The sequence below is a fragment of the Pseudanabaena sp. PCC 9330 genome (assembly GCF_055795045.1).
The window spans coordinates 1-57,671 of record NZ_JAYFES010000119.1; the positions used below are offsets into that span (position 1 = coordinate 1).

The following is a 57,671-nucleotide window of genomic DNA, read 5'->3' on the forward strand; positions in this document are numbered from 1 at the left end:
TGAGATGACGCAAATTTCAGCGTCTCATGTCACCTCACCTTTTCCCCTCGCGTCACGACGTTTCAAGCCTTTCACCCACTTGTGTCAGGCAGTCAGCCCAACGGCTTGGTTATCAAAGGTTTTAGACCTTCCTCCCAAAGGTGACCTTGAGGCGAAACATCGTCGTTTCATCCAGTGAGCTACACCCGCTCGTCCAAGCCGCATGTCTGTCCTGATCAATGCGCTGCAAGAGTCAGCCAGCGTGGCTTTGCTCAACTATACGGTGAGACTTCTGCGTTGCTTCAGGCCATCATTACAATCAGACTAGTTACAGATTTAGCACGGCATCGGCGTCCGGTTTTAGGTGGTACTTAAGCCTTATGCCTCCACCCCATCTGTAACACTTCTTCCATGCAACAACGCCTAGGGAAACTATTTTCGTTAAGGTCTTTTCTGCTGACTAAAAAAATCCCAAACTATTTCGCTTGTTCCTACTTCCTGGCTTGATTGATTTGGGAGTTCAGCCTGAGCACCGAGCCACTCATGCCCGCCACCTTCAATGGTGTAAAACTTTACTGATGTGCCATCAGCACATTGATCATGAGTTTCCCCGCGAATATTGTCTGCATTGGGCAAGGTATCTTTTATCACCCTCGGGGAGCAACGGTTGCGGTTACTCCAGTATTGAAAGGTTGCAGGAGCTGATAGTAATGCCCTTTCCGAAACTCCATAGGGGACAGCTTGGTCTGCAGTTCCATGTATTAGCAATATAGAAATGGGTCGGGTCGGTTGACATATGCTCGATAAATTTTCTGGCATAGTACCAGAAACTGCTGCGATCGCAGTTACTCTATCGCTTAATTCACACCCTACTCGGTGGGCAAACATTCCCCCATTCGAAAATCCGACAACAAAAACCCTGGTAGAGTCGAGGTTATATCGATTTCCCAGATCATCCATCAAGGCATTGATAAACCCAATATCATCTGCAGTTTCGGGAGCAGCACTCCGCCGGGCATTCCAATGCTTAGCTACAGCATCAGGATAGGCCACGATAAAGCCATCCCTGTCAGCAAGGGGGTTAAAACCCGATTGCTCCATAATGCTGCCATCCCCCCCACTACCATGAAGAGCAATGACCAAAGGGACGGGCTCATTGCCCGTATAAGAAGATGGCACATACAAGTTATAGACCCGCTTCTGGCCATTTACCTGGAGAGCTTCATCCGCGTTGGCCCTAGGAAGAGTTCTTTGATAGCGCCGCACCAATTTTAATCCAGCATATAACCCCATTCCTGCTACCAAAAGACAGCCAATCAGGATAAATTGCTGAATTGGTGTACCTATTTTTAGGCGACTAATTAGGCGACTAATCATCATTTTTTCAATTTTTGAAATAAATTACACGCATAACGATTCGTCCTTAAATGAAACAAAGACATAGAGCCTAGGTTACTCATTTTAAGGAATTACCTGAACTGAACATCATTTCTTTGTTTAATAGGCAACCGCTACACAGTCCACTGTTAAGCAGATTCATCTAGGCATGCTTGCAACTTTTCAGCCATCACTTGCACATTGGGTGTTCTGAGAATGCCTAAATGATCACCGGGTACATCAAAAACAGAGAAATCCCCGATCGCAAAAGATTGCCATCCACTATCGCGGCTACCTGATTCAGGCATATCCTCAAAGGAATCACGTTCCATCGCTCGGAATAATACAACCTTGCCGGGATAAGGGGCAGGAACATATCTCCGACTCACTTGACCGCGAAATTCTGCTCGACTATCTGAAGTATGAAGAATAGAGATTTTCATCATAAACGATTTCAATCGTTTTTTAATCTTCTCAAAGAAATAAGACGCACCTTGATCAATTATCATTTTGCTGTGCAATTGTAGCCGCTTCAGAACTGACACATTGGCATGGTAATTTGGTGCTACAGAGTCCATCATAGTAACAAGAGCCACCTCGTGACCGGCAGCCCGTAACTGCTGTCCCATTTCAAAAGCAACTACGCCCCCAAAAGACATGCCGGCCAAATAATAGGGACCTTGGGGCTGAAGCTTTTGAATAGCTTGAACATACCGAGCCGCAATATTTGGGATAGTACCAAAGGTAGAATCATTTAGTGATTCAGACCCCTCTTTGATCAAATCCACCTCTTCTTGAAGATAAACCCCATACACAGGGCGATCAGCAGACAGGTGAGCCACTAATTCTTGATAGATCAAAAGACCGTAAATACAAAATAGTGGTGGCTTTGATCCGCTACTGCGCAGAGGTACTAGTTCGACTGCCTTATCTTCTTGCTGGTCTTGGCTCAGGAGCATCGCCAAAGCTTCAATGGTGGGAGACTGTAGCAGACTTGTGATAGGCAAAACCTTGCCCAGTTGCTCCTCTATCTCAGTTAACATCTGCACCGCCAACAGAGAATTGCCGCCCAATTCTAGAAAGTTATTTCGCACTCCAATAGGTTGAACTCCCAGAACCGCCTCCCAAATCTTTACCAAGTCTTGTTCCAACGCACTGCGGGGAGGAATAATATCAACTGGGTCTAGCAGTGTCTGAGACGTTGGCTGAGGTAATGCCCGCCGATCTACCTTTTGGTTGGCATTGAGTGGCATGGCTTCCAATATCACAAAGGCTGCTGGCACCATGTAATCAGGCAGCTGTTTGGCAAGTAATTGGCGCCCCTCTGCAATAATTGTAGATTGGGTCTGTTCAAGTAACCGTGTTTTATCGAGTACTATATAAGCAACTAAGCTGTGCTCACCGCTGCCCAAATCTTTAGCTGCTACGACGCCATCTTTCACTCCTGGCAATCGCCGCAAAGCCAACTCAATTTCGCCCAACTCAATGCGAATTCCTCGTAGTTTAACCTGGAAATCTGTGCGGCCCAAAAATTCTAAATTGCCGTCATCTCCCAGTCGACCCATGTCACCAGTTTTGTAAAAGAGTCGACCGTCAACAACAACAAATTTATCTCGAGCCAAGTTCTCCTGATTTAAATAGCCTTGAGTAACACCAGCTCCTCCCACATAAATCTCTCCCGAAACCCCAACAGGAACCAGGTTTTGATGGGGATCATAGAGACGTATCTCCACATTATTAAAGGGTTTCCCAACTCGAGTTTTAGCCAAATGTTTCTCGCGCGAAACTGGATAGCTAGCGCATAGAGAACTAACTTCACTACATCCGTAAAGAACACTGACATTAGCGTTTAGAAACACTTCCTTCAGTGCTTCTAGCAAATCTGGCGGAACAATATCTCCGCCCGTAAAGATATGATTAACACCTTTGAATTTTTGAACGTCTAATTTGCCTTCCTTAATGTAGTTAACTAGCCGCTGCATCAGGCTTGGCACTGTATGAAGCATGGTTAGCTGCTCTAGGGTTTGGACTAACCGAGGAAAATCTAAAACATGTTCCCGCTCTAAGATTACTAAAGTGCCTCCTGCGACCAGGGGCGAAAGTAACTCAAATAAGGAAATGCTAAAGGTAAAACGAGCTATGGCAGGCATGATATCCTGAGCATTAAACCCAAATCGGTCTTGGGTAGCCAGAATATAATTCACCAGATTTCGGTGACTAGCCATGACTCCTTTGGGTTTTCCTGTAGTGCCAGAGGTATAGATAATGTAGGCCGTCTGGTCGAAATCGACGCTGTGGTCAAGATTGTTTATTGGAAAACCATCTACGGTTGACCAGTCTTGGTCAAGGTAGACCACAGAACTTGGGGTTATTGGTAAGATAGACGCAAGGTCAGTTTGGCTCAGTAGCACTTTAGCCTGGGTGTCATCTAAAATGGCAGCGAGGCGTTCTGCCGGGTGGGTAGGATCTAAGGGTACATATACTCCACCTGCTTTGAAAATGCCGAGCAAGGCTGTTGCAATATCTAAAGACGGTTGAATACATAGTGCAACGCGATCGCCTGCTTCTATACCTAAATGCTTGAGATAATGGGCCAACTGGTTAGCCCGTTGATTCAGCAAAGCATAGGTTAAACTCTGATTCTGAGAAGTCACTGCGATCGCATCGGGAGATTGTTGAGCATGGGTCTCAATCAAGCGATAAATCGGACTTTGAGGATAATCTACTACAGCGCCCTTTAAACTCGTCAGTAGTTGCTGGTGTTCATCGACTGTAAGTAAGGGCAAGCTGGTGATAGTACACGTTGGCTGTTGCTGAATAGCCTGTAGAACTGTTTGAAAATGTCCTGACAACCGTTGAATAGTCTCAGGTAAAAATAGGTTGGCATTATAGAGCCAAGTTCCTGAAATTCCTTGCTCGAATGGAAATAGAATCAGGTGAAAATCGGAATTGCTTTCAAAATTCTGATTCTTTAGCCATACCATCCACTGATCCATGGTTTGAAACTTAAGATCGGTGGACAAGAATGTGACGACTACTCCCTGAGATTGCCCCAACAAGAACTCTCCCTCGAAATGCTGTGGCCTAGATGGTTGATCAGAGTCGTCTAAACTCTGAAGAAATGCTTCAATCTGCTGTACTAAGACCGTTATGGGTTGCTCTGGTAGGACAGAGCAACAAAATGAGGTCGTGGCATCTAGATGGAGGTCATTCAGACTGGCGTGAACGACGTTTACTGTAAAAGGGAGAACATTTTGCTGGGTGTAGCGACATAGCAGCGCGGTAAGGGCCACTAAGGTAATCACTTTGCTGTCGGCATAACCTACTGGAGACTCTTCTCTTACAGTTGAGCCGTTGAGCTTCTCAAATAGATTGCATCCAGCTTGATATTGGGTAGATGGCGTTTTGGGAAAATCGCTGGGCAGTTGTAACGTCACAATATCCTCACGACCTGACAAGTCACGGCTTTCTTCATCAACCATAGAGATCATTGCAGGACTCTGAGGAACATTCGGTATTACTAAAATATTCTTTTCACTAGAAGCAGTCAATATCGTTTGTAGCCTTGTATCTCTAACGTCCTTCATAGGATGCATGCCTTATTCTTTAATCTAAATTAAAATGATACTGATACAGTATTAAGAAATTCAGAAATATAGCCTTAATTAGCAATTCTATTCCTTAAATACAGCTCTTATGCTAGCGATGCGCATTGCTTCAAAGTTTTATCTCACCACTATCTGTAAAGGAGGTAGGGGAATGCCTCCAAGCGTTTTCGTTAGCATGAGAGCTACTCTATATGGTGATAGCAGAGGCTGGATGATAAGCGCTTATAGCTTAGCGATAATTTTACACAAAATATACAGTAGATGAGGTTGGTTAGTCGTTTGCGTTGAGCATCTAGAAATCTTTATACGCCATGACCGATATGCTAATTGGTCTGGGTCACCTACTTAATGGCGTAGAAAACTCCTGAAACCCTTGTAAATCAAGGGTCCTCACTGATATGAGGATCTTGAGACTTATTAGGTATACAAACGAGGGTAATGGGTCTCAGCCGTTGTTTTGGCTGTTTAGGTCATCCATCATGAGATCCACAAAATTTTCGATACTGCCCAGGGAACCCCTGATTAATGTTAAGTATTCATGTCCCTATTCGAAATGTTCCGGATAGTACGCCCAGCTTCTCTCAGAAGGTATTTGAAGAATTTTAGAGTTTTGTTAAGTCAGCAATTAGCAATTGCACCAACTCCCCGACCGGGGCATCTGTAATACACCCGCTATGAGCGGTTTTATCCGAGTATCAATTTTTGGGACGCTTTTAAGGAATGAGACGATGAGGCCGAACTCGGACTTTGTCTTTACAATAGTCCGGATACTTTTCTGGACAAGCGCTAAAATCCTTAACCTCTCGTTAGTTGGGCCACTGCTGAAGAGGCCTAAAAGCTGGCATCCTACCGTCGGATATCAAAAGCCATCTGAAATAATTTCTTTATGAAATCATTCGCTTGTATAAAGATTAGACTTTTCCACTAGCAGCTCTCGGATGTAAGTACTTAGATAGATGTGTATTGTGTTGTACATCTATGTTTGGAGAATTGTTATCCCGAGATTTACGTAGTCGCAGTGTGGAGAGGAGAAGGTTCTGATAAAGATTTTGTGATCGATCATGAAAGCTTTACAGCAGCTTCTTGCTAAGTGTAGCGAGCCTCAAATCTACTTTGAGAACTGTAGTTTTAGCTCCTTCTTTAGAAGATAGGCTCAACCCTTAGAGCATTACCTGCTAGGAGAAGGTGGCTCCGGATTTCAATCTAGGTAAGGTTTGTCGCCCCTCGCAAGACTTGTGAACCAAAGTTCTTGCTAATGTCGGTCTTCCCTTTGCGAAACCAAGGATTGCTATATTTGTAGCGTTTTACTAGTTTAGAGCTTAATCTAATTCATTAAATCAGGTTCTTGCCGCTAAGTAAGAGGCCTGGTTCAATGCAGTCCTGAGCATCTGAGGTCTTGATGAGCTTTAACTATAGTTTTGATTGTTCAGGCTACTTAGTCACTCAATTTTTTTACTCGAATATAGTCATAGCCCTCGACTTTTAGATATTCGGTTAAATGTCGCCTGGGCTAGATTGCAAACCCTTTGAATTTATCCACTAGGAATCTATAAGGAACCATAAACTATGAGTCACCTAGCTAAAGTTGATCACGTCACCTATGCTTGTAGCGAAGGGATGATTGAGAAGTGGGCGTGGTTTCATATCGAAGTTGAAGGCGGAAAGCTAGTAACTCGACTGGATGATGTCGATCCGGACAATCCGAGAAGCAGCATGAAACTTTGGTGCATTGACTATGGCACTTTTGGTATTGCTCTAGTTGAAGGCATCGATCGCGCAGAAAAGTCTCAAGTCACCTCATTCGTCGAAAGACACGGTGACCATAGTGTTCAGCACGTAGCTTATGATACAACAGATCTAGATAGCTTTGCAGAACGACTAAAGCAATATGGTTGCCAGCCCCTTGGAGAACCTATTTCTAAGAAAGATGCGTTTGGCTTATTAAAGCAACTATTTTGTCGGGGTTATTCTCAGCTGAGCCCTGCTGAGACTACCTTTGCAGAATATGTTCAACGCCCTAAAAGTGTAAAAGAAGAACTTGAAATTACCTTCTCTCAAAAAGCAGGGAAGGGGTTTTACCGACAGATTGAAGAAGCCATGGCCCAGGGGCAGAAAACAATGTTTACAACATTTTCTGAAATGCCTTGCCATTGGCAACTTCCTGCAGAGGAAGAATCAACTGTCATGGATCAAGCTCCAGAAAGCTTGATTAAACCACAGCCATTATCTTGATTGTGGGCTTTTGTCCCCATTTTGTAGCCCTCACCCTCAACCTTCCTCCCAGAACGGGAGCCGGATCCAAGGTCCGGCTCCCGTTCTTCCTCTTTGGGAGAACGGGATGAGGGGGCCAAACTTGCAAAAGTGAATTGCACCCCTCGACACGGGACATAGGGCAGTCGGCGGCGCAGTAATCGAGGGCGTTTTGGGTGACCACCGTCTGAATTTTCGCCGGATCGGCCATGGGTTGTAGGGCGTCGCCCAACTGTAGCAGGTAGGCTTGCTGCGCTTCGACCCGCTTGCGATCGCTGATGTATTCATAGCAGCCCAGCACACCAATATCTCGTGTGTCGGCTTGGCCCCCGATTTGAGCAAGAGTCAGGCCCAGATTGCGGGCCAAGGTGGTGTTGCCGCCCAGATAGCGCGACTCGCGAGGCGTAGGCTGAATATCGGCGATCGGTATCGACGCTGTAGTTTTCTAAGCGTAGCGGTGCCCCGGGGATAAGCCATTTCCAATAGCGTCTGCTCCGCCGCACAGAGCCGGTCAATCGTCGCCTTGGTTCGGTTCCGAGGGCATTCATGACCACCAACCGAGCCACCAGAATCGAGATGAACTCGTTCAACTCTTTTTTGGTGAGCTTGGTGCGATCGCCCTTTTTGATGCGTTGCTCCATCGCGGCGATAATTTCGGCGCGGGTGGTATCGAAGGTTTGAGCGAGAGAGGCCATCGCTATGGACAGTTAAGCGGAAACGGCCTCGTCTACGGGTTCAGTTGTGGCAGTCAGTAAAGTTATAGCGGTATAAACAACCCTATATCGTTATGTCAGTGTCGAGGCTGTTAAATTGCTGTACCTTAGACACGACTCTTTTCTCCAACCCTTCCCCGTAAAGCTGTCAGGAGTGTTGAACTTTGGTGAACTAATTTTCTACAGTGTGTCGCTATGTAAATAAGTGTGGTTCTGTACAGGTTGCGCGATCTAATCCTCACATTTTAAGTGAAAATCCTTTAAGTGGAAAATCTAGCAATCTTAGCTTGGATGTGCTCTTAACGATTTCCTGAATTGATACCCCACTCACCCCATCAGCAGAATTTTCTTGCAAGAAAATTCTGCTGATGGGGTGATCATGTATTTCCTTAGATTAGATGTATTGATTAATCTTTCTTCCAAATAGCTTTAGATGTGATGACACCATTGCTCTCGTCGTCGCTTATTCAAAATCTCAAAAATCGGAAGGAGTTCAATGTCAAATCAAGATTAGGATCGATGGTTTGCCTACAGGCAGAACACCCCTTTAGCATTGGATACAGTTTGCTTTGATAATCCATATCTTGGCACATATTTGGAGTCGAATCTCATGCCAGAAATGATCTTGCCGGGTACCTACATTGAAGTTCGAGCAGAAGGACTAATTAGCGCAGGCCGAGTGTCAACAGGCAACATTGGGATTGTGGGCACAGCATCCAAAGGCCCCATTGATGAGGTGATGCTACTGAGCAGTTTGTCCGAAGCCAAGGTTATTTTTGGGGAAAGCGACGAATGGAAAGGGGGCGATTCTAATGAGCTAACCCTCATCCGCGCTCTGGATTTGATTTATAGAAATGGTGGGCAGACGGTTTATGCAGTGCGGACGGCTACATCAGGAGCGGGGGCAACTGCAAAGCTCACCCTCAAGACTGGTAACAATCAACTACTCGACCTAGAAGCACTAACGCCGGGAACATGGGGGAATGGGATCTCGGTTACCGCAACGGTTGACGCCACCAAAACCCCCAAAGGCATCCTTGAAATTGCCCATGGTGTGGCCCAAGAAACCTATGGATTTGACACTATTACAGCGCTATCTGAAGCCATCGTTAAACGATCAGCATTGATTAAATCGGTTAAAGTATATACGTCCAATGCCGATAAGCTCCCGGATGTTGCGGAGGCAACGAAATTCTCAGGAGGAACCGATGGTGCCAATGCAACCAATACTGACTACGCCCGTAGTTTAGCGCTATTAGAGAATGAGATTGTCAATATTGTGGTGTTGGCGGGGCAAGGGGTAACCCGCCAAGTTACCGCCGCTGCCTCTCTACTCGAAGGACATCTTAAAGCAACTGCGGGCATTAAGCGAGAGCGTATTGGCGTTATTGGCAGCGGCTTTGTTAACGGAAAGGATGATCTCGATGATATTGCCCAGCATTCGTTTAACAACGATCGACTGATTTTTGTTGCCCCTGGGGTGTCGGTATCGGAACAAGGCAAATCTGTGCAACTGCCCGGTAGTTATACGGCGGGGGCAATTGCCGGATTAATCTCATCTCTTGCCGTGCAGGCCAGCCCAACCAACAAAGTGCTAGCCATTGATGGATTAACCACCGAATTTAATAGTGCTAAGCTCAGCAAACTGGTGCAGAGCAAGGTACTGACGATTGAGAAGCGCAACGGGTTTCGCGTGGTGAAGGGGGTTACCACTAATGATGAAGCCTGGAGTCAGATTACCACCCGACGGATTGTGGATTATGCCATTTATGGAGTGCGATCGGGATGCGATCCTTACATTGGCAAACTCAATAATGAGCGGGTTCGAGGCGCAATGAAAGCCACCCTTGACGGGTTTTTGACGCGCATGGTTGATAATGAAGCGTTGGTCAGCTATTCCTTAGAGGTATCGGCTACCCGTGCCCAAGAAATTTCTGGAGAGGCGATTGTAATCATGACGCTGATGCCAACCTTTAGCATCGACTTTATCAAGGTGACGATGTATCTGGTTTAGGTGCCCACAGTAGGCAACTACTTCACAAAGCAACACCTAAGAGAACACAGACTAAAGTACTAAAAGGAACGAGTTGCTATTATGCCGAATGCCAATGTGTTTCGCGGATCAGATGCGTCGCTGGTTTTAGCCGTGGATAATGGAGAGTCGGTAGAAGGCCAGTTGGCCGACGGTTTGATTGGCGAGTATGACTTCTCTAGCATTGTCGGGCGCCTACAAAATGTGCAGGTCAAAGTTGAGAATGAACTGCGGCCCTACCATGAGCTGGGAAAGCGGTTTGCCACCGAATTGCGGCCTGGCAATATCAATGTCAGTGGGTTTGTGGAACGGGCCCACATTAATGGGGCGTTGATTCGCCTATTGTTGGGCGATGGGGCTACTAGTCCACCCCCGACCGGAACCATTCCCCAGCCCTCGTTCAACATTGTGATTAATCTAACCAACCCATCTTTGCCCGAAAATAGCAGCATCTTGACGGTGTTTGGAGTAAAGTTTGAAAGCTGGAGCTTTAGTTTGCCAGAAGATGACTTTGTGATGGAATCGGTCACTTTTCGAGCACTGCGAATGAGTAGTGAGGAATCGGGCAGTTAGGAAACTAGAGAATAATTGATGACACCGACAGAACTAACGCCTGACGATTTGCTGGCCGGGGCAGCGATCGCCTTTGACATCACCATTCCCGCCGATATTTTAGATCCGGGAAATTCGGAGAATGGCTCTTCTAGCCATTCTGGCGAGGAGAAAATTGTGCGTCTGCGCCCCCTCACCATTGGCACCTTTCAACTCATTATGAAAGCGGCTCGCAACGATCCGGGACTGATTCCTCTACTGATGATTAAAGAGTCGCTGGTGCAGCCCAAACTTTCTCTGGAGCAAGCCCGCAGCATGCATCTGGGGTTAGTCAACTTTCTCATCGCCCAAATTCGACAGATCAGCGGTCTCTCGGAAAAAAAAACATGATTGACCTCAGTGCCTTTCCCCTGGTGACAGCAGGGTATCGACTGGCGCGGGCGTTTGGGTGGACACCTCAACAAATGCAATCCATGACCATGGGACAAATCGCTATCTACCTGCAACTCTTGGATGAGGAGACCCGCCGTGGAACTCCCGAAGGATGACTCATCGAATTTTGATGCTTTAGCCGAAGTTGGGAGCCAGATCCAGCAAGAGGTTTGGGAACTCCAGAGCAGTCTTGTCATGGGTTTCGAGGTACCGGTTGCTTTACGTCCTGAAGACTGGGCTGAACTCAGCCGCCTGCAAGCTGACATGGATACCGCACTGGAGGTTTGCGGGATGTGTCAAACACTAGCCTATCAGCTGACCTCTGGGTTTATCCCCTCTGGGTTCGGTGCCAATGCTGGCCATAGGACGGACAACAGTGACGCTGACGGCGCGGCCCAGCCCCATGGACAACCTCAGCCCAATGGTTTGGCTCAACCTCCTGCTACGTCTAGAAATACGCCCATCCAACGGTTAAGCCAGCCCCAGGCTCGACCCGATTCTGGCAATGCCTTATCAGCTCCGTTTACTTCTGAAACGCTTGATTTTGGCTTTGGGCTGGGGCCGGAGACCCCTGGTCAGAGCCTGATCGATACCCCTGACCCGATAGATCGAAGTCTGGAGGCTTATGACCGGGGGGGCCATAGCCCTGACCCTGAATGGGTTGGAGCCCCCACCGTAAAAAAAGACACCCTGGGGCCAACGATTCCTCTGCCCTCGCTCTCTAACCATCCTTCCCGGTTTGACCAGAATGGTGGAGTTGACCAGCCGAGAGGTGCTCCAGCGGCATTGACATCAGCCCCGTCGCCGCCGCCCCTACCCCTACCCTCTGACCTGGGGTATGGACAGAGCCTAGCTGAGGATACAGCCACGCCCCAGGCTCCGCCCCGACTGCCAGACATTGGAAGAGCCGGGACTGGCAGCTCTTACCCATTGCCGACACAACCCATTGCGGGGGATAACGAGCGATCCCCCGCCTCAGCGCCTCTACCCGTTAAAGGGCTGCGGGATCTGGCGCAATGGCTAGAAACAGACCAACCAACGCTTCAATCTGCCTTTTCTGAATCGCCCCAATCTGGGGGCATTAAACCCTCTGCTTCCCCCCAGAATAGGCCCAAAGGCATGCTGCGCGAGGCGGCGGCGGGTGAGGCAAATCCTATTGAGATTGAGCAACCTCCAGAGTTTCAGTCCTCTAGCCAAAACCAACCCCCTTATTTTGAGCCTGCTGTCACCCCCACCGCCGCTGAGGGTGGGTTGCAGGCAGAGCGCCTTAGCCCTGGGCAACCGGAAGATCGATTCTCGCTGCAAGAGGCTACGCCAATCTCCGCGATCGCCCCTAGCCGAGCATCAACCTCCCCCAGCAACGAGACGCCGAGCCTGGGACAACAGTCGCGCAATGGCTGGTTGGTTGACAATCAAAGCTTTCCTGGCCAAAGCACTCCCGATCAGGATGGGGATACAGCCCGCCCGCTCAAAGCCGTTCCCCAGCTCGCCGATCTGCCGCCCAAGGGGGTGAGCCGCATGCAGCATCAAGCAGAACGGCCATCGCTTCATCCAGAACGTTCAGATGTATCGCCAGAAGAGGGGATTGGCGGATGGGAGAGACCGGCCACACCCCAGGCAATGCCCACCGCACCAGAGCCTGGCCGATGGGTGTCTAGCCCCAATGGCCCCCTCAATTTTCCTGAACCGATGGCTGCAACTCCAGATCGACCGACCCCCCTACCGGACATGGAGGATGTACTAGACGCCATTGCCCAGGAAATTTCCCGTGAATACCGTCAGTTCTATGGATACTAACCATGCCCATTGAACTGGCTAAAATTCAGCTCAATCGGGTGCATAGGGTAGACACCCTGGAACGGGCGGCCCTGGTGCATCACCATGTACCGGGGATGGAGGGCAACGCCACCCAAAACCTGGGGCGCGACTCGGTACGACTGCAAATTGAGGGCATTTTTTACGGCACCAAGGCCGGGGCCGACCTAGAAACCCTGCGTAAGGCATATAAAGCGCGGGAACCGGTAGATTTTTTAGCCGATATTGTGGGGCAGGCCTACTTTGCCCAGGTGCTGCTAGAAACCTTTGAGGTAGTCCAGGCGGCGGAACTGCCCGACCAGTTTAGCTATCGGCTCACCATTGCTGAATATGTGCCGCCCAAGAAGTCTGCGGCGCAAAACAAGGCGGCGGTGAACAGTGCCGTAAAAATGAAAGCCCAGGCCATGATGGATATCGCGTCGCTGCCCGATGCCATATCCCTGGGGTCTATCCCTGAGTTAACTAACCCGGCAGAGCCATTAACCGGGGCCATGGGCGATATCACTGCCGCCACGGGGGGGCTGTCTGATGTCGGAGCTGGCTTCAATGCTCTGGCTGGCGTAGAGGTAATCGTTCCAGAAACCGCTCCACCTGCCACTGGGGTGGAGCTGGTGGAGCTGGATTGGTCTCCTGTTAGCGTTTCTAGCCAAGACTTGCTGAAGGCAGGGGTTTCGGCTCAAAGCCTGCTCGATCGAGGAGCTTCTGTTGACGCGCTGATTGAGGCGGGGGCAACCACCCATGGGTTACTGGCGGCTGGGGTCTCGGATGCTGACCTGGCAAAAGCTGGGGTCTCTCAGGCCGATCTGGACGCTGCCAAGCAGGTCAAAGACACTCTGGAGGCAGAGGCTAAGGCTCTATGGGTGGCGATCGCCTTCACCGATCCCAATGGATTTCCCTTTGCGAACCAGCCTTATCACATTACGTTGCCTCATGGAGCTATCCAAACGGGGACTCTAGATGCCCAGGGGCAGGCTCAGATTGAGGTCATTGCTCAGGGAAATTGTGCGATCGCTTTTCCGGAACTGGATAGTGAAGTCTGGCAACAATTGGTCATTCGGGAACCAGACCAGGGCACAACCGATGAAGCATCTGAACTGCCCGCACCCGATCAGAGACTAGAAGATTCTGAAACAAAAACGGCACCTGGATGGATTACCCTGCGAATTGAGGACGCAGAGGGTAATCCTTTTAGTAATGCAACCTATCAAATCACTCGACCGGATGGCACGACTTCAGTGTCAGCCATCCTTGATGAGCAAGGACAGGTTCGCCTTGATGCCGTCATTCCTGGCGAGTACAGGCTGACCCTCCAGGAGTTGTCAGAGGATAGTCCAGTTACAACGGGGTGGGTGACCCTGCAAATTGAGGATGCAGACGGCAATCCTGTTGTTAATAACACCTATCAAATCACTCGACCAGACGGCACGACTTCAGTGTCAGCCATCCTTGATGAGCAGGGACAGGTTTGTCTTGATGCCGTTATGCCTGGCGAGTACAGGCTGACTCTCCAGGAGTTGTCAGAGGATAGTCCAGTTACAACGGGCTGGGTGACTCTACAAATTGAGGATGCAGAGGGTAATCCTTTTAGTAATGCAACCTATCAAATCACTCGACCGGATGGCACGACTTCAGTGTCAGCCATCCTTGATGACCAAGGACAGGTTTGTCTTGATGCCGTTATGCCTGGCGAGTACAGGCTGACTCTCCAGGAATCGTCAGAGGATAGTCCAGTTACAACGGGGTGGGTGACCCTGCAAATTGAGGATCAGGAGGGTCGTCCCCTAAGTCATGCCATCTATCAGCTGGTGCGCCCTGACGGCAGCATGACTCCGGCTGCAACGCTGGACGATCGCGGGCAGGTTCAAATCGATCGTGTATTGTCTGGAGAATACTTACTCAATGTTCTGGAGCAGGTATGGAGAATTGTTGTTACTGATGCGGAGAATAACCCTGTGGGGAATGAGCCGTTTGAATTGAGGGATCAGGCTGGAAATTTGGTGGTTGGCGGTACTCTAGACGATCGCGGTGCTGCGGTTATTCTGGGTCTGGCGATCGGAGATTATACGCTTGAATTTTTGAATCGGGAGGCAAGTGAGTGGAGCATTAGCCTGGTTGAACCGTCAAATCTGTAATTGAGCCGTAACGTCAGTTTTTCTAACTTCAGCAACATTCAGACCAACATTGAAAATTTTAACCTATGGTTACAACGCCGCTCACAATCAAATTCACAATCACCTCTGACCAGATTGCTAAAACAGAAGAAGAAGCGAAACAAAAACCTCCCATCCGGCTGGTAATTCAGCGGCAGTCTACAACGGATGAGCAGGTATTGACAGATGCGGATGCGGATGAGGTCCGAACGCTCAACCTGATTGTTGAAGACAGAAAGGGCATTGGTTATACCCTCGATGATGGCATCAACCCAGCCAGCCAGGGTGTAGTTGCAGAAGATGGCTTACTGATTCATCTGATCTCTCCTCTGGCGGTGGGCTGTTCGCTAAAGTTTGAAGGGGATACAGAAGCGATCGCACTGACCTTGGATCGATCGGGTGATGACGAAGATACGTTGCTAGACGAAATCTTAGAAGATGAAGAGGAGGATATTGAAGAAACCTTCGAGAATCTTGCTGAAGATGAGGATGAGGAAAGGGTACTCTCTCTGCTAGTCATTGAAAAAGCGAGCCAATCTTACGAACTGAATGACGGCATCAGCTCCAGTAGAGGAACGGTGGATGAGGATGGGGTTCTTATCCACCCGATTTCTGCTCAATCCAAAGGTTGCACATTGAGGTTTGACGGAGATGAAGAAACTGTTAAACTAATATTCTTGCCTTGATTCTTAAGGAACCTATATCAGCAACCTGAGGACTATTACTGTAGGTTCCTTAAGAGTTCTGTATCTGTCACTTTGAGTGGCTCAGACATCATCTACTAGAGCGTATCATAAAAATTTTTGATAGGCAGATGCTGGTATTCCTGATAATCTCCCAATATCAGCAACTTCTTTGTTGCCAGTGTCATTTGTTTTATCATTTTCATGAAAGCCCTTATAAAATTTGTTTGTTTCAAGAGCTGCTTTCTTATTTCTTCCCTTTGCATATGCTTGAATTACCGCAATACTTTCCACGTTACCTAGTTCAACTAGTTCTGAAAAATGATCTGTGAGGTACTTTAAATAAGCGCAATGAACAGCCCTAACTCGCTGGTCAGAGGCATTTTTTTGCTTTCCTGTGATTTCAAGTATGAATCTATCTCGTTGCTCACCCTCACTAAATCTTCTTACGAAGTCTAAAATCTGATCCTTTTGTTGTGTGGTAATAAGCCCCTCAGTACTACCAAAATTGAGTGTGGTAGTGATTTCATTTATTGGTTGTGAGCGGTTGTTTAAAACTTGATTAATGCTGGGATCGATCAATGCATTAGCGTGGGAAGGAAACTGAAAGGTACGATTTACTGGGTTAATATTCTGAGCAAGTTGCATATAGGCGTGTCGAACTTTAAAGGCCGTAAAATCGAAATCAATCGATCCTCCGTAAAGCTGTAAAAGCCTGCCATAAACTGACAAACATTCATTCATATTCAAACTTTGAATCGCCTGAACACCCTTCAAGAAGCCTGTCCTTAGCCAGTTCTTAGCGTCTTGCCAATTTTGGTGATTGATGTTTGCTGGAAAAGATGGATAGACACCTGCGCGATTCAGCAGCGTCCCGTCATCAGCCAGAAATTCTTGATGTGCCTGAAATGGGGTGCGCGGAACAATGCTTTCATAGAAATAGCGTTGAAAATAACTATCCCAATCATAAACTACTGGGGGAGTTTGACCAGGAGGAAGTGCCGCAGACATCAATGCCTGAAGGTTTGAGGTTGGAGCATCCCCGCTCGCTTTATCCAACTGGGAATATAATATGTTACCCCCAGGTGATTCACCATTAGTTAAAAGATATGACAGATATTTATCACCGTCAGTATTACCCGGTGCGCTAGCCATACGCTTGGGCAAGCTTCCAGGATTATACTGATGCAAAAAGGCATCATTATCAATAACTCCAATAGGATTATTTGCCTTATTGACGGCATTAGCACTATAGGTTTTATGGATATAAAATGCATTCCCTTTATTAAACATATAATAGCGATCGCCGTTTCCCAATAGTGAATCGATCGCGAAAATGATTCCTGCTCGCTCCATAAAGGCTTGATTTCTCAGAATCCACTTTGTTCGGATATAGTTCCTCACAATCTCCTGAAAGACTGCATCACTAAGATAGCTCCGATTCTGAAGTAACGTTTGGGCAGATACCTGAAGGGGGTTGCTCTGATTTTTGGCCGTTAAGAATTCATCTAAATCTGCGCTACACTCTACAATAGAGTAGGCATTTGGTTGTGGATTAGGGCTAGGGGCTGGTTGTGCGAATGGATTGGCAATCAGGTTTTGAAACGGATCAGAACCACCCGTTACAGGAGCGAATGCCTTCATGATAATCAGATAAGCAGGTTTTGCTTTAGAGGCTGGCGCTAAGTCCTTAATGGCTGCATTATATTTTGCTTTTTTGCTGGGGTCTCCGTTCCAAGTAGGATGTATTTTCTGAGGGTCGGTCATTGCCTGAATCAGTTTCATGCCTTCGGTTTGCCATTGCCCATGATCTGACCAGTCAAGTTCAACAACTAAACTTTTAGGAAGTTTGACGATTTTATTTCCGTTGTCAACACCTGCCTCCCTAAGAACGTATTCTGCAAAAAGTGTCTGCTGAGGAGCATTCGTCCTTTTGATAACGTAAGCCATATGCCCTTCAGGTTGAGCATTGTTATTCCGATCTTTCTTGAAAAGAAAGAAAGCACCTCCCTGTGCCCCTGAACTGGAGACCCCAAAGGAGTGGACGTCATTAATCCAGTTCTGGTTTGCAAAAAATTGCCTCATCCTCATCTTTTCGGGATTGGCACCACGACCGAGGGCATTCCAGTCAATATTCTGAATATCTGCTCTATTGCCACTGAGATTGAGCGTATAGAACTTGCTCAGCTTCAGTGGAGTATCAATCTGCGGCATGGTGCGTTCCTTTGTGAAATGCTTTTGCGTAGCGCGAGAATACAAAAAGTAAATTAAATAATTGACTTCTGCAAGAAGGCCTATAGATTAATGCAAAGCCTAAAAGTGCTTTAAGCTACAGAAGAATAGAAGATTTTCTGTGTCAAATGCCACTTTAAATTAAAAAATCTAGATAATCCTACTACGGATACTTTATACGCTGATGTTCGTTGCGTTATTTTCTTTATTCTTCATATAAATATTGATTCGTTCGCAGCCGCTGGGCTTCATAATTGTGTAGCTACGAAGGGTTGGCATCATTCTGTTTCAGGCTTCAGAAGCTTAACCCTTTGTTTGAAGCATCCCCTTTCGCGATCGGTTCTCATCGAGCTTTATGCAGCAACTTCTTGCCCTTGAGCTACCCACCGAAAAACTCAGCAGCCTCAAGAACCAGTTCACCGCACTGGCCGACTTTTCCATCAAGCTGCCCGATCTGGGCGATCTCTCGGTACAGGTTCCCGGCCTCGATATGCTCACCGGCATTGTCGGTGGCTTCACCGATGTCGTCCAAAACCTGCCCACTAGCCCCGAAGCGTTAGTCAGCGATCTGCTCAGCGAACTCGAAGGGCTCACCAACGGCTCTGTAGAAATTGGCGATTTGCTGGGCCAGCTCACCACTCCCTTCACCAGTTTGGGTAGTGGGCTCCAGGGCTTTCAGCCCCTGCTCAATCAAATCACCACCGGGCTGACCCAGCTTTCTCCCACCCAGGTAGACAGCGCCTATCTCAGCCAGCTGCTGCCGGTCTCCACCGTTCTCGCCGGTTTGCCCAAACAGTCGTTTACCAGCCTGGTGCAGACTCGGCTGGCGGTGGTCACGCAAATGCAGGCCCAGGTCAACAGCCTCTCCCCCGACCTGGCCACCCGCATCTACCAAGACGCCATTGCCACTCTCACCAGCATTCCCCTCAACGACAGTCTGACCGCCGATCACCTCAACCAGCTCGACGCTAAACTCACCACCCTCGAAACGGCGATCGCCGCCCTAGAGACCCGCTCTGATTGCACCCTCACCACTGTCCAGAGCTGGGCCGAGGGCCTAGACAGCTTTGCCACCGAGTTGACCACCACCCTCGACGACACCCTGACCGCCCTAGCGCCCAGCCACCTGGGAACGATCGCCCAACCCCTCGGCCACGCCCTAGACCAGGTGCCCCTGACCGACAGCTTTACCACCGTGATCGATCAGATGGAGTCGGCCCTCAAGGCCGTCCACGGGCTGGCAGATCGGGGCATTGATACGGTCACCGCGGGCCTCGACAAGGGCGTGGGTGCGGTAGAAAAGGCGATCGCCACCGTCGAGCAGGCGATCGTCAAGGTCAGCGCCCTGGTCACCAACGCCATTGAGCAGGTGGTGAGTTTTATTCAGGGGGTTGACCTGACCGGGTTGATCAATCAGGCCAAGCTCATTTTCAATGACCTGATAGCCAAGCTAAACGGGGTATTCGACACCGTCAACGGCATGATTGGCACCGTGTTTACCCAGGTCAAGGGGCTAATCAGCCAGGTCGATGCATTCGATATGCAGCCCATCGTCGATGCCCTCCATGGCGCGATCGCCCAGATCACCGCCTTTCTAGAGCATCCCCAGGTGGCCAATGTAGTTCAGCAGGCCAAGGCGAGTATTGATGCGGTGGTGCAAAAGCTCGACCCTGTGACCCTCGAACCGGTGTTTGACCAGGTCTTGACCGAGGTCGATCAGGTCAAGGCCACCCTGGAGGCCATCGATGTCTCCCAGCTCAACGCCATGGTGAAAACGGCCTTGTCGGCGGCGTTAGATCTGGTCCGCAGCGCCATTGACCCTCCCTCCACCGTGACCGATGCGGTCAAAGAGCAATACAACGCCATTGTCACCGAGCAAATTCTCAAGCAGCTGGTGGAGCCTATCCGGTCGGTGATTAACCAGGTGGTAGAGACGATTTACTCCTTTGAGCCCGGCACCCTGGTGGGCAATCTGTTGGCTCCGCCTTTTGAGCTGGCGATCGCCAAAATTGAAGAATTTGTTGACCCAGACCAACTGGTCAAGCTGCTGAAACCTATAACTGACCTCCAGGGGCGGCTCTTAAAGCAGGTGGATGAGGTGATTAACCCGAAGGTCATCTTTGCGCCCTTGATTGGCCTGTACGGCAAATTGATGGGCTTTGTGCGATCGCTTTCGGCGGAGCAAATTTTGACCCCCATTAACGGGCTAATCGGCCAAGCCACCAGCCTATTAGACCAGCTGGGGTTAGAGAGCCTGGTGGCCCAGGTGGTGCAGTCGGTGCGGCAGGTGACAGACTGGATCGGCGGCCTGCGGTTAGACGATCAGGCCTTTTGGCAGCCCATCCAAACAGTTCTCAACCAGGGCATTCAACCCTTGCTGGAGGGGCTGGTGAATCAGGTTAAGGCCGCGATTCACCAGCTCAACCTATCGGGGCTGGACGCTATTTTGGGACCTATGCGGAACGTCGTGACGCCGATGCTGAGTCAGATTCAGACGCCGCAGCTGCTGAGCCAGGTAGAAACGATGGTCGGCACCCTCGGGGAAACAGCCCAAACCTACGGCGCTACCTTGGCGACCCAGGCGTCGGCCTGGCAGGGGCTGGTGAAGACCTGGACAGATTTTGTCCCCTTGCCTGCCTTAAAAGCCGACTACGATCGCCTGCTGCAACGTCTGCAAACCCTCAGCCCGGTGAAAGCGTTGGCCCTGGCCACCAGCCGGGTCGATCAGCTGGAGGATCTGGCTAAAACGGCTCTGGCCACTGTGAAAACCCTCTGGACTCAGCTGGGCGATCGCCTCGATCAAGGGGTCGATTTCCTGGGTGATCTAAGCTCCAGCGGCCCAGAGGGGCTAAAAGCTTACCTGCTAACAGCGGTAGATGCACTAGCGGCAGGGCCGATGCAGGCGATCGCCCAATGGGCCAAACCCCTAGAGCGCATAAAAACCCTCATGCCCGCTGTGCTTGATTTGCAAAAGGTGCTGACCGTCGCCAACCAAATTCCCACAGCGATTGAGCGCTTGGGCCAGTCTGTCATCGGCATTAAAACCAAGATCCAGGGGTTTAACCTGAGCTTTTTGGCTGAGCCCCTCAACCGGGTGCTGGCAGAAGTGGTGAAGCCCCTGGAGGCTCTCAACCCTGAACCGGTGCTCGTGGTTCCCCTGACAGAACTCTTTAACCGAGTGCTGCGCCTGCTCGATCGGCTCAGCCCGGTGAACCTGCTAGCCGGGGCGCGGGGCACCGTAACGCTCAAGCTTGACACCCCGCCAGAGCACCCCATGACCATTCCAGCCGGAACTCCCCTGGTGGCAACAACCCCCGTCGGTGAAATCTGGTTTGAGACTGCGATCGCCGCCACCCTCTCCGCCACTGTCTTAACCCTGGATGTGCCTGTGCAGGCGTTGATTGCCGGAGAAGGGGGCGATGTGGTCACCGACGAGGGCGTCACCTGGAAAATTGAGGCTGAGGGGTTGGGTGCGATCGCCGTTACCCGCGCCCCCTCAGAACGATTGGTGGATAGAATTTTGAGCCTCACCACCCTGGTGAAAAAAGTGCTGCTGGCCAAGCTGGAGCGATTGCACCCGGTCAAACTGATCGCGGAGCCTCTCAATCAACAGTTTCAAAAGATTTTGGCCCTGATACAAGACCTGGGGATTATGCAGCTCTTTGATGCCTTCTTCGAAAAACTTGAGCGTTTAGATGGAGAAATTAAAGCTGGGCTAGATCGCTTAGGGGTCGCCTTTGGGGGATTGGTGTCGGCCTTTCCGCTTTAGTCATGCTGTTGAGGTCACATCAGGAGGCAATATTATTAGAATAATTGCCGTCAACAAGGGTGTCTAAATCTCACTGAGAATCTTAAATATTCCTGCGAATTGAATGGAGGAAAACGAAAAAAGATTATTCTAGGCTTGCTGCATTCTATTCAACAAAAAACACCTCCTTTTTAGGATGCCTACGCAGTTTTATGCCCCCTGTCCATCACCAAATCACGCTTGGTTCTACGACCTATACCCCTGCCGATCGCCCTGTCTTGATTGAGATGCAGGCTAAGGCGTCATTGGGGGTGCCGGTTCACCATGCCCGCATTGTATTGGGGGGCACCCAAACCATTACCGCCAAGCCCAACGACCCAGTGACCGTCAAGGTCGGCTATGGCCAGGAGGTGAGGCCCGTGTTTACCGGTGTAGTGCAGCGGGTCGAATGGGGTATTGAGCACACCACCATTCAGGCCCTATCGGCCTTTCACGCCCTGACCACGGCGCAGTTTAACCTGGTCTACGAAAAATCTAATGCGGGCGCGATCGTCAAAGATGTGGCCCAAAGCCGTCTCAAGCTCAAGGTCAAGACCATTGAAAACGGTGTTACCTTTCCGGTGTACGTGCTGGGCGATCGCACCTCCGCCTACGACCACCTCCAGGGTTTGGCCCACCAGTGCGGCTTTGACCTCTACGCTACCGCCGAAGACCAGCTTGTCTTTGCCCAATACAGCGCCGCCCAGACCCACGAGCTGACCTACGGCTTCAACATTCTCAGCCTCACCCAGGCCCAGCCCCTGCCAGAGATTACCGGCGTCGAAATCTACGGTGAAAGCCCCGCCAGCCAGGGCCAGGGCGACCAAGCCTACGCCTGGCTGACCAAAAAAGAGGTCAAAGGAACAGCGGGAGGGAGTTCAGGCGTCATGCTCCGGTTGGCCGACCCCACCGCGCGCACCCAGAGCATCGCGGGCACCATTGCCAAGGCCGCTCTCGATCGCCACACCCAAAAGCCCCGAGGTCAGGTGCGGGTGCTGGGAGATAGCACCCTTCAGTTGGGAGATGCCATCAAAATCACCAAAATGCCCGTCAGCAGCCAAAATGGCACGTTCAAAATTACCGGCGTGGCCCATCGCCTCAGTCACCACCGAGGGTTCTACACCATGATCGATTGGGAGAAACCCTAAATGGACTCAATCGTAGGGGTGATGAAGAAAGTGGCGGAGCACGAAGTCCGCAAAATTTACACCACCGAGCTAGGGGTGGTGACGGCGATTTTTCCCCACGCTTCTGAGAGCGACAAAGACAACTATCAGTGCTCCGTAAAACTCAAAAATAAAAAGCAGCCCGACGGCAAAGATTTTGAGCTACGCAAAGTACCGGTGGCCACCCCCCACCTGGGCATGGTGAATATTCCCAACGTCGGCGACCTGGTATTGGTGACCTTTATTGGGGGAGATATCAACGCGCCGATCATCATTGGTCGGCTCTACAATGACCCCGATCAACCTCCGGCAAATCAGGAAAAGGAAGTCTTAATCCAACACAGTCTGAAGGAGGGCGGTAGCCTCAAAATTGATGCCGAAGGAGTGCTGACTCTCACCAGTAAGGATGAAAAAAACATCGTCACCGTCAAAGATGGCGAACTGAGCGCCGTCAATGACAAAAGCACCATCGAAGTCAAAGACGGTGACATCACCCTCAAAAATGACCAGTGTAAAATCGCCCTCTCGGGGGGCAATGTCACCATCTATAACGGCACCTGCAAAATCAAAATTGAGGGGGGCGGCATTACCATCGACGCCGCCAGCAACAGTGTCACGGTAAAGAGCATGGGGTCAATTAAAGTGGGGGACGCCACCACGGGCTCTGTGCAGGTGGGGGGGCGAATGCCGGGGAACGCCGTGGCCGACAACGACGATATTATTCTCACCAGCCACACCCATGTGGGTAACCTGGGTGCTCCCTGTCCGATCATGGTGCCGATGGACAAGATCAACTCGATTCAGGCCAAGGGCCGCAACACAAAAGTCGGATAACTAGGGAAGAAACGGCATGGTCAGAATTAAGGGCGCCAACAGCGACTACGCCTATGTGGGAGAACCGAAGGAAGCTCCCATTCAGGAAAATAAGGCGGCATCGCCGCTATTTATGGAAATTTTTGTCTGCCCCAACGACATGCCCAGCCGGGTTGAGCCGCCCTACAACGGCAAGAAAGACAATTGGTGTGAGGGCACTGATCAAGCCTGCCCCCACGATGGCGTTGGGAAGAAAACAGGCCATGTCAAAATTCGTCTGGAGCAAGATAAGGGAATCATCCTGTCGGCAAAGGATAAAAATGCCCTCCAGGTGTCAGATCAGGCGGTAACGGCCACCGTTCCCCTCCAGGTGACCCAAGGGTTAACGGTTGACATCAACGCCCCCGACAATCAAAACGTGCGCTTAGAGGTTTCCTCAAAGGGGGTGATCCTACAGGGGCCAGATGGCACCTCAATCAAGATCACCAAGGACGGTATTGAACTCTCCCCCGGCAAGTCTGGGAAGGTCACTATTACGGGGGGCCTGGATTTGTCTAAGGCTACGGTGACCTTGCCCCCCGCCACCGTTGATGCCTTGGTGAAAGAAATTGTGCCCAAGCTCAAATCATGATTCCTTTGCCATGATTGGCCCGGTTGCCCCTACTGCTCAGTCTCCCTTCGCCCTAGGACAGAACTCCATGGCCGACCTGCTCAAATTCCTTGACCTCATGCTGACTCGACGGCAGCCCACCCAGGTAACCGCCGACCGAGACACCGTGGATTTGAGCACCCAGCAGCGAGATCTGGCGGTGGTAGACGGGCGGCATAACCTGGCCCAGGCCTTGCTCAACCGGCTCCACACCCGCCAGGGAGAGTTGGCGGCCCTGGGGCACCCCGACTATGGCTCGCGGCTGTATCAGCTGATGGGAGAACTCAACAATGGGCGCACCCGTACCCTGGCCGAGATGTATATTCGCGAGAGTCTGGCCCAGGAATCGCGCATTTCAGAAATTATCTACATTCAGTTTGACCCGCCGGCTCGGGGGCAAGAGCGCACCACCCTTTCTACGGTGATTACGGTCAAGCCGGTGGGCGATGACACCCCGCTGACCCTGGCCCTAGCGCTGAATTTGGGAGGCTAGATGATGGTGTTTGAAGCGAAAGACTTTGGCCAGATCTTTGCCGATATGCGCGATCGCACCTCGGCTCAGCTCACCGATTTTGAAGAAGGCAGCGTTGTTCGCACCCTGTACGAATCCTTTTCCTACGAGCTGGCGTTGCTCTACGAGCAAATGCACTGGGTCTATCTGTCGGCCTTTGTGGATACGGCCACCGGGGGCGAGCTTGATCGGGTGGTAGCCATCCTGGGGATTAAACGGGGCGAGCCGGATTTTGCCACCGGCCTGGTCACCTTTGAGCGCGATCTGGGCATTGCAGAACCGATTGAGATTCCCCTCGGGTTTCTGGTTACCACCAGCGAAGACACTGAGGAGTCGCCCAAAAAATCCTTTCTGACCATTGAGGCTAAAACCCTAACGGATACGGAAAAGCGGGTGCAGGTCAGGGTACAGGCCGCCCAGCGGGGCGAAACCCAGGCCACCGACGCCAACACCATTCAGGTGATGCCCCAGCCTTTGCCTGGGGTGAAAGCGGTGACCAACGAGCAGGCCCTGCGGTTTGTGGGCAAGCGGCGAGAGACCGATGACGAGCTGCGCGATCGCGCCAAAACCGCCCTGCTCGCCGCCAGCGGTGCCAACATCACCGCCATCGAAAATGCCCTCTTTAGCCTGCCGGGGGTGACCGAAGTGCGGGTGCGCGAAAACTTTCACTATGCTCGGGGGGTGGTGCAAATCAAACGGCACAATCGCAGCTACAAAAAAGCGATCGCCGTGCCTAGAAACACCCAGCTCCGCCTGCAAACTGGCGAACGGCGGTTTGTCACCCTGGCCGCAGTCACCCTAGAAGGAGACATTGCCGAGGTCAATGTCGAGGTAGAAGCCCGCACCCGAGGCCTGGCCGGGCAACGACCCCAGGGCGAAACCATCGCTTGGCAGTCGATTAGTCAGGTTGACAGCGACGGGCGCGACTTAGAGCTAGATATCGCCGACGTTGAGCCGATTGTTCTACGCGACTTTGGCGTGCTCGACGTGTTTGTCGATGGGGTTGACTTTACCAACGAGGCCCAGGTTGATCGGCTCAAACAGGAAGTCGAGCGGGTGCGGGCGGCGGGCATCTACGTGTTGCTTAAACCGGCTCAGGCGGTCACCCTCGATGCCACCTTCCAGATTGAGCTGATGCCCGGCAAACGCGTCGCCGCCGCCGAGCGCATCGCCCTAGAAACTGCTCTGCAAGACACCCTCAAGACCTACATCGCAGACCAGCGCATGGGGCAACCGCTGCTCATCGCCCAGCTCACGAAGGAAATTTTGGCCCTCAACCTGGTGAACGACCTGGTGGATGTTAGGTTAACCACCTATCGCGGCGAGGGCGACTATCAAGACGCCACCCAGCACAATGCCTCGGCCAAACGGCTAGATGCGGATGTGTTAGAAAAAATTGTCCCCCGGTACATTCGCGTGGCCTCAGAAACTAAACCTCTGCCGGTGGATGTCACGGTGAAAGCCCGCTCTCTGGGGCCAGATGAAAGCACTAAAGTCGCCACCCGGCGGCACATGGAGCAGGCCATCTGGGATTATTTCGGCGGATTGGGGGCGGGGTTAGCCGTGCGCCAAGAGATCTTACAAGCGGCCCCGGTTTTAGCCAATGACGTGGCGATCACCCTTGTCCCTCACTTTTGGCAACCCCTGACGGCCTTTGATGGTCAGACGGTAGAGGTTAGCTTTGTGGAGCAGGCCCAGCTGGGCAACGTGTTTATCTACGAAAGCACCCTGAACCTGAATGGTGCCTTAAAACTAATGGCTTCCCTGACCGCCACCCAGGATGAAAAGGCCCACCTGCAAGACCGGGTGCGCCTGGCCCTGGAGCACTATTTAGATCACCTGAGGCCAGAGGAAGCCGTTGACCTGGAACAACTGGCCGCCGTGGCCCAGGGGGTTGAGGGTGTGCTTCAGGTCGACTGGCGCGGCGAAGATATCCGCGTTTCCCTCACCCAGGCCGACAGCACTACGCCCCTGGCCAACCGCATTGACGGCACCATCGTTCAGGTCAACCCCTTTGAGAAGACCCGGCTGCTGCCAGAGTTTGCGATCGCCACCGATATTCGCCCCGTCCCCGTCGCCGTTCAGCGCCTGGTGCTGCGGCTCGACATCACCGGGCAAATACCAGCTGGGGTCAACCGCGATCAGCTCCGCAGCGCCATGGAGCAATCGGTGCGCTATGGGCTCAGCACCCTTCACCTCGACTTAGCCCCACCAGCGGTCGGCAAAACTCTCGACCCTGACTTGTTTGCCACCGACCTGCAGGCAAAACTCCAGGCCAAGGTGGGTTCTCTATCGCGCACCATGATCCAGAGCCTGGCGCCGCAGATGATTCCGAGCTTAAGAATGGGGGTGAGCGACTCCCTGGCGGACCTGACTAAAACCTGCCTGCAAGGGGCCACCTATGTCTTTGAGCAGCTCGACCTCACCCCCCGCAGCGCCGATCTGGTCATTCGCCTGGTCGAACAGGCCCAGATTCAGCCCATTGACCCTGGCCAGGTCGCGATCGCCCTCGAACTTCCCCTGCCGCCGCCGTGATGACCTCCTGTACCGTGGGCTGCTCGCGGTAAAGATTTGAGTTGATCCATGGGTCTTCCCCTACCCCTTTATCCCTCCACCCCCCTACCCCCTCACCCCCATGGACGCCTCGGGCAAAACCACCGCCATCCTCAGCCGCTTACCTGCCTTCTACGACGCCGGGAATACGGAAACGTTGCTGTACCAAATGGTCAGCGTCTTTGGCCAGCTGCTGTTGCAAACCGAGACTGACCTAGTTCGGGTGATGCGATCGCACTTTGTCGACACCGCCGACAATGAAGGCTCCCAGGGTCTCACCAGCATTCAGCAGGGCGACCTCGACCAAATCTTTCTGCTGTACCTCGAAGCTCTAGGATTGACCTCCCAGCTCAACCAGGTCAGTCCGTCTCTGCGACCGGGGGTGTTCAAAGACCTCCAGGGGTTCGGGCAAAAGCTCAAGCTCAAGCAAGGCCCAATGGCGCGCGCTCTGGTGCAAGGGTTTACTCCGGCCAATCAAAAACTCATCACTGACTTTTCCCCTAGCCCCACCGCTCAGGAACGCGCCAAGCTCGAAGCTGCCTTAATTGCTGAGCTCAATGCCGCTCTGCAACGCCCCACCCTCTATCAGCAGTATCTCAAGCATTGTTCTGCCGATTCTCTCAGCCCTGAGACCCAGCGCTTGCTGCGGCAAAAACCCACCCACGGACTGCCCCTTAAGATCCTCAACCGTTCGGTGTTAGAGGCGGCCTTTGCCAACGACATTGAGAAAAGCTACGCCCCCTACCGCGATCGCCTCAAGGTAATGATGCGGGTGCTGCGCCAGGGGGCGGCCACCAAAGCGGGCATTCGCGACATTGTCGCGGCTAACTTGGGCATCTTTGACGACGACGAGGCCGCTAAAGATCAAATCCAAATCGAAGAATTTTTACCCGAACTCACCCGGCGCACGGTTCGCATCCATCCCTACACGGCCCCGCCCGACGATCCGGCTACGGTTAACTTTCAGTACGAGCAAACCTTCTCGATCGAGAACCCCAACGTGATCCCGACGCGATCGGGCTTTCAGCTCCAGCTGTTAGACGTTCGCCCCAGCAGTGGCGGAGCACGGGCTCCCCTACAACCGTTGATCAATCCCCGCATTGTCAACGCCGCCACGAAGGAACGGTTTGAATTTCAGGGCATGCTTCAGGTCAACGATGTGCTGCGGGTGACTGCCGAGGGCGATCTCTATCTGAATGGGGTGGCGATTCCGGCCCAAAAACTGCCGCCCCCCCTACCCCGCGACACCTCTCACTGGTACGTCGAGCTGCGCGTGGGCGAACCCGCCGGACGCCTCGACCAAACCCTCTTTGACCTGTCGCGGTTTGACCGAGCTGGACGACAACCCGCCCTGCTAACCCCAGAACAAGCCAGTAACTACGCGATCGCCCTAGATGTGGAGCTGATTAAGCAAACCCCCGCCAGCTTCCGAGTGCGCATTCCCTGGGATATTCCTGGCTACACCGACAAATTTAGCGAGGCGGGCGACCACCCCCGTAACCAGATTCCCGACATTCTCGACAAGGTCAAGGCGGCGGGGGTGCTGGCAGTAGTCGCCTACGAAAAACGCTGGCAAGAATATCACACCCACGCGGCTCGGCTAACAGTGGTGCGATCGCCCTTTGCCGAAGACCAGCAAATGGAGGAACTCAACTTTGACATTGGCAGCTACCAAGAAGCCTACCCCGGCGGCCTTCAGCACGACCTAGCCGACACTTTGATTACCTCTGGCGTTTTAGACTACACCACCTTTGACTCTGGCAATCGCTTCGCCTAGTTGTCCTGGCAATTAGCCCATTCCAGCTCATATTCCAGCCTATTTTGGAGCCCCACCGATGAAACTATCCGACGCCCTAGACATGCGAGGCCGCCTCACCCTTTACGCCGTCAATCGAGCCGGGGCACCCCTCGCCACTATCCAGGCCCATAACTCCATTGTCTACACCGGGCGCGACCTGGTAGCCAAACTCTTTGCCCAAGAACCCATCGATCCGATTCGCTACATCGCCGTGGGCACCGGCGGCAAAGCCGTTGAGCCCGATACCGATACCCAACTCCAAAACGAAGTTTTTCGCAAGCCGTTGAAAGCGATCGATCTTAAGCAAGACTTGATGGATGTGAAAACCGGCACAGCCGAAAAGCCCCAAACCAATCGCAAGATCATCCTCAGTGCCGACCTCGATTTTGAAGAACCAGCCCCCCTGGCCAATGGGCAACCCCACGAGCTTAAAGAAGCTGGACTCTTTAATGCTGAAAAAGGCGGCGTCATGTACAACCGGGTGCAATTCCCCGGCATTAGCAAAACCAAAGACTTTAAACTCACCCTCGTCTGGGAAATCATTTTCTAGCATTCCTTTTCTAAGGCCGTAGGGTGGGCACTGACCACCAATCATCTGTAGCAGCCCCATTTCTCCCCGTTTAATTTCTAAAACGTCAAAGGATCAGGAGATTCTACCCATGCCCGAGGCAACCAAAAATGGCAAATTTGCCCACACCGATAAAACCCCCGGCGATTTAATTCTCTCCGCCGACTGGAATACCTCTATGCGGGAGATGGTGCGTCTCGAAACTGATAAGGTCAACCGCCAGGGGGCTGACACCATTCAGGGGCCACTCACCATTGAGGCTGCTCTGACCATCAACAGCCCCGTGGGCATTGGCAAGCCCAACCCCAGCGCCCAACTAGAAGTAGCAGGCAAAGGCGGCACCAATATTGACCTAGTAGTGAATGGCCGGTTGCAGTCTAATAATAACGATGGTGGCTTGTGGGTTTCCTCCGATCGATTTGTGGGTGGACATGACACCAATAAAATTGGTGTTTTCAACAATGGGGCATGGCGTTTAACCGTTGTTAGCGACGGTAATGTGGGCATTGGCACAACGACTCCTTCAGAAAAATTAGAGGTCATTGGCAATCTCAAAGCCGCGAACGCGACCTTGGCGGGTAGTCTATCGGTAACCGGAGCCAGCACCTTAGGAAGCCTGACCGTAGGCACCGTCAATGCAACGAGTGCGACCTTGACGGGTAGTCTATCGGTAACCGGAGCCAGCACCCTAGGAAGCCTGACCGTAGGCATCGTCAATGCAACGAGTTTCTCGGTAAATGATCAGACATGGTTGGGCGGACCCCTAAGGTCTAACAGTACGGTTTCCCTTAGGGGTTCGGGAAGCACCTTAGGACTAAACGTAGACTCTAGTGGCAATGTAGGCGTTGGCACTTTAAAACCGGGTGCTAAGCTGCACATCATTGGTGCTAGCTCGACACATACTGTTGAAACTGCTGAAGTCATTCGGTTCCAAAGAGAACCTGGTTCCACCGGCGGGAAAAAATTTAATACTGCCGGCATTTTCCTGGGTTCATTTGAACCTGGTATAGCTGGTAGAACTAGGCTAGATTTTAAGCTTTCTGGAGATGCAGGTAGTACTAACAGTAATGGCACTGTTCCAGATGTGACCGCTATGACCTTGCAAGCGGATGGCACCTTAATTATTGGAGATCCTCATGGCACCCTGAGCAGTCGAGGGAGTCTCAAGATCATTGGAGAAGAACTTCTATACCTCCTTGGCAAATCGGGTGTCATTATTGGCAAAGATTGGGGAGGCAACGGCAACCTTACAGTTCAGGGAATTATTACACCTAGCTTTGGTGGCGAAGAAACCAACGGCATCCTATTTCCAAAAGATGCTGCGGGTGGTGGTGGCGATGCGGCATGGATGCGATATTACCGCAGAGGCACAAGCGGAGAAACCTGTACGCTTGAAATTGGAGTGGCAAATGATGCTGATGATCACATTGCACTGATGCCCTCGGGTAATGTGGGCATTGGAACCAATACACCTGAAGCAAAGCTTCACATTCAGCAATCTGCAAATAACTCAGGTATTCGGCTATATGAGTTTGGCAGTTCTCGCTACTTTAGGATTGCTTATGAAGGGAATGGAAATATTCATTTCTACCACCAAAATACCTTAGGGCACTGGATGGATCAGAACGGTAATTGGAATAAAAATTCTGACATCCGCCTTAAAGAAGACATTGTTAGTCTGGAAAATACCTTGGAAAAGGCTATGGAAATGAGACCTGTGCACTTTAAATGGCGAGATTCTGACGGTCGAGATATTGGATTTATTGCTCAGGATATAGAGGCTATTTTTCCTGAGCTTATAAGCTCATCAATGCGTGAGGGTGAAAGCATCAAAGGTCTTTCGTACGATTCTTTTGGAGTTATAGCCATTGCAGCCATTCAAGAAATGAAGAAATATTATGACTCAAAAATTGATTTGCTTGAGCATAAACTATCAGAGCTGTCTCAAGTCTAGTATTTTGCTTGGGGCGCTCCAATTAAATGATAGGTATTTGGAGAGCTTTGAGGAGTTGAAGCTTTTGGTGACACGTTGTCGTCCCCAGTGTTGATCCTAGAAGAATTCGAATTTTTTGAGATGGCATTGAGACCGTTTTAATCTAATGTCTAGTTGTGGATTATCTTGAAAACATGAAAAAGCGACTTGAGCAACGTCTTCAAAACCTCAGAACAGAGCTTGAATCAGGCCAAAATGTATTGGCAGAATTAGAACTCAAGCAGGCATCCGTCCGGGACATATTATTGCGCATTAGTGGAGCCATTCAAGTGCTGGAAGAAGAATTGGCTAAGGCAGATGGCGAAAACAATGGCGAGGTTGATCATTCTTCAGGCATTGATTTTGGGGTAGCAGTCGAATCTTAGAATCTCTAAGTGGCAATGCTGGCTTATGGGGAAAGGCACTTTGACCCACAGAGCTTAGGTGGGCAGTGCCCTACAAAACTAAAAACTTTAATTGTCAAGGAGACACCTTGATTTATCAACTCCTGCAAAACATGGTTGCCATGCTTCGCGCCGAGCTTCAAGATTTGATGCCTCAGCCCGAAGCATCCATTGGTGTGGGGTCAAGCCCAAATCTGGCAGCCACATCATTACCTGATATTTTAATTTCGCCCGGCAGCTGGAGCCTGAGCCAAAACAGCCGAGATGGAGGAGCTGGAGCCTTCACCATTCGAGAATTTCAGCAAGACTTTGCCCTCTATGTTTCGGCTCAAAGTCTTCTACCCGTTGAACAGTATTCCTCACTCATTACTGGCATTTTGCTCAACAGCCACGATGCCCTCATCCAGCAGTTCAATATCCCTAAAGCTCCATCAGCCAAAACCGAATATCACTCAGAGCAGTTCACCACGGCCCATGCCCTCAGCGGCTTCAAGCTCCTAAATGCCACCTATCTAATGACTGATGCCCCCAGTCAATCTGTAAACCCCACCAACCCATCGGGGAGTCGATCGTCGACTAAAATCGCCCCTGAACGGGTAACCCTGCAACTAAATTGGGTTGCGGTAGGCAGCATTAAGATAACGCAGACAACAGCGGAGGGCGATCGCCTGATTGAGCGGGTCAATATCTCCGTGGCGCGATCGTCCTAGTCGTGATTAGTCGCTTGGTGATTGCCCTCAGTCAAACCCACTACTGGTCAATGAGGTGCACTCCTAGGCCCTTATCTAATGGATGACTATTTACTTGGGCTACCCTAAGCAAGCGTTCCCGCTAACTCAGGAGTGCTCCTAAATCCTTGCCATCCATTAGACCTTGACCTTTTCAGTGTGGCTGATCTCTTGCTTTAATAAACGACCGTTCTGGGCAATGATGTGGCCCTGTTTCATCACCCATTTCCGTTGAGGATGGGCCGCCACTGCCGCTGGGATTGAATCAGCGGCAACCACGACAAAATCAGCTACGGCCCCCACCGTTAAGCCATAGTTGGCCCGCCCAAGCACGGCTGCGCCTGCGGCGGAGACCAGATCAAACGCTGTCGATAGATCGGCATCGGTGCGAAAGTCAGATCGATAGGCAATTAGAGCGGCGCGTTCGAGCATATCGGCCTGGCTAAAGGGACACCAGGCATTGCGCACATCGTCAGAGCCTGAGAAGACCCGAACGCCAGCCTGGCGCAGCAGGTTGATCGGCGGAAACGCCAGATGCCCAGGGGCCGTGGTCATGATCGCAATGTCAGCCTTGGCCAAAAGGTCTGCGGTGGCAGCCGCCCGCGCCATCGGTACCATCCCCAAGCAGTAGGCATGGCTGACGGTGACATGCCCTTGCATCCCAAAAACCTGGGTGCGCTGGACAATTTGCTCTAGCTCAAAAATGCCCAGGTGGTCTGGGTCGTGGAGGTGAATGTCAATATCCACCCCATGCTTGTCAGCCAGTTGAAAGATGGCGTTTAAGTGCCCCTGAATGTCGCCATCTATCCCCGCCGGGTCGAGTCCACCCACCAGGTCGGCCCCGGCGGCTAGGGCCGCATCCAACAGCTCTAGCGTCCCGGGGCAAGACACCAGACCGCTTTGGGGAAAGGCCACAATTTGCATATCGATGCAGTCGCGATAGCGATCGCGCACCTGCAAAATCCCTTCCAGATTGCGTAAACCCACCTCAGGATGAATGTCCACATGGGTGCGCATGGCGGTGGTGCCCTGGGCAATGGTTTGTTCTAGTAAATGGGCGGCCCGTTCCTCGACGGGCACCGTCAGGGTTTTGAGCATTTGCTTTTCGATCTCAACCCGCTGTCGTACGGAGTCTCCGGCGATATGGGGTTGCCAGGGCGAGCCCCAAAAGGTTTTGTCGAGATGAATGTGGCCATCGACTAGGCCCGGACAGAGCAGGTCTCCCTGGAGATCGAGCACCGTCTTGGCGGTACCGAGGGGGGCTGAAAGGGGCGCAATCGCTTGAATATGGCTATCTTTGATGGCGATCTGCGCTAGGGAACCATCTGGCAGGGTAGCCTGACGGAGGATCAAATCTAGGGTATCCATACTGATATCTGCTGTGGTGCTGAAGGCATTGGGCAACCCGATGGGGCAGCCCTTTACTCGGAATTGGGCTGCCCCAAAGAGGCCGGTGCCCCAATTGAGGCCCGGTGCGGCGAGCAGGTCACCACCATCACGGCCAGGGTGAGCAGGTAGGGCATGGCGTTGAAGACGTAGTAGTAGGCATTGACCCCGACCGATTGCAGGGCCGGGCCGAGGCCCTGGGTACCGCCAAAGAGCAGGGCCGCGTAGAGACACTGAATGGGGTTCCAGCGGGCAAAGATCACCAGGGCAACGGCTAACAGCCCTTGCCCGCTGGAGATGTTCTCATTCCAACTGCCCGGAAAGTAGAGGGATAGGTAAGCGCCAGCGATGCCCGCTAACCCGCTGCCGGTCATAATGCACAGTGACTGGGTGCGCGCCACCGAGAACCCCATTGCCCTAGCCGCCGTGGGGCTTTCGCCCACCGCCCTGACAATCAGGCCCCACCGGGTGGAGGTAAAGAACCACTGCATGGCCAGGGCGATCGCAATTCCCAGGGGCAGCAGCGGGCTGACCATCAGCGCCGACTGCACGGGGGGCAGCTCACTCCAGGCCCCCAGCCGCAGGGCCGGGAGCTGGGGCGCAATCGGCTGAATATAGGGCTTGCCCAGATAGTTGGCCAATCCGCCGCCAAAGATCATCACGGCAATGCCGACCGAAATATCGTTCACCCGGCGCTGCTGCACCAGCCCAGCGTGGATCGCCCCCAGCCCCAGTCCGGCCAATCCGGCCCCGGCCACCCCCAGCCAGGCCGAGCCGGTGTGGTAGGAAAGGGCATAGCCGCTGATGGCACCCACCAGCAGACTCCCCTCAAGGCCTAGGTTGATCTTGCCGCTTTTTTCCGTCAGGCATTCGCCCAGGCTGACAAACAGAAAGGGCACACTGCCGCGCAGCAGACCGCCCAAAATCGCCAGGGGAACCCCCCACCAGCCGATCGGATTGGGTGTCATAGATGCAGTTCTCCAGAGGGTTGTGGGGTCGGGGGTTGGGGTTGTGCTGGGGCGATCGCGACTGGGTCGTCCTCGGCCTGGCGCTGCTCCTGAAACCAGGGAATCTGCCCATAGAGCGACTCGCTATAGAGAATGACCAGGAAGATCAGGCCCTGGAGCACCATGACCGTGGCATCGGGCATGCCGTGGGCGCGCTGGAGCAAGCTGCCGCTGGCCAAAATGCCGCCCAGCAGCATCGAGACCAGCGCTACGGCCAGCGGGCTTTGTTTGGCCACAAAGGCCACCAAAATGCTGGCGTAGCCGTAGTTAGAGTGCAGGGTGCCGCTGGCTCGACCATGGACAGCTGCCACCTCCACCATGCCCGCCAGCCCGGCGCAGGAGCCCGCCAAGAAGCAGATCACCAGGGTGAGTTTGCCCGGCGAAAGCCCCACCATGCGGGCCGCGCGCCGGTTGCCCCCCACCGTCCGCACGGCAAACCCAAAGGTGGTGCGTTGGATTAAGACGTGGGCGATCGCGCAGGCCAGCAGCCCGTACAGCAAACCATAGTGAATGCGGGAGGTGGGAAAGCTGCCCAGGCTGAGGGCGGTTGGCAGCGGATAAGTCGAGGGCTGGTTCAGCGAACTGGGGTTTCGCCAGGGGCCTTCGACCATGTGGCTGAGAAAGGCTATCGCCACGTAGTTCAGCAGCAGGCTGCTGATGGTTTCATTCACCCCGCGAAAGTGCCGCAGCGCCCCAATCAGCATGATCCACAGGCCGCCTGTGGCCATGCCGATCAGCGCCATCGCCAGCAGCCCTAGGGTTGGCGGCACCTGAGCCAGGGCCAGGCCGGTGACCGCCGCCAGTAGCCCCCCCAGCACCAGCGCCCCCTCATTGCCAATTACAATCAGCCCCAGGCGGGCGGGCAGCACCGTGCAGAGGGCGCACAGCATCAGCGGCGCTGAGCGCACCAGCGTATTTTGCCAGGCAAACCACGAGCCAAAGGCCGCCCGATAGATAGAGGCGTAGATCGCCAGGGGATTGTGCCCTTCGAGAGCGCACAGCCCCCCAAACAGCAGCAGCGCCACCACCACCGCCCCCGCCGGAATCAGCAGTTGCTCTAGCAGCGATCGCCACCGCTGCCCTAAAATCATCGACCCACGTAGTTTCATCAGATGGTGATCTGACCTTGAACCCCTTCCACCAGCCAATCCATTTTTTCTAGCTCTGGATGGCCGGGCTTGTACTCGGTGCCCGCTGGGATCACAACCGCCCCGGTGTTGTCCTTAATTTCGCCTTTGTAGACCACCAATGACCCGTCGATGAGACCGGCCTTGGCGCGATCGGCATCGGCTTTGGCGGTCGCGCTCACGGGGGCACCGTAGGGCGAGAGTTTAACGAAGTTATCCCCCAATCCGCCCAGATACAGGTGGGGAATCCCTTGATTCATCAGGGTCTTACCCTCCTGCACCATCTTGGCGTAGCTGGTGTAAACCCCCGTCCAGTCCCATTCGGCCCCGGTCAAATAGCCCTTGGGAGCCACGGCAGACTGGTTGACCCCGTTGCCGCTGCAAAAGATTCCCCGCTTCTCGGCGGTTTCCATTACGACTTTGGCATTGTCCACATTGCAGGTGACGACATCTACGCCCTGGTCGGCCATGCTGTTTACGGCTTCGGCCTCTTTGACCGGATCAGTCCAGGCTCCGGTGATAATCAGCTGAGTCGTCGCCTCTGGGTTGATGGAGCGGGCCCCCAGCATCCAGCTGTTTAAGGTGCGAACAATGCGGGGAATCGGCTTTGCCATCACAAACCCGAGTTTGCCGGTTTTAGAGGTGTGGGCAGCCACAATCCCCGCGACGTAGTAGGCCTCATCGATGAAGCCAAAGTAGCTGCCCACATTGTTGGGGTGGGTGCCCTCCTCAAACAGGGTGCCACAGTGCAAAAACTGCACCTCGGGAAACTCCTTGGCCAGGGTCAGAATATGGGGGTCAAAGTAGCCAAAGGAGGTGGGAAACAACACCTGCGCCCCGTCCTGCACAATCATGCTGCGCATGGTCTCGGCGGCGGCGGTGGTCTCAGGCACGTTCGCCTCTTCAACCACCTTAATGCCCGCCAGAGCACTCAGCCCTGCCGCACCTTCTGCGTGGGCCTGGTTCCAGCCGAAGTCATCTTTGGGGCCAACGTAGATCACCCCCATGACCAGGGGAGCGGTGCTGGTGGCCGGGGTAGCGGTATCCGCCCCAGGGGCCTTGGTTTGAGACGAGCAGCCCGTCCACAGGTGAGAGGTGGCCCCAAAGGCCCCAGTGGCCAAAAGGCCGCGCACTAACTGTCGACGAGAGACTGAAAAACGGGGGTACGAACTCATGGATGAATCCTCCTGAGTACAGCGTGAAAGGTGATGAAAAATCCGTGACTGCATTATCTGAGGCGGGTTTGAGGCTGTCGATACCGGGTCTTCCAGGTCTCTACCATGAATTTTTGTGGCAAAGTTCCAGGTTTGTTCCAGGTGATCTAACGGGATGGGCGATCAGCCGTAGGATGCGGGTCTGTTTCCTAGACTGCTCTAGATGCTTCAGCGCGATCGCCCTCATCACCCGCCTGCCCCCTCAGATCACGAGTCACACCAAATCCGAATCACACAACCCCGATTTCCAACAGGTGAAACCGTAGGGGCGAATGGCATTCGCCCAGAGGAGTCGGGGGTAACTAAGCAGGATTTAGTATCAGACCATGCCTCAGACCTGGTAGCCTTTGCCGATGCCTGGGTGATGGCTCAAACCGGCAGCGGCTTGAGCGGCCCAGAGCGGGCTCTACTGACAGCCGCCTGGTCGTCAGAACGCCAGAGCTATGACCAAATCGCCGCCGCCTGTGGCTACTCAGCCCACTATTTGCGCAAGCATGTTGGCCCCAAACTGTGGCAGACCCTATCGATCGCCCTGGGGGAGAAGGTCACCAAGTTAAACGCCCGACAACAGCTAGAGCGGCTCCGGGATCGCCAGGGCCACCCGCCGGTCTCACCCTTCAGCTCACCCGTGAGCGATCCCTCGACAGCCCCCCATCTGGACTGGTCTGCGCCAGTCGCGCCCACCTCGTCTTCATCGCCTACCCTGCGCAGCGTTTACCAAGACTGGGGCGAAGCCGTAGATGTCGATATTTTTTATGGGCGGCAGGTGGAACTATCGACCCTCTGGCAGTGGGTGGCCACGGATCGGTGCCGACTGGTGGGTATTTTTGGCGTCGGGGGCATGGGTAAAACCCACGTTTCCGTGAAGCTGGCCCGTCAGCTAGCCGAGGCGGTCACCAGCCAGGCCGGTGTGCCGTTGCCCTTATTTGACCTGGTGATCTGGCGATCGCTGCGCAATGGCCCCCCGCTCCACGAGCTGCTGGCCAACCTGCTGCAAACCTTCACCCGCATTAGCTGGGCGCACCGCGAGGTCTCCACCGACGCCCAACTGAGCCAGGTGATGACGCTGCTCAGCTCGCACCGCTGCCTGCTGGTGTTAGACAATGCCGAGACGATTCTCCAGGAGGGGGAATCGGCGGGGCACTACCGCCCAGGCTACGAGAACTACGGAGCGTTCTTTAAACACCTGGGGGAAACCAGCCACCAGAGCTGTTTGGTGCTCAATGGTCGAGAAAAACCTCGGGAGTTTGCGGTGCTAGAAGGGGATCAGACGCCGGTGCGATCGCTCTACCTCAAGGGACTAGCGGCCCAGTCGGGGCATCAGCTCTTAGTCGCAAAGGGGCTGGCTAAGGGGATAGAGGCCACCTTCTCGCCCCACATCACCGACTTGGTGCAGCGCTACGGGGGCAACCCCCTGGCCCTAAAAATAGTCTCAGCCACGGTTCAAGACCTGTTTGACGGCGATATTGCTGCCTTTTTGCACCAAGACATTATGGTGGTCGAAGCCCTTGATGACTTGCTAGAGCAGCACTTCACCCGGCTGACGGCGCTGGAGCAGTCAATTTTGTACTGGTTAGCCATGGCCCGTGAGCCCATTTCCCTCAGCACCCTGGGGGATGATCTGGTGCAAGCCCCCGGCCAGCGGAGCATTTTGGATGCGTTGAAATCCCTGGGGCAGCGATCGCTAATTGAGCGCCACCAGGGACAGTTCAGCATTCAGCCCGTGATCATGGAGTATCTGCTCGATCGTCTGGTGAAACAGGTCTGTGGGGAAATTGTGCAGGTCGCCGACTGGGAAACCCTTGGCCCAGACCAGCCCCCGATTTTGCTGACTACCCAGGCGCTAATCAAAGCCCAGGCCAAAGACTATGTGCGAGAAGCCCAAATTCGCCTAATTCTCAAGCCCCTGCTCGATTATCTATGGGTTGAACTCAAGACTCAGCGCCAGATTGTCACTGTGCTTACCCAGATGCTGCGGTGGCAGCAAACCCATTGGCCCCTGGCACCAGGGTATCTGGCCGGGAACCTGCTCAACCTGCTCATTCAGTTGGGTGCTGATCTAAGTGGCTACGACTGCTCTAATTTGACCATTTGGCAGGCCTACCTGGAAGGGACGAATCTGCGGGGTGTGAATTTCTCCTCCGCCGATCTGTCTCGCTCGGTGTTGACCGAAACCTTTGCCAGCACGCTGTCGGTGGCCTTTAGCCCCGCAGGCGATCACTTTGCCACGGCCACCACCGACAACGATATCTGCCTGTGGCAGACCGCCGATGGCACCAAAACCATGGTCTATCAGGGCCATACGGGCTGGGTGCATTCGGTCACCTTTAGCCCGACTGGGGCAGTGCTAGCCAGCGGCAGTGAAGACCACACGATTCGTCTTTGGCAAGTGCAGACCGGGCAGTGTTTGACCACCCTCAGGGGGCATCAAAGCTGGGTGTGGGCCGTGGTGTTTAGCCCCGATGGCCGATATTTAGCCAGCAGTAGCAACGACCAGACAGTGCGACTTTGGGATGTAGCCACCGGCACCTGCATCAATGTGTTTGAGGGGCATCAAAACTGGGTTTGGTCGGTGGCCTTTAGCCCCGATGGCGATTTGCTGGCCAGCGGTAGCAATGACCAAACCATCAAGCTATGGGAGGTGGATTCAGGTCGCTGTCGTCAGACCCTGTTAGGGCACAGCGACTGGGTGCAATCGGTAGCCTTTAGCCCCGATGGTGACTTGCTGGTCAGCGGGAGCCGCGATCGCAGCCTCAAACTCTGGGACGTGGCTGCGGGAACCTGCATCGCCACGCTGCAAGGTCATGAAAACTGGGTGCAATCGGTAACCTTTAGCCCTGCGGGTCAACTTTTAGCCAGCGCCAGCAACGACCAGACGGTGAAACTATGGGAGGTGAGCACCGGCCAATGTCTCAAAACGCTCCAGTGCTCCATTCAAGATATTTGGTCGGTGGCCTTTAGCCCCGATGGTGACTCGCTCATTGTGGGCGGTAGCGATCAGACGGTGCAGCTGTGGGAGGTGAGCACCGGGCAATGCGTCAAAACCTTGCGGGGTCACCTCAACGGCATTCTATCGATGGCCTTTAGTGCTGACGGTAGCACCCTGGTGACCGGAGGATGCGATCGCACTCTCCGGCTGTGGAACCTGACCACAGAGCAATCAACCCTAACCTTGGGTGGCCACACTAGCTGGGTGCGATCGGTGGCCGCCAGCCCGTGCCAAAACCTGGTAGCCAGCGGCAGCAGCGACCACACCATTCGCCTGTGGGACAGTAACTCTGGGCAATGTCTCAAAATTTTGCAGGGCCATATGAGCTGGGTGCGGTCTGTTTCCTTCAGCCCCAACGGCCTGACCCTGGCTAGCGGTAGTACCGATCACAGCGTGCGGATCTGGTCAGTGCAGACCGGCGAATGTCTGCATCACCTCCAGGGGCATAGCCATTGGGTGCGGTGTGTGACCTTTTCCCCTCACCCAGCCTGCTCTTTAGTCGCGAGCTGTGGCGACGATCAAACGATCCGCCTCTGGGATGGTACTACAGGGGAATGCCTACAGACGCTAGTGGGGCACACCAACGGCATTTGGTCGGTGGCCTTCAGCCCCGATGGGCAAACGCTGGTGAGCGGTGGCGACGACCAAGTGGTTAAAGTGTGGGATGTGGCTGCCGGTCAATGTTTGAACACCCTGGCTGGCCATACCCATTGGATTCAGTCAGTAGCCTTTAGCCCCGATGGCCAGTGGATCGCCAGCGGCAGCAACGACCACACCATTCGCCTGTGGGACGCCGCTACTGGAGCCTGTCGGCATCGGATGCACAGCCACCACAATCGGATTTGGAGCGTTGCCTTCAAACCTGCCACAGGGTTGTCACCAGAAGCCCCGATGGAACTGGTCAGCGCCAGCGAAGATGGCACCATTCGATTGTGGGATGCGATCGCCGGGCAATGCCTCAAGGTGCTCAGCGTTCCCGGCCTCTGTGAAGGTATGAATATTTGGGGCACGAAAGGGTTAACGTCAGCGCAACGAGCCACGCTGCAGGTGCTGGGAGCAGTGCAAACTAGCCATGACTCGCCGCAAAATTTGGCGTGAGCGTTGCTTTCAGATTGGGCATTGGTTCGTTAACGTCGGGGAGCTTTAAGAATCAATTTATTTGAGGATAGGAGGTACGCGATCGCTCCAGGGAGCAGCGGCCTCAAAGGCCGCAGAGGCCCTTAACAACGAGTGGATCACTCAGATGACGACCTGTAATCTGGAGCCGGATGGGCAAGCCGTCCTCTGTCCATCCGGCGGGAATGCCGGCGGCAGGTTGTCTGGCTAAGTTCATTGGGAAGGTAAAGTACAGCCAATCGACGCGGCGCACAGGTTTCCCATCAATGCGATCGGGACCGACTGGAATCCCAACTGGAAAGGGTGGAACACTGAGCGTAGGCGTTAGCAACAGGTCGTATTGCCGCATAAACTTCCACATTTTGTTGCAGACAGCTTTGCGAATCATGTTGGCGTTGGTGAAATCTTCAGCTGTCCAGGGTTTGGAGAGAAAATCGCGCAGGTAAGGGGTCATCTGCTCGCCCAGTTGGTCGGCTATGGCCCGCATTCCCACCAAATCACTATCCATCGCAATAATGGCGGCAAACGCATCTGCTGGATCATCAATAGATTGATCGCACCTGCTGATTTTGTTGGATCGTGTCCATGTTGCCCTGGATAAATACCTGCCCTTGTACTAACACGGTGACATCTGCATCCAATTGTCGAACAAATTCCATATCATGCTCCACCACAATGACGGTTGCTCGTTGCGACAACTGCTGCACCAGTGCTACCGTCTTTAGGGTTTCTCCTCGACTCATGCCGCCGGTTGGCTCATCTAGCAGTAGGAGTTGGGGATGGGTAACGGCTGCCATGCCGATTTCGAGCCACTGCTTTTCGCCATGAGAAAGGGTTGATGCAGGATTATTGAGGCGATCGCCTGACTGCCTGACAGAAGTGGTTGAAAGGCTTGAAACCTCGTGAGGCGAGGAGAAAAGGTGAGGTGACATGAGACGCTGAAATTTGCGTCATCTCAGAGTCTGCACCATGTCAGCCACCACCTGTCTTTATGATCAAGTGTTGTCCATGCTGCGGCATTCGAGGTAGAGGGCAAAGTTAAGGATCAGGGTGTTGCGATCGCACCTCTCTGCCAAGCGAGCTTGGTCAATGGTCGCCCCCTCCAGGGCCATCACCGTAGAGCTGCCCAGGGAGTCGCCGATCGCCGCAATTTGGGTCAGATCAAGCTGCGCGGCCCACTCCGGCGACTGGGCCACCAACCGCTCTAACTCGTCAATTAAAAACGAAATTTCCTGGGGCTGACTGACAAACTCAATCGGGCTAAGCAGGGTATTGAGCCGCCCGCCCAAAAATGACTCTCGATAGCTGAGGTTGCTGCCCACGTGGTCAGGGGCCATGACCACATAGCCGTAGGAGGCCAGGTGCTGATTGAGAAAAATAAAATCTTCTTTGACTGCCCCAAAGTCGTGGGACACAATGGCGATCGGGGCGGGGCCAGACCGACCCTCCGGCAGGTACACATCGACATCAAAGTCGTAGTTGACTGTCAGCTCCTCGCTGGTCTGCCGCAGGGCCGGATTAGTAACTGTAATGGTGCGGCGAACCACGCCGTAGGGGCCAGGCTGCGATAGATCTTGCAGGGCTGAAGGGGTAATCTGCGGTTGGCTAGCGGCTTCTGCTATTGCCTGCTCAAGAATGGCCCGCACCGCCGCCCGGTTGTAGCCTACGTAAATGAATGGCCAGTTCTCGGTGCAACTCCGCTAGCCCCGCCAAGCTCACCTCAACCGATTGGTCGGGAAAGGCATGCATCATGTCGATCAGCGTCCAGCCCTCGGGGCCGGACTGGGCGGCAGCGTTGATCACCGCCGCCCGCAGGGCGTAGAAGCCGTTTTCACCAGGTACCGACTGTAAAATTTTGCCCACGTTGGTGATGGCATCGCGACCCAGGGGCGAGTAGCTGAGGTGACTGACGGTGACCACATCCAGGGGTAGCCGCTGTTGCAGAATTGTCTGTAGGGTTGACAGCTGTTCGTCGTTTAAGAACCGGGCGTAGAGCTTGAAGCTTTTGGTCACCTCGCCGGTTTCAGCAAAGGTTTCTAAATCGTCGATATTGAGGGTAACAACAAATGGCCCAGTGGCCCGAACGCTAATCTGTTCAGCGCTATGGGCCGCCTGAGGGCGAATTAGCCCTGCTCCTAGGCCCAGGGCGGCGGCCCCAAGCACAGACGCCCACCAAACCACAAACGTCTCGATCGAGGCATAGAAGCGTGCATCGCCTTTAAACCAAGGATGTCGCTTACTCTATGCGCTTTCTATAAGGAATTTCTAATTTGCAGTGTCTGGTGTGAAATCTAACCTGTTTACCCAGGGCCATGGGTTTGAAGCCGCGAGGGCCGCCGCCCAGTCAATCAACGGACTGAGGAGTCAGACGTAGGGTCGCCCCAGGCAATTTTTTCGATTTGTTGCCACAGGGTGAGGGGGTTAAAGGGTTTGGTAATTACCCCGGCTATACCCATCTGGGCAAACTGGCGGCGATCGCGGGGCAGCACCCGCGCCGTCAGCAAAATCACTGGAATCTCTGCCGTAGATGGCTCAGCCCGCAGCGTTTCAAAGCACTGGTAGCCGTCCATGTCGGGCATCGAAATATCGAGCAGCACCAGGTCAGGCTGCTCGGTTTTTACCAACTGCAACCCGGCCAGGGCGGTCGCGGCCGTGCTGACCTGCCACCCGGCGTACTTGAGCAAGGCAACTTGGATTACCGCTCTCAAATCAGCTTCATCATCAATGACTACAATCCGTTTGGTCATGGTTTAGGGGGCATGGCGTAGGGGTCGTGGCTTAGGGAGTTACGTTTCTAACGCGCCGACGGGTTAGATATTGGTTAATGCGGGTCAGCAGCATGGCTTCGGGGATGGGTTTAGACAGCACCTCATCGGCCCCGGCGGCGAAGGCTTGCTGAATTGAGTCTGCATCGGTGTGGACTGTAATCACCAGAATGGGCAGGTCTCGGTACTGGGCATCTTGGCGAATGGTTTTGCAGAGTTCAAGGCCGTTACAGCCGGGCATGGCTAAATCGAGCAGCAGCAGGGCTGGGTTGATGGCCTTGAGCAGCGGCCAAAAATTACTGGGATTCAGTAAACAGGTGGTCTGTACACCCTGGGCCAAGAGCAAGCCGCTCAGGGCTTTGAGGATCATGGGGTCATCATCCACAATGATGGCGGTGGTGGTATGGGGCTGAGTTTCGGCGAGCACCTGGCTAACAATGGCCAGCAACGCCATGGCCTGGATCGGTTTGGCGATAAACCGCTGCACCCGATAGGGTATAACCGCCGTTCGTTCGCTCAGGCTATCGCGATCGGCTAGCACCAGCACGGGTAGGTCGGGAAAGTCGGTGGTCAGATCCGCTAAAAAGGTCAGGGTTGCAGCCCTGGGAACCGTTGCCCCCAAATTGACGACGATCGCATCGGGGATCTGACTGGCCAGCCGGTGGTGGGCGGTGGCGAGATCGGGGGCAATCTGCAGCGTAAAGGCTAGATCATGGGCCACGGCGGCCAGGTCGTGGGTAAACCCCTCATCCCCATCCACAATCAGAATGTGCTGGGTGGCGTCGCTGGGCTCTCGGTCGGGCTCAAAACTGGGCGGTTGGCTCAGCCGCTGCCGGAGGGTAGCGAGCAACCGGGCCAACGGCTGGGCCTGCTCTGGCCCGAGGGGAAAGGGTTCGCTCAGCAGGTGCTCGATCGCCCGCAGAGTGTCTGACCCCAAGCCATAGCCAAAGGTGCCCAGACTGCCGGTCAACCGATGGGCGATCGCCCTGGCCTCGGTCTGGAGGTCAGCGGTTAACTGCCCCTGGCTAAGGGAGGCTTGGGCGGCCTCCAGCACGGCCAAATGGTGGTTCAGATTAGCCTGAAACTGCTCGGCCACTTGCTCCAGGGTGGGCGGCGGTGCGGCGGGGTCGGGGGGCTCTGGCCGCCCGGCCTCTGATGGGGCTGCAGGCGGTGAGGATACAGGCGGCTCTGGCGCTGACGAGGTGTCAGGGGGCGATTTGAGGCGATAGCCTGACCCGTGCAGGGTTTCAACGGGGTCGTAGGGCAGCCCGGCCCGCCTTAACTTTTGGCGCAGGTCTTTGACTAAGTTGGTCACCGTGGGCTCTGCGGGGGCTTCGTCGATGGTCCACAGCTTGTCGATAATGGCACTGCGGCTAAAGATGCGCTTGGGGTTGCGCAGCAAAAGTTCCAGCAGAGCGTATTCCTTTGGGCTGAGGGCGACCTCTTGCTGGGCATAGGTGACATGCATGAGCACCGTATCAAACCCCAGATCGCCCCAGGTGAGCGCATTGGTAGCCACGGCGGGGGTCTGGCGACGCTGCAATGCCCTGAGCCGGGCGAGCACCTGCTGGGGGTCAAAGGGTTTGGTCACATAGTCGTCGGCCCCGGCGTCGAGCCCGGTAACCACGGCCTCGGTAGAGGACTGGGCGGTCAACATCATAATCGGGGTGGCACAGCCCCGCTGGCGCAGCTGGCGGCAGACGGTGATGCCATCGAGCTTGGGCAAGGTCACATCGAGCAAAATGATGTCGTAGTCCCACTCATCCACCAGGGCGAGGCCCATTTCGCCATCGGTGGCAAGATCGACGACGCAGTTGTGTTTTGCCAGCGTGGCCGAGAGCAGGCTGGCAATGTCTTGATCATCTTCGATGATGAGCACTTTCATCCCTGACCCTCCCCGGTGGCTAAGGCCAGGGTGAAGTAGAAGGTGCTGCCTGGCCCTGGCCCACTGTCGGCCCAGATCTGGCCCCCGTGTTGCTCCACAATCGTTTTACAAATGGCCAAGCCCAGGCCGGTACCGCCTTTTTGGCGCGAATCGAGGGCGTCAACCTGCTGAAAGCGATCGAAAATGCTCTCTAGCTGGTCGGCAGGGATGCCTCGGCCCTGGTCGGCGACGGCGATCTCGATCGCGCCATCCCGCCCCAGTTCCCTAGCTTTTACCACAACACCGCTACCCGGTGCTGAGAACTTGATGGCGTTGCTGAGCAGGTTGGTGAGAGTTTGAATGATGGCATCGGGGTCGGCGTGGACCTGGGCAGGGCAGGGTTCCCATCGGAGGCTGACCTCGGCCTGGTCGGCGAGGGGTTGTAGGGTGGCGATGGAGTCTTGTACCAAGGCGGCGATGGGGGTGGGTTCGATATTCAGCTCAGCTTTGCCGGATTCGAGCCGTTCTAGGTCGAGCACGTCGTTGACTAAGCGCACCAGCCGTTCGGTGTTGGTTTGGGCGATGTGGAGCATTTGGGCGAATTGATCGGGGTCATCGTCAAAGGCCCCGGCGGTGAGCATCATCAGGGCGCTTTGGATGGCGGTCATGGGGGTGCGCAGCTCATGGCTGACAATGCCGATGAATTCGTCTTTCATGCGGTCGATGGCGTAGCGATCGCTAATATCCTGGGCCGTACCAAAAATACGAACCACCTGCCCAGCGGCATTTAGGGCGGTTTCAGCGCGGGATTCGACATAGCGGATGGTTTGATCGGCGCGGATAAACCGGAAGACGGCTTTGTAGGGGGTGCCCTGTTCTAGGGCGGTGGTCACCTGCTGGTTCAGAGGGTCGCGGTCTTCGGGGTGGCACATGGCCAGAAAGTCGGTATACCCAGGTGCCCCCTGGTGGTTGGGCAGTCCGGCGATCTCAAACAGTTGGTCTGACCAGGTCATGGCGCCGGTTTCGGCGTTGAGATCCCAGTGGCCCAGGTTGGCGATCGCCTGGGCGGCGGTCAGGCGGGCTTCGCTCTGGCGCAGGGCGGCTTCGGTCTGGCGACGTTCCTGGAGCTCGGCCTGGAGCTGGTGGTAAAGGTCGGATTGGTAGATGGCGATCGCCAGCTGGTTGCTAATCTGCTGCAAAAACTCAGCCTCGGCAGGTTGCCACTGGCGGGGGAATTGGCAGGCATGCACCATGAGCAGTCCCCAAAGTCGAGGTTGGTGGCCATTCCCCTCGCTACCACGGGGGTAGAGAATGGGAGCGACCACTTCGGTTTGCATCCCCAGGGTTTGAACGAACGGCGATAGGCAGCCGCTGGCATCGAGGGTGGAGTAGATGCCGGGATGACCCTGAAGACAGTTTTCGTAGCAGGCTTTGAGGTCGCAGTCGGGTGCCCAAGGGAAGCTGCCAGGAATCGTGTATTGGGGATCGGTGACGGATTGAATCACGCGTACGGTGTTCTCAGGGGTGAATTTGAGAATTAGCGCCCGATCGGCCTGGAGATGGCGCTGCACCTCAGTGACCGTGGTGGAGAGAATTTCGGATAGATCGAGGGACTGGCGAATGTGCTGGGTGATCAGAGAGAGGAGTCGCTCGGTTTCAGCCTGCGATCGCAGCGATGTTTCCATGCGCTTGCGATCGGTAATGTCTTGCCCAATGCCGATGATGCGGCCATCGCTGAGGCGAATGTGGGCCCAGGTGGTTTCGACCCGCCGCCCCTCCCGATCGAGAATCGTCAGGTCAAGCCAGGTGCCATCGGCGGTTTCCCAGTGATCCAAGGCGCGCTGGTGATCGTCGGCGGTGGGGTAGATCTGCTCTAGCCAGTCGGCCTGGCTGAGCTCTGCCATCGACCAGCCCAGGGTGTCTTCGATCGCCCGGTTGACCAAAATTAGGTCTCCGCTGGCATCGTAAAAGGCCAGCATGATGGGAATGCGATCGACCAGGGTTTGCAGCATTTCCCACTGCCGGGTGAGGGCGTCGGTGCGTTCCTTTACCTGGGTTTCGAGGGTGCGGTTGTAGTCAGCCAGCAGCTTTTGGGCCTGCTTGCGCTCGGTAATGTCAGAGAAGGCTGCGATCGCATAGGCCACCTCCCCCAGGTCATTCAAAATTGGGGTGGCAATGACTTCCAGGGGCACCCGCCGTTGACCCTGGCGCAACTCAATGTCGTCGGCGTAGGCCATTTCCCCGGCCAGGGCTTTAGCCGCCGGTAGCTCCTGAACGGGGTAGCGTTCGTCGGTGTCGGCCCGATAGATTTGAAAGTCTTCGACCATGCGATCGAGATCGGCATCAGGGGAGCCCATACCCTGAATCAGCTCGGCTCTGGCGTTGGTGTAGGCCAACCGACCCGTCCTATCGAGCACCGACACCCCCACCGGAATGGCATCTAAAAACTGCTTGACTCGCTGCTCACTCTGGCGCACCTGGGCCTCACTCTGGCGCAGTTGGTCATAGAGCTTGGCGTTATAGATAGAAATGGCCGCCTGCCCCGCCAGCAGTTTGACCACCTCCAACCGTTCCACGGTGAAGGCGGCCGGAGTCAGATTGTTTTCTAAATAGACCAGACCGACGGCGATCCCCTGGTTGAGCAGAGGGGCGCAGAGAACTGAGCGCAGGGCATGGGTTTGCAGGTAGGGATCGGCGGCAAACTCATGGATCTGGGCGGCATCATCCAGCACGATACTGTCTCGACAGCGCAGCACGGTGTTGATCAACGAGAGCGGCAGTTGCCCATCCAGGGGCAGGTGTTGCAGCACATCCACCGCCAGGGCGGCGGGAGGTGAATCGGCACTCTCGGCGTAGCCCACGGCTTCAATAAACCACGCTTCTGGCTCCGCCTCTGGGGCGATCGGCAGGGCGATGCACCCCCGCTGGGCTCCGGCAATTTCGAGGAGGGTTTTCATCAACGATGACAGCAGCCGGGGCATTTCTATTTCGCTAGAGATGGCCTGGGCCGCTCGAAACACCGCTTGTAGGTCAATCGCTTGCTGGAGTGTTCGCTGGGACGTAAGGCCGTTCTGGGCGGGCTGTCCAGCACTGGCCTGAAGTTTATGGGTGACCCAGTGGGGGTACTGGGCTTCGAGGTGATGGACCTTGGCGGTGGCCCCCCACAGCCGATAGGTGTAGTGGGCCTCTTGCAGATAGGTGGCGGCAATGCGATCGCGCCCTCGCCCCAGGTAAAACTGACCGGCCAGTTCAAAGGCTAAGGCCTCGTCCTGCCGGTACTGGTTGGCTTTGGCCCCAGCAATGGCCCGTTCGTAGTAGTCTTCGGCCTCCAGCACCTGCCCCAGCACCCGGGCTTTTTCCGCCTCGACTAGGTGTACCCTGTGCAAAACATTCATGGGCGCGTGGGCGGCCCAGAGGTGAAGCTTTTCGAGGTTGGCATTGACCCGATTGAGGTCAGCGGCCTCGGTCGGCAGGGCCAGTTGCACCAGCGCATCATAGAAGCAAAACGCTGCACCGGCCACCATGCCCACCACTGCATCTAAATACTGGCGCGACAGGTCGGCGTTTTCAGCCGCCCGATCGTACTCCCCAAACCAATAAGAGAGCATAAGTTTGGCGAGATAACCTTGGTGTAGCTCGGTGCGGTTACCCTGGTGTTGGGCGAGGGGAAGGGCGGTGGCTTCGTCGTAGGCTGGCCCGATTAACTGAGTCGGCTGGTCAGCCTGACCCACCAGATTAAGCGCCGATTGCAGCCACACCGACGCCCAACCCAGCGCCACATCTTGACGGATTTGGCGAATGGCTTCGACATAGCCCTGCATCGGTTCTAGCACCTCGCTCAGGGGTTCCCCACTGAAGTAAAGATGGGTGATGAGGTGGAACAGGGCATAGCCAGCGTACTCAAAGTCCCCGGTGGCAATGCCACTGTCATAGCCCGCTAGCAGCATCGAGCGACTGTTCCGCAGGGGCTCTTGCCAAAAAATGACATGCCCGCCCACGACGTTAAACACCTTGGCCTGAAACTGGTGGGCTTTGAGCTGGGTCACCAGTTGCGAGGCCAACTGACCAAACCGATAGCCCGTCTCAATCTGGCCAAAAACCCCGCAGTTAAACAGCGCATACCCGACATAGCCGATGGTTGAACCCTGGGTATGGCCGTACTGCAGCGACAGCTCTATGATCTTCAGCAAAATCAGGGGCAGCAAATTCGGGGCTGAAATATAGGCAGCGCTGCCGATTTTGGCTAACACCTGCACCGCCGCCAGGGCCACGGCATCCTGCATGGTTGGCAGCTTCAGCAACTCCTCTGAGGTGCGGTCAGCCAGGAGGGTGTTGAGATGCAGTAACGCTCCCTGCGCCTCATCGACGGTTGGGTGCGGGGGCAGGTAAATTTCTAGCGCCGCTAACAGGGTCAGCCCGGCGGCGATCGCCCCTTGCAGATTGCCCTGACTGGCCAGGGCTTGAATTTTGATGTCATAGCTTCTAGCCGTATCCAACGGGGTGGTCGCCTGGGCCAGTACAGCATTGAGGTAGCGCTCTGTTTGGGCCATGGTGCCGCTCAGGTAGGCGGCTTCGGCGGCTTCTTCGTGGAGCGCTAGCGCCAGTCGATAGTTTTTTTGCCAGGGATTCACCCCCAGCAGCGCCAGCCCCGACTGCCCATAGGCCAGGGCGGCATCGTAGGCGAGCGAGGTCTTGGCTTTGACAGTGGCTTGCAGGTTGAGATCGGCAAGCGCCTGACGCTCTGCCCCCGAGAGCGCTGCCGCCAGCTCGACCGCCCGTAGCCCCAGATTGAATTGGTCTGCAATGGCAAACAACCGATCGGAGAGTTTGTCGATGGTTGTTTCTTGCCACAGCAGATGACCAATTTGCAGGTGTAGCCGACAGCGCTGCGGCGGGTCAATGCCTTCGTAGACCGCCTGCTGTACCTGGTCATGGGCAAAGCGGTAGCGGGGACCCGTCTGGTCGCGCAGGGGCAACAGCAACCCCTGCTGGGTGGCAATGGCCAGATTGGGCCATAACGCATCGGCAGATTGCCCAGCCAGCAGGGCCAGGGTTTGCCCATCCAACTCAGCGCCAAGGCAGGCCGCCCACTGCAAGAGCCGCTGGGTGTCGGCGGGTAACTCTCGCAAACTATCGACCATGAGGGCCACCACATTGTCGGTAAAGCCCACTGCCTCAATCTGGTCAATATCCCACTGCCAGCGTCGCCGATCGCCATCAAAGGTGAGCAACCCCCGGCTGTACAGGGTTCTGAGAAATTGATTGATAAAGAACGGGTTGCCGGTGGTTTTTTGCATCACCCAGTGGGTCAGCTCCGTGATCGCCTCCATGGGCTGATTCAAGGTATCCGATAGCAGCTGCCCGACCTGGGTGGAGGTCAAGGGTTCTAGAACCAAGGTTTGTGGAAACCCCCCAGCCTGCTTGAGGGAGCCCAGCATCAGGGTCAGGGGGTGGGCCTGGTTGACTTCATTGGCGCGGTAGGCCCCCAGTACCAACACATGCTGAAGGGTGCGATCGCACAAAAGCCGCTGGAGCAGATTCAGGCTGGCGGTATCCGCCCATTGCAAATCATCCAGAAACACCGTCAACGGATGCTCTGGCGTGCAAAAGACCCGCACAAAGTTCTGGAAGGCGTAGTTGAACCGATTCTGACTCTCCAGTGCCCCCAGGTGGGGCACCTCAGGCTGGTCGCCAATGATATGCCCCACCTCTGGCAACACCGCTACAATCAGGCCACCATTGGGGCCAACGGCCGCCAAAATGCGATCGCGCCACCGCTGTAACTCCGCCTCGCTTTCGCCCAGGATCTGCCGCACCAACCCCCCAAAGGCTTCCACAATAGCTGTATAAGGAATATTGCGCTGATACTGGTCAAACTTACCGCTGATAAAATAGCCGTGCTGCTGAGTAATCGGGCGATAGAGAGCCTGTACCAGGGCTGATTTACCGATGCCGGAATAGCCGGTGATGAGCAAGAGTTCAGGGTAGGGAGATGGGGGTGGGGCGCTCGCCGCAGGGGGATCTACCCGCCCACGCTCCCCCGTGGCCACTCGCTCAAAGGCCGCCAGTAGCTTCGCCACATCCGCTTCGCGACCGTAGAGCTGCTGGGAAATGTGCAGCTTGCCCGTAAAGTCCTGCTGCGCCAGGGGAAAATCGGCAACGGTGCCGGTGGCCTGCCACAGTTTCAGCGCGTGAACCAGGTCGGCTTTGAGGCCAGCGGCGCTTTGGTAGCGATCGTCGGCATTCTTGGCCATCAGCTTTAACACTAGGGCCGACAGCACCGGGACAATGGTGGGGTTGAGTTCGCTGGGGGGCGGGGGCAAGATTGCCAGATGGCCGTGCACCAGCTCCAAGAGATCCTCGGTGGGAAAGGGTAAACGCCCGGTCAGCAGGTGATAGAAGGTGACGCCCAGGGAGTAGAGGTCGGTGCGGTAGTCAATGGAGCGATTCATCCGCCCGGTCTGCTCTGGCGACATATAGGCCGGGGTGCCTTCAAGCTGGCCGGGCGGCGCAGGGGCAGGGGCCGTTTGGCTGAGCTGGGTGGCAAGGCCAAAGTCAATCAGCTTGATCTGCCCCGTGGCCGGGTTGAGCACAATGTTGCTGGGGTTGATGTCGTTGTGAACCACCTGACGGGTGTGTACCTGGTGCAGAATGTCGGCCAACGTAATCGCCAGCTTGAGAAACCCCGCCGTCTGCATGGGACAGTAAATTTGGGGCCACTGCCGCATCCAGTGGCTGAGGGACTGGCCACCAAAGTCTTCGCAGACGATGACGTAGGTATGGGCGTAGGGCACTTGGTCGTAGGCTTGGATCACCCCTGGCAGCGAGAGCGATCGCAGCACCGCATACTCTTGCCGGTAGCGGGCGATCGCCTGAGGGCTGGGATATTCCTGGCGCAGCACCTTAAGCACCACCGCCCGGCTGTCTGCCTGCCGCACCGCCCGATACACCAGCGAAGTTTGGCTGTCGTACAGCCTGCTTTTAAGGATGAATCCAGGAATAGGAATCATAGGGAGCGAGAGTTTTCGGGGTAGCCAGCTTGTCAGTTCATCAGCGTTCTAGGCGTGCAAGGCGTTTGCCTATCCTAATACGAGAGTTCAGGCTGAGGGTTTATGTAACGGTTCGTTCTGGCTCGCATAGCCCATAATTTACTGAGGCTACTGAAAAAGCCTTGGGATGGCTTAGGTAAATGCGATCGCGCTGCATCAATTTGAACGGGTTAACGATCTAGCAGGGTTTCCCTATATTTCTCTTATGGCTTTGTGCGGACTCCAGCGGGCTCTAAGATATTCCCTATAAAAACCAGATAACTTGGGCGTACATTCAGATCCACACACCACGGTAATTAGGTTAGCCCTGAATCCAGGGTCACCCTATTTACAAATGAAATTAATCCCGCCTCTTTTGCTCTGCGGCAAGAGAGGTTTTTTATACTGTCGTGAGGGCTAAAAGATATTGCCTCAGCGCTAAATGACCCGGACAACATCTCAGGCTTTCTTTAACATTAGAAATTCCCTAGACATGGGTGCGTCGGTCGCTAGGAATTCCTTAGATGTTAGCGCTAGGTTCGGCGAGGTAGAACAATCACTCCTTAGGAGAGCCACCATGCCGAAAGGTAAGCCAAACATCCTCATTCTCTGGGGCGATGACATTGGTCAAAGCAACCTGAGCTGCTACAGCGATGGCCTGATGGGCTATCAAACCCCCAATATCGATCGCATCGCCAAAGAAGGGGTGCGCTTCGTTCACTACTACGCCGAGCAAAGCTGTACCGCCGGTCGGGCCGCCTTCATTACCGGGCAATCGGTCTTCCGCACGGGGTTGAGCAAGGTCGGTCTGCCCGGTGCCGCGCTGGGCTTCCAGGCCGAAGACCCCACTATCGCCGAACTGCTTAAGCCGCAGGGCTACCGCACCGGCCAGTTTGGTAAAAACCACTTTGGCGATCGCGACGAGCACCTGCCCACCATGCACGGGTTCGACGAGTTCTTTGGCAACCTATACCACCTCAATGCCGAAGAAGAGCCCGAACTACCGGACTATCCCCAGCCCGAAGACTTTCCAAACTTCCGCCAGAACTACGGTCCTCGCGGCGTGCTGCACTGCTGGGCCAACGGCGACGGCACCCAGCGGATTGAGAACACCGGCCCGCTGACCAAAAAGCGGATGGAAACCATCGACGATGAAGTCACCGTCGAAGCTAAGCGGTTTATCACCGATGCGAAGAATGCGGATGAGCCCTTCTTCGTCTGGTTCAACACGACCCACATGCACTTCCGCACCCACTGCAAGCCCGAAAGCAAAGGGCAGGCCGGTCGCTGGCAGTCGGAATATCACGACACCATGATCGACCACGACAAAGCCATCGGCGAAATGCTGGATCTGATCGATCAACTGGGTCTGGCCGAAGACACCATCGTCATGTACAGCACCGACAATGGCCCCCACATGAACTCCTGGCCGGATGCGGGCATGACCCCCTTCCGAAATGAGAAAAACTCCAACTGGGAAGGGGCCTATCGAGTGCCGGCTATGGTGCGCTGGCCTGGCGTATTCCCGGCGGGGGAAGTCCGCACGGGTATGGTCAGCCACATGGACTGGTTGCCCACCCTGCTGGCCGCTGCCGGTGAGCCTGACATCAAAACCAAGCTCAAAGCAGGGCATCCGGTCGGCAGCAAGACCTTCAAAATTCACCTGGATGGCTACAACCAGCTGGATTACTTCAAAGGGGCTACCGACAAGAGCCCCCGCATCGAGTTCTTCTACTTCTCTGACGACGGCGACCTGACCGGGCTGCGCTACGACAACTGGAAGATTGTGTTTATGGAGCAACGGGCTACCGGAACGTTGCAGGTGTGGGCAGAACCGTTTACGCCACTGCGGGTGCCCAAGATCTTTAACCTGTTGACCGATCCCTACGAACGGGCGGATATCACCTCCAACACCTATTGGGATTGGATGCTAGACCACGCCTTTCTGCTGGTGCCAGCCCAGACCTATGTGGCTCAGTTTCTGGCTACCTTCGCAGAATATCCACCCCGTCAAAAGGCCGCCAGCTTCAGTCTGGATGACGTGATGGCGAAGATGGAAGCGGGCGTTACCAGCGCTTAATCCATCCGTAACTCTGTTCCTTCACACCCGTACCTCCCTCTACCAGGTTGTTGGGGAGGGAGGTTTTTGGGCTGTGGCAGAAGGGTAAAGCACTGCCACGCAGGGATTTCAGCCGTCTGGATTCTCATACCCTACTTCTCGCTGGCTATGGGGCTGCGCTTTCAAAGGACACTGACTATGACCGAGGTAATGATTGCTCTCGCTAACCTGACCACGCTGGTATTTGTGGTCAGCAGCATGTTGGCTCTGGGACTGAGCCTGACACTGATGCAAATTCTGGCTCCGCTGAAGAATGTCGGGCTGGTGGTGCGATCGCTGGTGGCTAATTTTGTGCTGGTGCCCCTGGTAGCGTTTGTGCTCAAAACCATCATTCCCCTTGACCTATCCTTGGGCATTGGGCTGATCTTGCTAGCGACAGCGGCAGGGGCACCCTTTTTGCCCAAGCTGGCTCAAGCGGCTAAGGCTGACGTAGCCTTTAGCGTGGGACTGATGGTGCTGCTGATGGTAGCGACGGTGGTATATGTTCCCGTTGTGCTACCGCTACTGCTACCGGGGGTGTCGGTTAATCCGGCGGACATTGCGCGATCGCTAATTATTCTGATGTTGATTCCCCTGGGGATTGGCCTGCTGATTAAGGCCCGCTATGACGATCTGGCCCGAGGGCTGCAACCTCACATGGCCCAGGCTTCTAGCAGCAGCCTGATAGCGGTGTTTGTGCTGATGCTGGTCCTCAATTTTGAAACCATGGTCAGCGCGATTGGCAGCGGGGCCATCATTGTTGCCATTTTGTTTATTGGCATTTCCCTGGCGATCGGCTATTTTCTTGGCCCCACGCCACGGACCCGACCCGTGATGGGGTTAGGGACAGCCCAGCGCAATATTGCCGCAGCGATGGTGGTTGCCACCGGCAACTTTGCCGACGATCCCAACGTGCTGACCATGATTTTGGTCGGGGCGCTGCTGATGCTGGTGATTCTTATGCCTGTGGCAGGAGAACTGGGCAAATCCATCAACCCCACAGGGATTCAGTAGCCTCTCCCAATCCTTACCCCACCCATGGATACCCATGCAACTTAAGCGATCGCATCTCCTAAAACTATTCCTAGCCACAGGTCTAGCCCCGATTATTCACCCCTTAATTCAACCGGCAGACGTTGCTGCGACCCCAGACCCGCTGCCCTCCTGGCACAATAGCCCGGTTAAGGCGGCAATCATGGCCTTTGTGCAGCAGGCGACTACCGAGGGTGGCGCAGGCTATATTCCGCCGCGCGATCGCATTGCCACCTTTGATAACGACGGCACCCTGTGGTGCGAGCAGCCTTTGGCCCAGGGGGCCTTTGTGGTCGATAAGCTTAAGGACCAGCTAGAGGCTAACCCCGACCTGGCTACCCGGCCCGTGATCGTCGCCATCCTTGAGGGGGACAAGAGCTATTTTGCTCAGCCCGACGCTCTGACCGAGCTGGTGCAGGTGCTCGGTGCCCTCAGCGCCAACATGCCCCAGGCGGAGTTTGACCAGCAGGCGGTGGCCTTTTTAGAGACGGCCACCCATCCTCAGTTCGACGTTCACTATACCGAGATGGGCTATCTACCCCAGGTAGAGCTGCTGGCCTATCTACGGGCCAACGGCTTTCAAACCTGGATTTGCTCCGGCGGCGGCATCGATTTTATTCGCCTGCTCTCGGAGACGATGTACGGCATTGTGCCCCAGCAGGTGATTGGCAGCTCTCTAGAGAAAGAATACCGCCAGGTCAATGGCGAAGGGGTGATCTGGCGACGGCCCGATATTGACCTGATAACCGATAAGGAGGGCAAACCCGTGGGCATCGATCGCGCCATTGGCCAGCCGCCCGTGTTTGCCTGCGGCAATGTGCGATCGGGGGGCGACATCGCCATGCTCACCTACAGCCAGAGCGCGCCCTACCCTTCCTTTCAACTGCTGATCAACCACGATGATGCCCTGCGCGAGTTTGCCTACAGCGAACCCGACAACGCCTCGCTCAACGCCGCCAGCCAAAACGGCTGGCAGGTGGTCAGCATGAAAACCGACTGGAAGACCCTATTTTCCTGGCAGTAGAGCCCGTAGGGCGGGCATTGTCCACCCACTACTGAAAGTCCGTTCCATCCCCTGGCTAATTCAATTCCACTTCTAAATTAAGGAACCCCTACCATGCTTAACCGAGCTTCTCGCCAAGAGCGCCGCGCAGAGAACCAGCAAGACCGCAGCTTTGGCCGCCGCCACAGCGGCAATACCCGCTACAAAATGCGGCAGCGGCTGGTGTCGATTGGCGATGACTTTTTCATCGAAAATGAAGCGGGCGATCGC

The 57,671-nt window shown here is 54.5% G+C and carries 39 protein-coding genes (1 of these 39 running past the window's edge); 24 read left to right on the forward strand and 15 right to left on the reverse strand.

The window, feature by feature from the left end; genetic code table 11:
• Positions 1–420: 420 nt before the first annotated feature.
• Together AC0QKW_RS24585 and AC0QKW_RS24590 are read right to left on the reverse strand one after the other, a co-directional pair.
• Entirely contained in the window at positions 421–1,359 is a 939-nt protein-coding gene (locus AC0QKW_RS24585; RefSeq protein WP_473153755.1) for an extracellular catalytic domain type 1 short-chain-length polyhydroxyalkanoate depolymerase, read from the reverse strand.
• Between the two features lie 146 nt (positions 1,360–1,505).
• Positions 1,506–4,943 (reverse strand): non-ribosomal peptide synthetase, encoded by a 3,438-nt coding sequence (locus tag AC0QKW_RS24590; RefSeq protein WP_473153756.1) that lies wholly within the window; start codon positions 4,941–4,943, stop codon positions 1,506–1,508.
• Between the two features lie 1,587 nt (positions 4,944–6,530).
• Here AC0QKW_RS24590 and AC0QKW_RS24595 point away from each other — a divergent pair.
• A complete protein-coding gene (locus AC0QKW_RS24595; protein WP_473153757.1) occupies positions 6,531–7,196 on the forward strand; it encodes a VOC family protein in 666 nt (221 codons plus the stop codon).
• Between the two features lie 302 nt (positions 7,197–7,498).
• Here AC0QKW_RS24595 and AC0QKW_RS24600 read toward each other — a convergent pair whose 3' ends face one another.
• Complete coding sequence (locus tag AC0QKW_RS24600) at positions 7,499–7,909, reverse strand: hypothetical protein (RefSeq protein WP_473153758.1); 411 nt, start codon at positions 7,907–7,909, stop codon at positions 7,499–7,501.
• 628 nt (positions 7,910–8,537) lie between these two features.
• Between AC0QKW_RS24600 and AC0QKW_RS24605 the strand changes: the two genes are divergently transcribed.
• From AC0QKW_RS24605 to AC0QKW_RS24635, 7 genes are all read left to right on the forward strand, one after another.
• On the forward strand, positions 8,538–9,941 hold the full coding sequence (locus AC0QKW_RS24605; protein WP_473153759.1) for a phage tail sheath C-terminal domain-containing protein: 1,404 nt from the start codon (positions 8,538–8,540) through the stop codon (positions 9,939–9,941).
• 81 nt (positions 9,942–10,022) lie between these two features.
• The gene (locus AC0QKW_RS24610) at positions 10,023–10,532 is read left to right on the forward strand and encodes a hypothetical protein (RefSeq protein ID WP_473153760.1); all 510 of its coding nucleotides are present in this window, start codon (positions 10,023–10,025) and stop codon (positions 10,530–10,532) included.
• An 18-nt stretch (positions 10,533–10,550) separates the two neighbouring features.
• On the forward strand, positions 10,551–10,901 hold the full coding sequence (locus AC0QKW_RS24615) for a hypothetical protein (protein ID WP_473153761.1): 351 nt from the start codon (positions 10,551–10,553) through the stop codon (positions 10,899–10,901).
• Positions 10,898–11,059, forward strand: a complete 162-nt coding sequence (locus tag AC0QKW_RS24620) for a hypothetical protein (RefSeq protein WP_473153762.1) — start codon at positions 10,898–10,900, stop codon at positions 11,057–11,059. The genes AC0QKW_RS24615 and AC0QKW_RS24620 overlap by 4 nt, the downstream gene beginning before the upstream one ends.
• Before the next feature lie 175 nt (positions 11,060–11,234).
• On the forward strand, positions 11,235–12,740 hold the full coding sequence (locus AC0QKW_RS24625; RefSeq protein ID WP_473153763.1) for a DNA polymerase III subunit gamma/tau domain-containing protein: 1,506 nt from the start codon (positions 11,235–11,237) through the stop codon (positions 12,738–12,740).
• 2 nt (positions 12,741–12,742) lie between these two features.
• Positions 12,743–14,890 carry an MSCRAMM family protein gene (locus tag AC0QKW_RS24630; RefSeq protein WP_473153764.1) on the forward strand — a complete coding sequence of 716 codons (2,148 nt, stop codon included), beginning with the start codon at positions 12,743–12,745 and terminating at the stop codon, positions 14,888–14,890.
• Between the two features lie 65 nt (positions 14,891–14,955).
• On the forward strand, positions 14,956–15,594 hold the full coding sequence (locus AC0QKW_RS24635) for a hypothetical protein (RefSeq protein WP_473153765.1): 639 nt from the start codon (positions 14,956–14,958) through the stop codon (positions 15,592–15,594).
• Positions 15,595–15,699: 105 nt separating this feature from the next.
• On the opposite strand, the gene AC0QKW_RS24640 is transcribed toward AC0QKW_RS24635, so the two are convergent.
• Entirely contained in the window at positions 15,700–17,805 is a 2,106-nt protein-coding gene (locus AC0QKW_RS24640) for a hypothetical protein (RefSeq protein WP_473153766.1), read from the reverse strand.
• Positions 17,806–18,178: 373 nt separating this feature from the next.
• Between AC0QKW_RS24640 and AC0QKW_RS24645 the strand changes: the two genes are divergently transcribed.
• The 11 genes from AC0QKW_RS24645 to AC0QKW_RS24695 all read left to right on the forward strand — a co-directional run bounded on the left by AC0QKW_RS24645 (position 18,179) and on the right by AC0QKW_RS24695 (position 32,754).
• A complete protein-coding gene (locus AC0QKW_RS24645; protein WP_473153767.1) occupies positions 18,179–21,592 on the forward strand; it encodes a baseplate J/gp47 family protein in 3,414 nt (1,137 codons plus the stop codon).
• A gap of 191 nt (positions 21,593–21,783) precedes the next feature.
• Complete coding sequence (locus AC0QKW_RS24650; protein WP_473153768.1) at positions 21,784–22,758, forward strand: hypothetical protein; 975 nt, start codon at positions 21,784–21,786, stop codon at positions 22,756–22,758.
• Positions 22,759–23,610: a phage baseplate assembly protein V gene (locus tag AC0QKW_RS24655; RefSeq protein ID WP_473153769.1), complete on the forward strand. Its 852-nt coding sequence runs from the start codon at positions 22,759–22,761 to the stop codon at positions 23,608–23,610.
• Positions 23,611–23,626: 16 nt separating this feature from the next.
• Positions 23,627–24,220 (forward strand): hypothetical protein, encoded by a 594-nt coding sequence (locus AC0QKW_RS24660; RefSeq protein ID WP_473153770.1) that lies wholly within the window; start codon positions 23,627–23,629, stop codon positions 24,218–24,220.
• A gap of 10 nt (positions 24,221–24,230) precedes the next feature.
• Positions 24,231–24,731, forward strand: a complete 501-nt coding sequence (locus AC0QKW_RS24665) for a contractile injection system sheath initiator (RefSeq protein WP_473153771.1) — start codon at positions 24,231–24,233, stop codon at positions 24,729–24,731.
• Positions 24,732–27,284, forward strand: a complete 2,553-nt coding sequence (locus AC0QKW_RS24670; protein WP_473153772.1) for a baseplate J/gp47 family protein — start codon at positions 24,732–24,734, stop codon at positions 27,282–27,284. It abuts the gene before it with no gap.
• 100 nt (positions 27,285–27,384) lie between these two features.
• Positions 27,385–29,079, forward strand: coding sequence for a hypothetical protein (locus AC0QKW_RS24675; RefSeq protein ID WP_473153773.1), 1,695 nt, complete (start codon positions 27,385–27,387; stop codon positions 29,077–29,079).
• A gap of 58 nt (positions 29,080–29,137) precedes the next feature.
• Positions 29,138–29,650 carry a hypothetical protein gene (locus tag AC0QKW_RS24680; protein ID WP_473153774.1) on the forward strand — a complete coding sequence of 171 codons (513 nt, stop codon included), beginning with the start codon at positions 29,138–29,140 and terminating at the stop codon, positions 29,648–29,650.
• Between the two features lie 109 nt (positions 29,651–29,759).
• Positions 29,760–31,622 carry a tail fiber domain-containing protein gene (locus tag AC0QKW_RS24685; protein ID WP_473153775.1) on the forward strand — a complete coding sequence of 621 codons (1,863 nt, stop codon included), beginning with the start codon at positions 29,760–29,762 and terminating at the stop codon, positions 31,620–31,622.
• A gap of 173 nt (positions 31,623–31,795) precedes the next feature.
• Complete coding sequence (locus AC0QKW_RS24690) at positions 31,796–32,026, forward strand: hypothetical protein (protein ID WP_473153809.1); 231 nt, start codon at positions 31,796–31,798, stop codon at positions 32,024–32,026.
• A gap of 107 nt (positions 32,027–32,133) precedes the next feature.
• Positions 32,134–32,754, forward strand: coding sequence for a hypothetical protein (locus tag AC0QKW_RS24695; protein ID WP_473153776.1), 621 nt, complete (start codon positions 32,134–32,136; stop codon positions 32,752–32,754).
• Between the two features lie 156 nt (positions 32,755–32,910).
• Here the strand turns inward: AC0QKW_RS24695 and AC0QKW_RS24700 are convergent, their stop codons facing one another.
• The 4 genes from AC0QKW_RS24700 to AC0QKW_RS24715 are packed head-to-tail and all read right to left on the reverse strand — an operon-like array spanning position 32,911 to position 37,467.
• The gene (locus AC0QKW_RS24700) at positions 32,911–34,140 is read right to left on the reverse strand and encodes an amidohydrolase family protein (protein WP_473153777.1); all 1,230 of its coding nucleotides are present in this window, start codon (positions 34,138–34,140) and stop codon (positions 32,911–32,913) included.
• Between the two features lie 53 nt (positions 34,141–34,193).
• On the reverse strand, positions 34,194–35,126 hold the full coding sequence (locus tag AC0QKW_RS24705; RefSeq protein ID WP_473153778.1) for an ABC transporter permease: 933 nt from the start codon (positions 35,124–35,126) through the stop codon (positions 34,194–34,196).
• Positions 35,123–36,274 carry an ABC transporter permease gene (locus AC0QKW_RS24710; protein ID WP_473153779.1) on the reverse strand — a complete coding sequence of 384 codons (1,152 nt, stop codon included), beginning with the start codon at positions 36,272–36,274 and terminating at the stop codon, positions 35,123–35,125. Before AC0QKW_RS24710 ends, AC0QKW_RS24705 begins: the two co-directional genes overlap by 4 nt.
• Positions 36,274–37,467 (reverse strand): BMP family ABC transporter substrate-binding protein, encoded by a 1,194-nt coding sequence (locus AC0QKW_RS24715; RefSeq protein WP_473153780.1) that lies wholly within the window; start codon positions 37,465–37,467, stop codon positions 36,274–36,276. Before AC0QKW_RS24715 ends, AC0QKW_RS24710 begins: the two co-directional genes overlap by 1 nt.
• A 202-nt stretch (positions 37,468–37,669) precedes the next feature.
• Between AC0QKW_RS24715 and AC0QKW_RS24720 the strand changes: the two genes are divergently transcribed.
• Positions 37,670–41,593, forward strand: a complete 3,924-nt coding sequence (locus tag AC0QKW_RS24720) for a WD40 domain-containing protein (protein WP_473153781.1) — start codon at positions 37,670–37,672, stop codon at positions 41,591–41,593.
• Between the two features lie 103 nt (positions 41,594–41,696).
• Here the strand turns inward: AC0QKW_RS24720 and AC0QKW_RS24725 are convergent, their stop codons facing one another.
• The 7 genes from AC0QKW_RS24725 to AC0QKW_RS24755 form a co-directional block, all read right to left on the reverse strand.
• The gene (locus tag AC0QKW_RS24725; protein ID WP_473153782.1) at positions 41,697–42,119 is read right to left on the reverse strand and encodes an amidase family protein; all 423 of its coding nucleotides are present in this window, start codon (positions 42,117–42,119) and stop codon (positions 41,697–41,699) included.
• A 34-nt stretch (positions 42,120–42,153) separates the two neighbouring features.
• Positions 42,154–42,543 (reverse strand): ATP-binding cassette domain-containing protein, encoded by a 390-nt coding sequence (locus AC0QKW_RS24730; RefSeq protein WP_473153783.1) that lies wholly within the window; start codon positions 42,541–42,543, stop codon positions 42,154–42,156.
• Between the two features lie 63 nt (positions 42,544–42,606).
• Positions 42,607–43,257 (reverse strand): alpha/beta hydrolase family protein, encoded by a 651-nt coding sequence (locus AC0QKW_RS24735; protein ID WP_473153784.1) that lies wholly within the window; start codon positions 43,255–43,257, stop codon positions 42,607–42,609.
• The gene (locus tag AC0QKW_RS24740) at positions 43,241–43,792 is read right to left on the reverse strand and encodes an alpha/beta hydrolase (protein WP_473153785.1); all 552 of its coding nucleotides are present in this window, start codon (positions 43,790–43,792) and stop codon (positions 43,241–43,243) included. The genes AC0QKW_RS24735 and AC0QKW_RS24740 overlap by 17 nt, the downstream gene beginning before the upstream one ends.
• A gap of 167 nt (positions 43,793–43,959) precedes the next feature.
• A complete protein-coding gene (locus tag AC0QKW_RS24745) occupies positions 43,960–44,358 on the reverse strand; it encodes a response regulator (RefSeq protein ID WP_473153786.1) in 399 nt (132 codons plus the stop codon).
• A gap of 31 nt (positions 44,359–44,389) precedes the next feature.
• Complete coding sequence (locus AC0QKW_RS24750) at positions 44,390–46,261, reverse strand: response regulator (protein WP_473153787.1); 1,872 nt, start codon at positions 46,259–46,261, stop codon at positions 44,390–44,392.
• On the reverse strand, positions 46,258–53,250 hold the full coding sequence (locus AC0QKW_RS24755; protein ID WP_473153788.1) for an AAA family ATPase: 6,993 nt from the start codon (positions 53,248–53,250) through the stop codon (positions 46,258–46,260). Before AC0QKW_RS24755 ends, AC0QKW_RS24750 begins: the two co-directional genes overlap by 4 nt.
• A gap of 595 nt (positions 53,251–53,845) precedes the next feature.
• Between AC0QKW_RS24755 and AC0QKW_RS24760 the strand changes: the two genes are divergently transcribed.
• The 4 genes from AC0QKW_RS24760 to AC0QKW_RS24775 all read left to right on the forward strand — a co-directional run.
• Positions 53,846–55,348 (forward strand): arylsulfatase, encoded by a 1,503-nt coding sequence (locus AC0QKW_RS24760; RefSeq protein ID WP_473153789.1) that lies wholly within the window; start codon positions 53,846–53,848, stop codon positions 55,346–55,348.
• 177 nt (positions 55,349–55,525) lie between these two features.
• Positions 55,526–56,380, forward strand: a complete 855-nt coding sequence (locus AC0QKW_RS24765) for a bile acid:sodium symporter family protein (protein ID WP_473153790.1) — start codon at positions 55,526–55,528, stop codon at positions 56,378–56,380.
• A 34-nt stretch (positions 56,381–56,414) separates the two neighbouring features.
• On the forward strand, positions 56,415–57,422 hold the full coding sequence (locus AC0QKW_RS24770; protein ID WP_473153791.1) for an HAD family hydrolase: 1,008 nt from the start codon (positions 56,415–56,417) through the stop codon (positions 57,420–57,422).
• A 93-nt stretch (positions 57,423–57,515) separates the two neighbouring features.
• Positions 57,516–57,671 carry the 5' end (the start) of an LURP-one-related/scramblase family protein gene (locus tag AC0QKW_RS24775; protein WP_473153792.1) on the forward strand. Its footprint extends 405 nt past the window's final position, so only the first 156 of its 561 coding nucleotides appear in the window; its start codon is at positions 57,516–57,518; its stop codon lies beyond the right edge, outside the window.

Excerpts from the sequence above, each read along its gene's own strand:
- AC0QKW_RS24585 (WP_473153755.1), bottom strand. The coding sequence starts at position 1,359 with ATGATGATTAGTCGCCTAATTAGTCGCCTAAAAATAGGTACACCAATT.
- AC0QKW_RS24590 (WP_473153756.1), bottom strand. The coding sequence starts at position 4,943 with ATGAAGGACGTTAGAGATACAAGGCTACAAACGATATTGACTGCTTCT.
- AC0QKW_RS24595 (WP_473153757.1), top strand. The coding sequence starts at position 6,531 with ATGAGTCACCTAGCTAAAGTTGATCACGTCACCTATGCTTGTAGCGAA.
- AC0QKW_RS24600 (WP_473153758.1), bottom strand. The coding sequence starts at position 7,909 with ATGGCCTCTCTCGCTCAAACCTTCGATACCACCCGCGCCGAAATTATC.
- AC0QKW_RS24605 (WP_473153759.1), top strand. The coding sequence starts at position 8,538 with ATGCCAGAAATGATCTTGCCGGGTACCTACATTGAAGTTCGAGCAGAA.
- AC0QKW_RS24610 (WP_473153760.1), top strand. The coding sequence starts at position 10,023 with ATGCCGAATGCCAATGTGTTTCGCGGATCAGATGCGTCGCTGGTTTTA.
- AC0QKW_RS24615 (WP_473153761.1), top strand. The coding sequence starts at position 10,551 with ATGACACCGACAGAACTAACGCCTGACGATTTGCTGGCCGGGGCAGCG.
- AC0QKW_RS24620 (WP_473153762.1), top strand. The coding sequence starts at position 10,898 with ATGATTGACCTCAGTGCCTTTCCCCTGGTGACAGCAGGGTATCGACTG.
- AC0QKW_RS24625 (WP_473153763.1), top strand. The coding sequence starts at position 11,235 with ATGTGTCAAACACTAGCCTATCAGCTGACCTCTGGGTTTATCCCCTCT.
- AC0QKW_RS24630 (WP_473153764.1), top strand. The coding sequence starts at position 12,743 with ATGCCCATTGAACTGGCTAAAATTCAGCTCAATCGGGTGCATAGGGTA.
- AC0QKW_RS24635 (WP_473153765.1), top strand. The coding sequence starts at position 14,956 with ATGGTTACAACGCCGCTCACAATCAAATTCACAATCACCTCTGACCAG.
- AC0QKW_RS24640 (WP_473153766.1), bottom strand. The coding sequence starts at position 17,805 with ATGCCGCAGATTGATACTCCACTGAAGCTGAGCAAGTTCTATACGCTC.
- AC0QKW_RS24645 (WP_473153767.1), top strand. The coding sequence starts at position 18,179 with ATGCAGCAACTTCTTGCCCTTGAGCTACCCACCGAAAAACTCAGCAGC.
- AC0QKW_RS24650 (WP_473153768.1), top strand. The coding sequence starts at position 21,784 with ATGCCCCCTGTCCATCACCAAATCACGCTTGGTTCTACGACCTATACC.
- AC0QKW_RS24655 (WP_473153769.1), top strand. The coding sequence starts at position 22,759 with ATGGACTCAATCGTAGGGGTGATGAAGAAAGTGGCGGAGCACGAAGTC.
- AC0QKW_RS24660 (WP_473153770.1), top strand. The coding sequence starts at position 23,627 with ATGGTCAGAATTAAGGGCGCCAACAGCGACTACGCCTATGTGGGAGAA.
- AC0QKW_RS24665 (WP_473153771.1), top strand. The coding sequence starts at position 24,231 with ATGATTGGCCCGGTTGCCCCTACTGCTCAGTCTCCCTTCGCCCTAGGA.
- AC0QKW_RS24670 (WP_473153772.1), top strand. The coding sequence starts at position 24,732 with ATGATGGTGTTTGAAGCGAAAGACTTTGGCCAGATCTTTGCCGATATG.
- AC0QKW_RS24675 (WP_473153773.1), top strand. The coding sequence starts at position 27,385 with ATGGACGCCTCGGGCAAAACCACCGCCATCCTCAGCCGCTTACCTGCC.
- AC0QKW_RS24680 (WP_473153774.1), top strand. The coding sequence starts at position 29,138 with ATGAAACTATCCGACGCCCTAGACATGCGAGGCCGCCTCACCCTTTAC.
- AC0QKW_RS24685 (WP_473153775.1), top strand. The coding sequence starts at position 29,760 with ATGCCCGAGGCAACCAAAAATGGCAAATTTGCCCACACCGATAAAACC.
- AC0QKW_RS24690 (WP_473153809.1), top strand. The coding sequence starts at position 31,796 with ATGAAAAAGCGACTTGAGCAACGTCTTCAAAACCTCAGAACAGAGCTT.
- AC0QKW_RS24700 (WP_473153777.1), bottom strand. The coding sequence starts at position 34,140 with ATGGATACCCTAGATTTGATCCTCCGTCAGGCTACCCTGCCAGATGGT.
- AC0QKW_RS24705 (WP_473153778.1), bottom strand. The coding sequence starts at position 35,126 with ATGACACCCAATCCGATCGGCTGGTGGGGGGTTCCCCTGGCGATTTTG.
- AC0QKW_RS24710 (WP_473153779.1), bottom strand. The coding sequence starts at position 36,274 with ATGAAACTACGTGGGTCGATGATTTTAGGGCAGCGGTGGCGATCGCTG.
- AC0QKW_RS24715 (WP_473153780.1), bottom strand. The coding sequence starts at position 37,467 with ATGAGTTCGTACCCCCGTTTTTCAGTCTCTCGTCGACAGTTAGTGCGC.
- AC0QKW_RS24720 (WP_473153781.1), top strand. The coding sequence starts at position 37,670 with ATGCTTCAGCGCGATCGCCCTCATCACCCGCCTGCCCCCTCAGATCAC.
- AC0QKW_RS24725 (WP_473153782.1), bottom strand. The coding sequence starts at position 42,119 with ATGGATAGTGATTTGGTGGGAATGCGGGCCATAGCCGACCAACTGGGC.
- AC0QKW_RS24730 (WP_473153783.1), bottom strand. The coding sequence starts at position 42,543 with ATGTCACCTCACCTTTTCTCCTCGCCTCACGAGGTTTCAAGCCTTTCA.
- AC0QKW_RS24745 (WP_473153786.1), bottom strand. The coding sequence starts at position 44,358 with ATGACCAAACGGATTGTAGTCATTGATGATGAAGCTGATTTGAGAGCG.
- AC0QKW_RS24750 (WP_473153787.1), bottom strand. The coding sequence starts at position 46,261 with ATGAAAGTGCTCATCATCGAAGATGATCAAGACATTGCCAGCCTGCTC.
- AC0QKW_RS24755 (WP_473153788.1), bottom strand. The coding sequence starts at position 53,250 with ATGATTCCTATTCCTGGATTCATCCTTAAAAGCAGGCTGTACGACAGC.
- AC0QKW_RS24760 (WP_473153789.1), top strand. The coding sequence starts at position 53,846 with ATGCCGAAAGGTAAGCCAAACATCCTCATTCTCTGGGGCGATGACATT.
- AC0QKW_RS24765 (WP_473153790.1), top strand. The coding sequence starts at position 55,526 with ATGACCGAGGTAATGATTGCTCTCGCTAACCTGACCACGCTGGTATTT.
- AC0QKW_RS24770 (WP_473153791.1), top strand. The coding sequence starts at position 56,415 with ATGCAACTTAAGCGATCGCATCTCCTAAAACTATTCCTAGCCACAGGT.